Below are 57,671 nucleotides of genomic sequence, written 5' to 3'. Positions count from 1 at the left end.
CGACATGCCGGGCGTCGTCGATGTACCGCTCCAGGTATAGCCGTTCGTCACCGAACACGGCCCGCGCACGGGCGCGGGTGTCCTGGTACGCCCAGGCCAGTTCGTCCGGGTCGCGCACCACGCTCATGCCGCGACCGCCGCCGCCCGCGACCGCCTTGAGGATCACCGGGTAGCCGATCCGGGCGGCGACCTCGGCGGCCTCGACCGGCGACGTCAACGCGCCGTCGCTGCCCGGCAATACCGGCAGACCCGCCGCGGCCATCACCGCGCGCGCCTCGCTCTTGTCGCCCAGGCGCTGCATGACCTGCGGGGGCGGCCCGATGAAGGTGATCCCGTGCGCCTCGCAGATCTCGGCGAAGTCGGGGTCCTCGGACAGGAATCCGTACCCCGGGTGGATCGCCTCCGCGCCGGTGCGTCGGGCCGCCTCGATGATCGCCGGCATGTTGAGGTAGCTGGATCGGGCGGGTGGCGGGCCGATGTGCACGGCCTCGTCGGCGAAGCGCACCACGGCGGAATCGCGGTCGGCGGTCGAGTACACGGCCACGGTGCGGATGCCGAGTTCGCGGCAGGTGCGGGCCACCCGCAGGGCGATTTCCCCCCGGTTGGCGATGAGCACGGTCGAGAACACGTGGACCACCTCGGTCGATGTCGGCGCTGGGTGTTCGGACCGCGACGGCCCGGACTGGGACTCGCGTCAGGGGGTGTGGTCGGAACCGCCCGCGTGATCGGCGCTCCCGTCCGGGCCCACCGCGCGCGGTTCGATCGCGATCAGCGGTTGCTGGTACTCCACCGGGTGCGCGTCCGGCACCATCACCTCCACCACCCGCCCGGACACGTCGGCGGTGATGGTGTTCATCATCTTCATGATCTCCAGGATGCCCACCGTCTGACCGGGCCGGACGGTGTCGCCGACGCTGACGAAGGGCTTCGCGCCCACCTCGGGGGCGTGGTAGAACGTGCCGACCATCGGCGCGCAGACGAACCGCCGTCCGCCGTCCGGCTCGACCCGCTCCTCGACGGGCGCCGCGGCGACGGGGGCACCGGACGCCGTGTGCGCCGCGCCGCCCGTCGCGGCCGGTTCGGGCCACTCGATCTCGAGGGTGGTGTCGCCACAGCGCAACCGGATCAAGCGCGGCGGCACCGAGCCGGTGCGCACCTGCCGCGGCTCGTCGCCCGAGACCCGCGGGGGTGACTGTGGGTGCGGCTGCGCGGGGTTCAGCGGCTTGACCCACCGTTCGTCCGCGTAGCCGGCGTGGTTGTTGAGGTGCTCGCCGTCGCGCGCTTCGGGGGATCCGGGGGGTGGGGTCATGACGCACTTCCTTCGGCACGGGTATCCGGCGTGACGCCGAAGCTCCGGAATCGCTCGCCGCGTTCGCGCAGGAGCCGGGTCTTGTCCAGCGCGAGCAGTTCCTCGACGACGGGGATCAGCGCCGCGCGCAGCAGCGCGGCGGCCCGGCCCGGGTCGGTGTGCGCGCCGCCGGGGGGTTCGGGCACGATGCGGTCGACCACACCCAGGCGCAGCAGTTCGCGGGGACGCATGCGCAGCGCGGCCGCCGCGGCGGGTGCGGCCGAGGGATCCTTCCACAGGATGGCCGCGCAGCCCTCGGGGCTGATCACCGAGTAGACGCCGTGCTCGCCGATCAGCACCCGATCGGCGACGGCCAGGGCGAGCGCGCCGCCGCTGCCGCCCTCGCCGGTGATCACGGTGACGATCGGGGTGGGCAGCCGGGCCATCAGGCGCAGGTTCTCCGCGATGGCGACCGCCTGTCCGTCCCGTTCGGCGTCCGGCCCGGGGTTGGCCCCGGGCGTGTCCACCAGGGTGATCACCGGCAGGCCCAGCTTGGCGGCGAGTCGCATCAGCCGGGCGGCCTTGCGGAAGCCCGCCGGGGTGGCCATGCCGAATTTGCGGTGTTGGCGTTCGGCGAGGTTGTCGCCGCCCTTTTGGTGTCCGATCAGCATCACCGCCAGGCCGTCGAGCCGGCCGATGCCGCCGACCACGGCGGGACAGTCGGCGCCGATCCGGTCGCCGTGCAATTCGTGGAAGTCGTCCAGCAGGCGGCTCGCGTAGTCGAGCGTTGTGGGGCGGGCCGGGTGCCGGGCCAGCCGGACGGCCTCCCAGGGGTCGCCCTCGTCCGACGCGTGCGCCGAGGACTCGGGCGGGGCGGGTGTCTCGGCGGGCACGTCGTGGGGACGCTCCTCGCGAGGCTCGTCCAAGGCGAGGAACTGCCGGATGCTCGCGCGCAGCGCCGGTCGCGGCACGATCACGTCGACCATGCCGTGCTCCAGCAGGAACTCGGCGGTCTGGAAGCCGGTGGGCAGCCGTTCGCCGATGGTGTGTTCGATCACCCGGGGGCCGGCGAAGCCGAGCCGAGCGCCGGGTTCGATCAGGATGACGTCGGCGAGCGTGGCGAAGGACGCGGCCACGCCGCCGTAGGTGGGGTCGGTGATCAGCGACAACACCAGGACGCCGGCCTCGTGCAGTTCGGCCAGGGCGGACGCGGTCTTGGCCATCTGCATCAGTGAGAGCACGCCCTCCTGCATGCGGGCGCCGCCCGAGGCGGTGACCAGCAGCAGGGGGGTACGGGTGCGCAGGCTCTCGTCGGCGGCCTCGGTGACCAGCGCGCCCACGGCGCAGCCCAGACTGCCGCCCATGAAGCGGAAGTCCATCGCGGCCACCACGACCGGCCGGCCGTGGATGGTGCCGCGCGCGCACAGCACCGCCTCGTCCATCCCGGTCTCGGCACGGGCCTCGGCCAGTCGTTCCGAGTAGGGGCGCGAGTCCACGAAGCCCAGCGGGTCGGGTGGGGTGGGGCCGACCGTCAGCGGTGTCTCGGAACCGGGGTCGAGGAGTTGGTCCAGGCGTTGACGCGCCGTCAGCCGGGCGTGGTCACCGCAGTCGGGGCACACCCGCAGGTCCCGGGTGAAGCGTTTGCCGTATACGAGTTCGGCGCAGCGCCCGCACTTGACCCAGTCGGGTCGGGTACGGACGGCGGGCCCGAGGTCGGTCTCGATCATGGGGGCAGGTCCTTGGACGGAGGGGCCTTGGACGAGGGGGCCGTGCAGCGCGGGGCCTTGGACGCAAGGGCTGCGGGGCGACAGGGGCCCGCGGCAGGCGGGCTCCGGGACCGGGAGTTCGAGTACGGGCCCCGGGTCGCGGCGCTACTCGGTCGTGCTGCGCTCCCAGCGGTAGAACTCGCGGGCCATCGCGTCCTGCGGCGACCGCCAGGTCTCCGGGTCGTACGCGTTCACGTGCATGGCCAGTCGTTCGCTGATGTCGCGGAACTGCGGATGTCCGGTGACCTTGGCCACCGCGGGCCCGGGCGGGCGGTCGGCCTCGATCAGATGCAGGTACAGGTCGCCGAATTGGAACAGGCTGCGCCCGGTGACGCCCACGAGGTGCGGGAGTTCGCCGGTGTCGGAGTTGGCGAAGATGTCCGCGATCCGGGTTGCCGAGTCGGGCTTCATCCGGGCCACGATCAGGGTGCGGTGCATGCGTACGGGTCCTTCCCGGTGAGTGCGTGGGGTGGTCGGCGGGGTCGCGGGGCGCGCGGCCCCGCCGACGGGGCGCGTCGTCGTCGGCCGGGCCGCCGACGACGCGCGGGTCACCAGGTGCGCGCGGCGGCGGGCTCGCCGCCCATCTCCCGGGCGCGCTGCTGGATCTTGTCCCGGATCAGTTCCAGTTGCACGCGCGAGTTGCGGTTGATGTTGTCCGTCATCCACGCGTCGTCGACCGGGGCGGTCTCCTTCATCGCGAAGTCCTGCACCCAGCGCATCCGCACGCCGTCGGGGACCTCGTGGTACTCCCAGCGGATGTGCATGTGCGCGAACGGCCCGGTCTCCACCCGGCGGGCCCACACCGTGCGGGTATCGCGGTCGGCCTCGCGCTCGGACACCCAGCTCCACACCTTGCCGTCCTGGTCCGGGTGCATGGTGAGGCGGAAGGTGACCTTGGCGTCCTCGCGGGAGAGGATCTCCACCGACGCGTACTCGCTGAACAGGTCCGTCCAGTGCTCCACGTCGTTGGTCATGTCCCAGATCAGGTCGATCGGGGCCGCGATGACGATGTCGTTGTCGGTATGCCCGGCCATGTCACACTCCAGAGGTCAGTTGGGAGTTGGTGGTTTCCAGGAACTCGCGCGGGGTCTTGCACTGGTCCGCGTCCGCGCCGAGCGGGAACTTGTAGCGCCGCTCCACTTCGGAGACGATTCCGAGCAGGCCCAGCGAGTCGAGCCCGAACTCCTCGAACGTCGCGTCCGGGCGACTCATGTGGTCCGGATCGGCGGTGACGCCGGCGCAGGACTTCATCAGCGCGGCGAGTTCCTCGTAGGTGAAGGGACCGTTCATCGCAGACTTCCTTTCGGGGGGACGGCTACGGGGTCGGGAAGGGCGTCCCGGGCCGACCGTCGCCGCGGCGCAGCACCAGGGCCGCGTTGTGGCCCATCAGGCCGCGGCTGAGCACCAGGGCGGTGCGCAGTTCGGCCGTTCGCGCCCGACCGGTGACCAGGTCGAGGTCGTGGCAGACGTCGAAGACGCCCGGGGTGGGCGGCAGTACGCCGTGTTCCATCGCCAGGATCGCGGCGGCGCAGTCCAGGACGGGTGCGCCGCAGTAGGCGCGTCCGATGCCGGCCTTGGGGGCGGTGACCGGCACCCGGGCCGCGTACGGGCCCAACGCGTCGGACAGGGCCAGTACTTCGGCGTGGTCGGCCTCGCGCACGCCGAGCGCGTCGGCGAAGACCACGTCGATGTCCTGCGGGGCGCACTCGGCCTCGGCCAGCGCGTCCCGGATCGCCCGGGCGAGTCCGTGCCGGGAAGGCCCCCAGCCCGAGGTGCCGGTGAACGTGGCGCCGTGTCCGGCCACTTCGGCGTGCACGCGGGCACCGCGCCGGTGGGCCGCCTCCGCCTCCTCGACGACGAACATCGCGCCGCCCTCCGCGGGCGCGAATCCGCACGCGGCCGAGGTGAACGGGAGGTACGCCTGCGCGGGTTCGCGGGCCAGGCTGAGCGCGTCGTAGCCGAGCTGGCACACCATGGAGTACGGCGCGAGCGGGGCCTCCGCCGCGCCGACCACGACCGCGTCGGTGCCGCGCCGGATGGTGCGGGTCGCGTGCGCGATCGCGTCCAGGCCGCCCGCCTCGTCGTTGGCCAGCACCGCGCACGGCCCCTTGAAGCCGCCGCGGATGGAGACCTGGCCGGTGGTGGCGGCGTAGAACCAGGCGATGGACTGGTAGGGCCCGACGAAGCCCGGACCCTGGCCCCACAGGTTCTGCAGTTCGCGCTGGCCGAACTCGCCGCCGCCGGAGCAGCTCGCGGTGGTCACCCCGACGCCGAAGGTCGGCATCGGGCCGAGCGCGGCGTCGGTGAGTGCCTGATCCGCGGCGACCATCGCGAAGTGCGTGAAGCGGTCGGTCTGGACCAGGAAGCGCTCCTCGACCACGGTGGCCGGATCGAAGTCGCGCACCTCGCCGGCGACGGCCAACGGCAGATCGCCGCAGCCCTCGCGGGTGATCCGGTCCAGGACGCTGCGACCCTCCCGGGTGGCCTTCCAGAACACGTCGACGCCGACGCCGTTGGGCGCCACGACGCCGACACCGGTCACCACGGTGCGTCTGGGTGCTGAGGTCTTCACCGGGGTCTCCTTTCCCGGCGATCCAGCACCACGGCGGACTGGAAGCCGCCGAACCCGCTGCCGACCGACAGCACCGTCTGCAGTGCCATCGGCCGGGCCGTCCCCGGCACGTAGTCGAGGTCGCATTCCGGGTCCGGGGTCTGGTAGTTCGCCGTGGGCGGCACCGCCTTGTGCTCCATCGCCAGGGCACACGCGGCCAGTTCGATCGCGCCGATCGCGCCGAGCGAGTGGCCCACCATGGACTTGATCGAACTCATCGGGGTCTTGTACGCGTGCTCGCCCAGGGAGCGCTTGACCGCCGCCGTCTCGTGGCGGTCGTTCTGCTTGGTGCCCGAGCCGTGCGCGTTGACGTAGTCGATCGCGGTGGGGTCGACCTCCGCATCGGCCAGCGCGCGGTCGATCGCCTCGGACATCTCCAGCCCCTCGCGGGTCAGCCCGGTCATGTGGTGCGCGTTGCCCCGGGTGGCGAAGCCGCCGACCTCGCAGTAGACGCGGGCGCCGCGCCGCCGGGCGTGTTCGAGTTCCTCCAGGACGAGCACGGCGGCGCCCTCGCCCAGGACGAAGCCGTCCCGGTCCGCGTCGAACGGCCTGGAGGCGTGCGCCGGGTCGTCGTTGCGGGTCGAGGTCGCCTTGATCGCGTCGAAGCAGGCGACCGTGATCGGCGAGATCGGCGAATCGGAGGCACCGGCCAGGTATACGTCGGCCCGGCCCTCCTCGATCGCGTGCGCGGCGTAGCCGATCGCGTCCAGTCCCGAGGTGCATCCGGTGGACACCGTCTGCACCGGGCCCCGGGCGCCGAACTGCTCGGCCACCTCGGAGGCCAGGGTGCTCGGCGAGAACGCCCGGTGCAGGAACGGGTTGGCCCGCTTCGGCTCCACCGCCCAGTTCCGACCCGAGTCACTGACCGCGACGTAGTCGTGTTCGAGCCGGGTGGTGCCACCCACCGCGGTGCCCAGCGAGACGCCGAACCGCCAGGGGTCCCCGCCGTCCCGGTCCAGGCCGCAGTCCGTGACCGCCTCCGCCGCCGCCGCGAGCGCGAACTGCACGTAGCGGTCCGCGCGTTGCGCCCGATCCCGGTCGACGCCGCAGGCGACCGGGTCGAAGTCGCATTCGGCGGCGATCCGGGAGCGGAACCCGGTGGGGTCGAAGAAGGTGATCCCCCGGGTCGCCGTACGGCCGTCCATCAGCAGATCCCAGAACGCGGTGACACCCACGCCGCCGGGCGCCACGACGCCGACGCCGGTGACCGCCACCCGGCGCCTCAAGAGTCGGCGCCCACGGTCTCGGCGGGCTCGATCCCCTCCGTGTCGACGTGCCCCAGTTCCGGTCGGGGCGCCAACGGGGCGATTTGGAAGACCATCCGGGCCTGGGTCCGACCGACGTTGCGGAACCGGTGCCGCATGTTCTTGGGCACCATCAGGCCCTGGTCGGGCCGGAGTTCGTAGGTGACGCCGTCCAGGTCCACTTCCAGCGCACCGGTGACGACGTGGATGAACTCCTCGGAGTACGGGTGGTAGTGCTCGGTGATCATGTCGCCGGGCTCGATGATGGCCAGGCCCATGAAGCCGCTGGTGCACCCCACGGTCGCCGGGCCGAGGGTGACCCGGAGCTCACCGCCCCGGCGCCGATTGGGCTCGACCTCGTCGACGTCGACGATGCGTACGGTCTGCGTGGTCATGTGTGCCACCTCCAAGTGGCGGGCGGCGCCCGAAGGCGCCGCCCGGGGGGTCAGGCGTCGCGGTCGGCGCGACGGTCGGTGACGAGGGTCGTCTCGGCCGAGGCCAGCAGGTGCCGCAGGCCCTGGTCGGACTCCAGCGCGCCGTCCTCCCCGAGGTCGAGCAGCCGGCTCAGCCGGGCCGCGGACTCCTCGCGGTCGATGCCCAGCACCATCGCCGGGTCGTTCGAGTCGCCGCGCAGGTCGAGCACGCGCACCAGGGTGTCTCCGCGCAGGAAGACCGAGCTGCTCGCGATCGGCCCGGAGCCGGACGCGACCACCCGTTCATCGTGCCGCTGGAGCACGGTGGCGGCGGATTCGCCGCAGCCGTGCCGCACCGGGTACAGCAGCGCGCGGCGGGTGGTCCGCGCCTTCGCCGACTTGCCGGAGGCGGGCGCGGTCAGGTGGTACACCTCGGCCAGCGAGGAGCGCATGAAGAACGCCCGCGCGGCCTCGGAGTCGTTCAGGTCCCGGGCCTCCTCCAGATGCGGGTTCAGCGCCTCCTCGGCGGCCCGCACCTGCGGCTGCTCGGCCACGTGCCGCAGTGCGGCCCGCAGGTCGCCCTCGACCTCGATCGCGCGCACCACGCGGTTCCCGAGCATGAACACCGACGTGCGGCGCAGCGACGTGGTGTCGTTCACCCGGGCCGCGGGCGACTTGTAGCCGGCGAGGATCTTCGCCACCTCGGCCTCACTGCCGGGCTTGACGGTGAAGGTGAGCGCGCAGCGGACCACGCCGGGCACCGACGGAGCCGCCGCGCGGGCCTTGTCGCTCGCGCCCGCCTTGGCCTTGGCGCTCCCCGCCTTGACCTTGTCGGTCGCGCCCGCCTTCGCCTTGGCGCCGGAGCCCGCCTTCGCCTTCGCGCCCCGGGCGCCCTTGGTGATCGCCTGGCCGCCCTGGTCCGCGTGCAGGTCGGTCTCGCGGGCCACCGCGAACCGCAGCGAACGGGTGCCGCGCACGCAGCCGTGCAGCGGCTGCACCATCATCTGGTGCTCGGGGCTGTCCACCCAGGCCAGGTATTCGGAACTGCCCTCCCACTCGCTGGTGATCAGCCACTGGGTCGGGTCCTCGATCGACTGGCAGAGCTGGTCGCGCAGGTGGCCCGGTACGGCGGCCACCTGGTGCCGGATGCGCTCGTAGGCTTCCAGAAAGCGCTGCTCCGAGTCTTCGTGCAGCTCCAGCATGAGCAGCACCCGGAGCTTGGACGAAGTGTCGACGGTGGGATTCGCCGCGGAGTGGACGAGGGTGTCCATGTCATTCCTTTGCTCTTGGGATTCGGCCTGCGTGGTGCTGCCCGATGCGGGCAATCCCGGAGGGACTGGGCCGCGCCGAAGCCGCCCGGGGGACGGGGATACGAGGGTGCCGGGATGCCTCCCGTCGGTCGCGCGAAGCACTCGGACAACCAACCGATCCGTTCCGTCGGGACCCGGCCTCGACTTCGAGCGTGGCGGCGAATCATCACCCTCTGCATCTTTTGATGGCATATGAGTGACATTCGGCACAGCGAACGGCCCACCCGGGATCAGCGGGAACAGGAGGACACCCACGGACCATCGGCCGTCCACCGCGGCGGTCGGCGCGTCCGCCGTCCTCGCCAACGCAGGAGAAGAGAACTGATGAACCCCGAGATCGAACACCGGGTACCGGTCCTGGTCGTGGGCGGCTCGCTGGTCGGGCTGTCCACGTCCGTGTTCCTGGGCCGCCTGGGCGTGCCGCACATGCTGGTGGAGCGGCATGCCGACACCTCGCGGCACCCCCGCGGACGCGGCAACAACGTGCGCACGATGGAACTGTTCCGGACCGCGGGGGTCGAGGACCGGGTACGCGCCGCGTCCGCGGTGCTGGCCGACAACCACGGCATCCTGCAGGCGGACACGATCGCCGGGGACGACCAGGAATGGCTGTTCAAGGAGATCGACCCCGGCGGCGGCCTGGCCAAGTTCAGCCCCAGTTCGTGGTGCCTGTGCAGCCAGAACGACCTGGAACCGGTGCTGGCCGACTACGCCCGCGAGCTCGGCGGCGTGTTGCGCTTCGGCACCGAACTGGTCTCCTGCGAACCGGACGAGGACGGGGTCACCGCGGTCGTGGAGACCCGGTCGACCGGCGAGCGGCAGACGGTGCGCGCGGACTACCTGGTGGCCGCGGACGGGCCGCGCAGTCCGGTGCGCGAGCGACTGGGCATCGAGGTGACCGGACCCGGCGACCTCTTCCACAACGTGAGCGTGACCTTCTCCTCCCGTCGGTTGGCCGAGTTCGTCGGCGAACGGCGGTTCATCGTCTGCTATCTGACGAATCATCACGGCGAGGGCGCACTGCTCCCGGTGGACAACCGCGACCACTGGGTCTTCCACCTGCCGTGGCACCCCGAGCGGGGTGAGCCGATCGAGGCGTTCACCGACGAGCGCTGTGTCGAACACATCCGCGCCGCCGCCGGCGTGCCCGATCTGGACGTGGAAATCACCGGAAAGGCCCCGTGGCACGCGGCCGAACGGGTGGCCGAGCGCTATCGCGTGGGACGGGTGTTCCTGGCGGGCGACTCCGCGCACGAGATGTCCCCCACCGGCGCGTTCGGCTCCAACACCGGCATCCAGGACGCGCACAACCTGGCCTGGAAGCTCGCGGCCGTGCTGAACGGGCACGCGGGCGCCGACCTGCTGGCCACCTACGAGGCCGAGCGCCGGCCGGTGGCCAGGGCCACGGCCGCCCGCGCGTCCACCCGTTCGGCCGAACACAGCCACCCGGGATACGCCGCTCCCCCGGTGGCCGGCGGCGGCAAGCAGCCCGGTGTGCTGGGCGTGGTGCTCGGCTACCGCTACGCCTCCGACGCCGTGCTCGGCGCGGATCCCGAAGTCCCGGTACTGCCCGAGCGGTTCCGCCCGCCCAGCGGCGACCCCGGCACCCGGGCGCCGCACGTGTGGCTGCGCCGGGGCGACACCCGGGTATCCACGCTGGACCTGTACGAGACCTCACTGGTGCTGCTGGTCGGCGCGGGTACGGCGGGCGAGGTGTGGCGGCAGGCGGCGCGGCGGGCGAGCGGGCTGCTCGGGGTGCCGGTGGCGGTCCACCGGGTGGGCACCGAGGCGGAGTCCGCGATGGTGGACCTGGTCACCGCGCCCGACGTCGACTGGGCGCAACTGCACGGTGTCACCGACGAGGGGGCCGTGTTGATCCGACCGGACGGATTCGTCGCGTGGCGGGTGCCGGCCGTCGAGTTGGACCCCGAGGAAACCATGGTCACGGTGCTGCGCGCGGTGGCGTGTCGGGCCGAGGCCGACGCCGAAGTGGGCGGCGAACTCGACCGGTAGGCAGCCACGACCGGGGACGACCGCAGCAGCCGGCGGGCGTCCGAAACGGCCGGTCCCGGAGAGGAATCCGGGGCCGGCCGCGGCGTGTTCGTTGCGCCGCGCGTGGTGTCGGCGTGGCGTTTCGCGCGGTGTGTTCGCGTTGCGCGCGTGGTGCGGCCCGTGTGCGGCGACGGGGTGCCTACCCGCGCGGCACCGGGCCGGCGCCTACGTGGGGGGCAGCAGGTGGGCGAACACGACCACGTTGTCCTTGTAGTCCTTGGACTTCTTGTCGTACACCCCGCCGCAGGTGATCAGCCGCAGTTGGGCGTCGGTGGTCTTGCCGTAGACCCGCTCGTCCGGGAAGTCGTCCTTGGGAAATACCTCGACCGAGTCCACCGCGAACTTCGCGACGCTGCCGTCGAATCGCTCGATCTCCACGGTGTCGCCGGGCTTGAGACTGCCGAGCCCCCAGAAGACCGCCGGGCCCATCATCGTGTCGACGTGCCCGAGCACGATCGCGTTGCCCCGGGCGCCGGGGGTGACCCCGTCCTGGTACCAGCCGGCCAAGTTGCGGTCCGCGGGGGGCGGCACCTGCAACACGCCGGAGTCGTCCAGGCTCAGTCCGATGAACGGCGCGTCCACCTTGATCTTGGGAATCTTGATCCGCATCGGCTGCGAGCGCTTCATCACCGGCGACCCCTGCTCGGGGCTCGGGTTCGCCGAGGGCACCATCGGCGCGGGCGTGCTCGGTTGCGCGGCTGCGGGCATCGGCTGCGGCGGCGGGCCCGAGTCGGTGCTCAGGTCGTGCTTGATCATCAGGATGCCCAGCAGCACGGCCGTCGCGGCGATCAGCATCAGTTTTCCGGCGCTGGTGCGGCGGGGCGGCGGTTGTGGTTCGGACGTGTCCATGGACGGTGCCGGATCTCGCAAGACGTTGCCTCTCTCCTGGGCGCTCGTGGGCCGCGGGTCGGGCGGCCGGCGACGACGACAGCCGTGGCCACCTCCCTGGTGAGGGTGGTGGCCACGGCGCGTGTTGCCTGGGCGAGGACGGGTCAGGCCTGGGCCGCCGCCGCACCCGGACGACGACGCAGGGCGTAGACGCCCATGCCGATGCCGCCCGCGATCAGGGCCGCGCCCGTACCGAGCGCGGCGCCGTCGTCGAGGAAGGCGCCACCGATGCCGGTGTGCACGCCACCGTGCGGGCTCTTGTGGTCCTTCCAGGACTTCTCGTGCGAGGAGCCCTCGTTGCCCTTGCTCTCGTAGCTCTTCTCTTCGGAGCCCGACTTCTCAGTGCTGTGTTCGGAGCCCTTCTCGGGCGTCCACTTCGCCTCGCCGGACCAGGACTTCTCCGAGTCGGCCGCCGGGGCGGGCTCCGGCTTCACCGGCGCCGGAGCGTCGGCGTAGGCGGACGGAACCGCCAGGGTCAGGGCTGCGAAGCCGAGGGCGGTACCGGCGACAAGAGCGCGTGCACGACGCATCGTGATAATCCTTCCGGCGCTTCGCGAACTGCCGACGGGCATCGGCACACGGGGATCGGCGAGGCGCCTCAATCACCATCGAACGACCCCGGTGACCCCGCGACCCGCGTGACTGCATTCGAGGGCCGCCCCTGGGCCTCCCGAGCGGATATCGCGGCCGGCTTCACTCGCCGGGAGCAGTCCGAGGTTTAGCACAGGGTTATGGAGTATCACTTTACGTAGCTCTTCGGGGGTTCCGCGGCCGTGTGCGGAGGTTCGGCAGGCCGCGCCGGGCGGACCGCTAGGCCGGCACCGCGCACTCGAACATGTGTAGCGACGGGTTCACCGCGCGGACGTCCCGACCACGCAGGCCCGCCTGCTCGATCAGGGTCAGCAGGCTGTCCTTGGTGTGCTTGCGGCCGCCGACGTTGAGCAGCAGCAACAGGTCCATCGCGGCGGTGAACCGCATCGACGCGGTCTCGTCGACCAGGTTCTCGATGATCACGACCCGGGCGCCGGGGGCGGCCGTCGCCACGACGTTGCGCAGCGTGCGCAACGTGCTGTCGTCGTCCCATTCCAGGATGTTCTTGATGATGTACAGGTCGGCCCGGACCGGGATCTCTACCCGACAGTCGCCGCCCACCAGGGTTGCCCTGGAGGCGAGTTCGCCGCCGTCACGGAGGCGGCGGTCGGCCGCGGCCACCACGCCGGGCAGGTCGAGCAGGGTGCCGCGCAGGGTGGGGTTGCGCTCCAGCAGGGTGGCCAGCACGAGTCCCTGGCCGCCGCCGATGTCGGCGACGCTGTCGATGCCGGTGAGGTCGAGCACCGCGGTGACGTCCTGGGCGGACTGCCGGCTGGACTGGGTCATCGCCCGGTCGAAGGCGGCGGCCGATTCCGGCGCGTCCTCGTGCAGGTAGTCGAAGAAGTGCTTGCCGTGCAGGCCCGGGAAGACGCTCTTGCCGGTACGGACCGCCTCGTCCAGACGCGGCCACACCTCCCACGTCCACGGCTCGGTGGTCCACAGCGCGACGTCGCGCATGCTGCGCGGGGCGTCGACGCGCAGCAGCCGGGACGCCTCGGTGTGCGTGTACCGCCCGTCCGGCTCCTCGGCGAAGATGCCCTGGCACGCCAGCGCGCGCAGCAGCCGGTGCAGCGCGCCCGGGTGGGCGGACACCGCGGTCGCCAACTCCTCCACGGTGGCGGGGCTCTCGCCCAGCGCGTCCGGCAGGCCCAGGCGCAGCGCGGCGCGCACCGCGGCGGCGGACATCGCGCTGAACGCCAACTCGCGCAGCCGGGTGGCCGCCTGCGGGGAGCGGGTGACGTCGGTTTCGGTCATGCTGATCGCCTCTCAACCGGTGGACCATCCGGGCCGGGCCGGCGGAACTCGACCGCAACGACCCGCGCACCGACGTCCCGGCGGTCCGCGCCGGGGCTGCAACGACTGTGACCCACACTCGCCGACCCGCCGCCGAGGCGCGGCCGGTCCGGGCGAAGACTCGCCCGGGAGTCATCCGGATGGGTGCAGACCCGCGGGGCGGGCGGGCGTCGGCGCGGGGCCGGGCAGCGCGGGGCCGGGTCGCACAGGGCCAAATCGCACGATGGCGGGCCGCGTCGTGCCGGGTGGCGCGGATCCGCCGGGGTGCGCAGGAGCGGGCCTAAGGCACTTCCTTGAGGGCCAGGAGGAGTTCGCGGGCGGTCAGCGCCGCCTGGAGTTGGAGGGTGACCTCCGGGTCGAGCGGATTGGCGCCCAGGAGCTCGCGGATCTGGCCGATCCGGTAGCCCACCGAGTTGCGGTGCAGGTGCAGCAGTTCGGCGACCGCGGCGCGGCTGCCGTTGGTGGCCAGCCACGCGCTGAGCGTGGCCACCCACTCCTCGCGTTCCAGGATCGGTCCCAGGTGCTGGTCCACGAACGCCTGGAGCCGGGCCGGCGGCACCCCGAACAACAACTGGGCCAGGCCCAGCGAGGAGAACATCAGCTGCACCTCGCCCGGGCGTCGGCGCAGCAGTCCGAGCACCGTCTCCGCGTCGTGGAACGAGCGCGCGGTCCCGCGCGGGTCGCTGACCGTGGGACCGGCCGCGGCCAGGACGGGGACGTCGCCGACCATGCCCTGGAGCCGGATCCGGATCCGGCTGATCTCCCGCTCGATATTGCCCGAGAGCACCGCGAGGCCCAGCTCGCCCTCCTGGCGCACCGGCATCTCCAACCACGACAGCGCGGTGGTCCAGGTGCGCTGGTTGGGTCCGGCGTAGGCGAACACCACGGCGGAGTGCGGGCGATCCAGATGCAGGCCGAAGCGCGCGGCGGTGCGGGTCACGTCGCCGAGGTTGCGCAGCGCGCCGTAGCGCAGTTCGTCGATCAAGCGGCCGGCCGTCTCGGCGGTCGCGGTGGCCACCGCGTCCCGGCGGATCGCCTCGATCGCCACCGCCGTCACCGCCGCCCGCAACAGCGGTTCGTCGTCGTCGGCGCCGTCCGGCTCGCCCAACAGCAGCAGCCCGACCCGGCGTTGCGCCACCCGTACGGCAAGCGCGGAGGCCCGCCAGCCCTCGTCGCAGGTGACCTCGACCACCTTGTCGTCGACGAACACGTGCGCGACGGCGACCGGTGTCATCGACTCGGTGCCGTCGTCGGTCGCGGCGAGCACTCCGCCGTGCACGCCCACCAGCCGGGCGGTCCTGCCGGTGCGTTGCGCCAGGGCTCGCAGGATCGCGAGCCAGCCGTCGCCGGAGAGGGCGAGCACGTTCAGTTCCCGCTCGAACGCCTGCGCCCGGTCCGGCACGGGGGTCCGGTTTTCCGTGACTTCCACCTTGTCGATCATGGATTTCCGCACCTTATCCGGTCGTTGTTACGCGGAACAGATACTTCGATCGGTCACTTCCCGTTACGTCTTTCCTGGGGCAGGATGCGCGCATGCGAGCCTTCGACCTCGCGGCCGGCGCAAAGGCCGCTGCCCAGGCGGCGGTGCAAGCCGCCGCCCCCGATCTGGTTGCACTCAGTCACCGACTGCACGGCCACCCCGAACTCGGCTTCGCCGAGGAACGCGCGTGCGGCTGGCTGGGCGAGCAACTGAGCGAGCACGGCTTCACCGTCACCCCGGGGGTCTGCGATTTGCCGACCGCCTTCGTCGCCGAACGCGGCAGCGGACCGCTGGTGCTGGGAATCTGTGCCGAGTACGACGCGCTGCCGGGCATCGGGCACGCGTGCGGGCACAACGTGATCGCCTCCGCCGCGACCACCGCCGCGCTCGCGCTCGGCGCGCTGGCCGACGACCTGGGCATCACCGTGCGGGTGCTGGGCACCCCCGCCGAGGAGAACGGCGGCGGCAAGGTGCTCATGCTCGAGCGCGGCGCGTTCGCCGGGGTGCACGCGGCAATGATGGTGCACCCCTCGCCGCGCGAGCGCCTGGACCCGACCTGCCTGGCCCGCGCGCAACTGCACGTCGAGTACGACGGTCGGGCCGCGCACGCCTCCGCGTGTCCCGAGGACGGCGTCAACGCCGCCGACGCGCTGACCGTGGCCCAGGTGGCGATCGGGCTGCTGCGCCAGCACATGACGCCGGATCAGCGGGTGCACGGGATCACCACGACCGGCGGTCAGGTGCCGAACGTGATCCCCGAGCACACCGAGGCCGCCTATTACGTGCGGGCCGCGACGCTGGCCGGGTTGACCGATCTGGAGGCGCGGGTGCGCGAGTGCTTCCAGGCGGGCGCGGTGGCGACCCGGTCGCGGCTGACCATCTCCTCGACCTCGCCCGCGTACTCCGAGTTCCGGCACGACGGCGACCTGCTGGCCGCGTACGAGCGCAACGCACTGGCCGCGGGACGCGAGTTCCCACCGGTGACCGCGGTCGACGACCGGCAGGCGGGCTCCACCGACATGGCCAACGTGTCGCTGGCGATTCCCGCCATCCAGCCACTGGTCTCGATCGACTCGGGCACCGTCGGGCTGCACCAGGCCGAGTTCGCCGCGTACGCCGTGCGGCCCGCCGCGGATCGGGCGCTGCTGGACGGTGGTCTGGCGATGGCCTGGACGTGCGTGGACGCGGCGCTGGACCCGGGCCTGCGCGAGCGGCTGCTCGCGGGCGCGCCGGCCGAGGGCTGACCCGCCGATGGGCTCCGGGGTGATCGCCCCGGAGCCCATCGGTCGCCTGCGGCTCGACACCCGCGCTCACGCGTCGGCGACGGTCACCGGCAGGGCCGCGAGGTACGCCTGGGCGTTGCGGCGGGTCTCGGCCACGCTGTCCCCGCCGAACTTCTCCAGCACCGCGTCCGCGAGCACCAGCGCGACCATCGCCTCGGCGACCACGCCGGTGGCGGGCACCGAACACACGTCGCTGCGCTGGGCGATCGCCTTGGCCGGGTCGCCGGTGCGCACGTCGAAGGTGGCCAGCGCCCGGGACAGGGTGGAGATCGGCTTCATCGCCGCGCGTACCCGCAGGAGTTCGCCGGAGGTCATGCCGCCCTCGATGCCGCCCGCGCGTCCGGTCTCGCGGCGCACCCGGGCGGGTCCGGGTCGGCCGGGGGCGACCGGGGTGATCTCGTCGTGCGCGACCGAGCCGCGCCGGGTCGCGGTCGTGAAGCCGTCGCCGACCTCGACCCCCTTGATCGCCTGAATGCCCATCAGCGCGGCGGCGAGCCGGGCGTCCAGGCGCCGGTCCCAGTGCACGTGGCTGCCCAGGCCCGGCGGCAGGCCGTACACCACCACCTCGACCACGCCGCCGAGCGTGTCGGCGTCCTTGTGCGCGGCCTCGATCTCGGCGTTCATCGCGGCGGCGGTGTCGGGGTCCACGCAGCGCACAGGGTCGGCGTCGATCGCGCCCCCGCTGCCGGGTTCGGGCACCAGCGCCCCGGGCAGCGCAACCGCGCCGATCCGCACCACGTGGCTGAGGATCTCCACGCCCAGCGTCTGGGCCAGGAACGCGCGCGCCACCTCACCGATGGCCACCCGGGCAGCCGTCTCGCGCGCGCTGGCCCGCTCCAGTACCGGGCGGATGTCGTCGAAGCCGTACTTCTGCATGCCGGCGAGGTCGGCGTGCCCGGGCCTGGGCCGGGTCAGCGCGGCGCCGCGACCGCGGTCCGGGAGCCGACCCGGTTCGTCGTAGCGCCGGCCGTCGGCGTCGGTGGGGTCGGGGGCCATCACCTCGGCCCACTTGGCCCATTCGGTGTTGGCCACACGCAGCGCGACCGGGCCGCCCTGGGTCACCCCGTGCCGGACGCCGCCGTTGAACTCGACCTCGTCGCGTTCGAACCGCATCCGCGCACCCCGACCATTGCCCAGGCGGCGCCGGGCCAGCGCCCGGGCCAGATCGGCGGAGGAGATCTCCACCCCGGCGGGCAGTCCCTCCAGGACGGCGGTGAGCGCGGGTCCATGCGATTCACCTGCGGTGAGCCAGCGGAGCATGGGAGTCCTTCTTTCAGGGAGACGGATCGGTCGGACGGCAGGGGGTGCGCGTCACGCGGAGCGGAGCGGGTTGCGGGCGAGGGCGTGTCGTCGGCGGGGGGAGCCTTGTCGGCGAGAGGTCGGGCGGGCGGGGGGTGTGAGCGTTACGGGTGGCGGGGCGCGTTGTGGGCGCGGCGCGTCGTCGCGGGGTGCATCGTGAATGGTGGGGCGCGTGGTGGGTGGGGCGCGTGGTGGGTGGGCGGCTCGAGCAGGCGAGGTGGCTCGGGTGAGTGGGATGGGGTCGGAAGGGGAGTGGACGGGCGAATGGGCTCGCGGGTGCGTCTGGAGGTCGGGCGGCGGGGTGGGTCGGGTTATGGGCGAGGGCGTGCCGTGGGCGGCGGGAGCCCTGTGGGGGCCGGGTCGGGCGCGCGGGGCGGATCGGCTCGCGAGGGCGAGAGGTCGGGCGGGCGGGTCGGGTTATGGGCGAGGGCGTGTCGTGGGCGGCGGGAGCCTTGTGGGGGCCGGGTCGGGCGGGTGGATGTGGCTGGGGGTGGGTGGAGGGGAAGGGTTTGGGGGTCAGGTGAGCAGCAGGGCGATGCCTACCGTTGTGCCGACTACGACCACCAGGGTGCGGAGGACCGGGGCCGGGACTCGGCGGCCGAGGAGTGCGCCGAGGCGGCCGCCGGCCACCGAACCCAGGGCGAGCAGGAGGACCGGGATCCAGGCCACGTCGGCGGTGAGGGTGAACAGGAGCGCGGCCACCAGGTTGACCAGGGCTTGGAGCAGGTTCTTCAGGCCGTTGAGCAGGTTCAGGTCCTCGTCGAGCACCGTGGCCAGCAGTGCCAGGAGCAACACGCCCTGCGCGGCGCCGAAGTAGCCGCCGTACACGCTGACCGTGAACACCGCGGCGGAGAGGGCCGGGCCGACGCCGGTACCCGTGCCCGTGTCGTGCTCCGGGTCCGCGTGTCGTTCGCGACGGGCGCGCAGGCGCCGGGACAACCACGGCTGGACGGCCATCAACAGCGCGGCGAGCAGTATCAGGGCCGGTACCACCGCGCGGAACGCGCCCGGTGGCAGGCCGAGCAGGAGCAGGCCGCCACTGGCCCCGCCGAGCACCGCGGCGATCGACAGCGGCAGCAACCGCGCCGACTGCGCGGCCAGTTCGCGCCGATATCCGAGCGCGCCGCTGATCGAGCCGGGGGTGAGCCCGACCGTGTTGGACACGTTGGCCACCACCGGCGGGTAGCCGAGCGCGAGCAGGACGGGAAAGGTGAGCAGCGAGCCGGAGCCCACCACGGTGTTGACCGTGCCCGCGCCGAGGCCCGCCACGAGCACGAGCAGGGCCTCGGCGGGGCTCATGCCGAACTGCCGGGCAGCAGGGTGATCTTGCCGAACGCGGCGCCGCCCGCCAGCCGGCGATGCGCCTCGGCGGCGTCAGCGAGCGGGTAGGTGGTGTCCGGGACCGGGAACAGCCCCCGCTCCAGACAGAACCCGATCATGGTCTCGAAGTCCGCCGCGCCGCACGAGCCCGCGCCCAGCAGCGTGACCCCGGTGTGGAAGGCGTGCGGCAGGTCGAACGTCGCCTCGGTGCCGGTGGTGTCCCCGCAGAACACCAACCGGCCGCGCGGGCGCAGCGCGTGCAGCGACGCCTGGAACAGCGCCGGGCCGACATGGTCGAGCACCAGGTCCACACCGGCCCCGCCGGTCGCCGCCCGGGCCTGGGCAACCGGATCCGAACTGCGGGTATCGATCAGCACGTCGGCACCCAGCGCCGCCATCCGGTCCAGTTTGGCCCGGGAGCCGGAGGTGACCACGACGCGGGCGCCCAGGGCCCGGGCCAGCTGCACCGCGGCGATGCTGACCCCGCTGCCCGCGCCGTGCACCATCAGCGTCTCGCCCGCGCGCAGGCCGCCGCGCACGACCAGGCCCTGCCAGGCCATGCCGTACGCGGTCGGCAGGCTCGCCGCGGCCTCGTGTTCCCAACGCGCCGGGATCGGGTGGGTGCGGCCGGCGGGCACCACCATCAACTCGGCGTAGCCGCCGGGCCGGTTGCCGCCCACCACACGCAGTGCCGCGCACCAGGCGTCCTCCCCCGCCCGGCACGCGGCGCATCCACCGCAGTGCAGCGCCGGGTTGACCAACACCCGGTCGCCGACCCGGCGTTCGCGCACCCCCTCGCCGATGGCGAGCACGTCGCCGGAGACGTCCATCCCGGGCACGTGCGGAAGGGTGAAGCCGGGCAGCAGGCCGGGACCGCGGCGTTGCAACAGGTCGAGCCGGTTCACCGCGGCGGCGCGGACGGCGATCAGCACTTCGCCCGGGCCCGGTTCGGGATCGGGCAGTGCTGCCGCTTCGAGGATCTCGGGGCCGCCGTGTCCCCGGTGTAGAACGGCCCTCACACGATCCCCCGCACGAACGGGGCCCCGAGTGCGGCCGGTTGACGGTGCGTCTTGGCCAGGAACATCATCGCGAGCAACGCCAACAGATAGGGCGCGGCGATCAGCAGTTGCGAGTTGAGGTGCACGCCCAGCGCGGGCAGCGCCAGCCGCATCGCGTCGGCGGCACCGAACACGAGGCAGCCGGCCATCGTGCCGCGCAGCGTCCAGCCGCCGAAGATCACCGCGGCGATCACCACGAAGCCGCGACCCGCGGTCATGTTCTGGTTGAACGCGCCCACTTCGCCGACCGCGAGGTAGGCGCCGCCGAGTCCGGCGAGCACGCCGCACAGGAGCACGCTCTGCCGGCGCCGGCGACGCACGTCGATCCCGGTCACGTCGGCCGATTGGGGGTTCTCCCCGGCGGCGCGCAGTTCCAGACCGAATCGGCTGCGCTGGACCAGCCACCACACCAGCGGGATCACCCCCACCAGCAGGTAGGCGGGCCAGCGGTGGGCGAACAACACCGGTCCCAGCAGCGGCAGGTCGGACAGGATCGGGATGTTCACCGCGTCCACCTGATGCCCGGTCAGGTCGACCGAGTCGAGCAGGAAGCTGGTCAGGCCGAGCACGAGCGCGTTCAGGGCGAGCCCGACCACGTAGGTGTTGACCGACAGGCGGTGGCTGAACTCGGCGTGCACAAACCCGATGACCAGTCCGGCGACCATGCCGAACGCCAGTCCGAAGGACGCGGATCCGGTCAACGAGGCGCCCCATACGGCGTTGAACGCGCCGCCGAGCATCATCGCCTCGACCGAGATGTTGATCGTGCCGGCCCGTTCGGCGATGTACTCGCCGCACGCGGCGAAGGCCAGTGGCACGGTGAGGCGGACCGAGCTGGCAAGGACCATGGCAAGGTCGTCGATCATGTCAACCTCCCGGTCTCAGGCCGCACCGACGGCGCGCCGGCGGCGCACCTCGGCGTAGGCGGCGGGAAAGACCGTGGCCAGCACCAGGAGCGCGGTGACCACGGCGACGATGTAGCGCGGTACGCCGGTCGCGGACAGGAAGCCGCCGCCGGCGCGCAGTGCCCCGAAGAACAGCGCGACGGGCACGGCGAGCATCGGCTTGTCCCGGGCCACCAGCGCGACCAGCAGCCCGTCGAAGCCGACGTTGTCGGCGAAGCCGTCCTGCATGCGGTGGCCGCTGCCGGTGAGCATCACGCCGCCGGCCAGGCCGGCGAACGCGCCCGAGGCGAGCAGCGCGCCGCCGCCGATCAGCACCGCGCCGACACCGGCCCGATGCGCGGCCTTGGGGTTGAGCCCGAGCATCCGCACCCGGAAGCCGAGCCGGCTGCGCACCAGGACCACCGAGGTGCCGACCGCGAGCACGAGCGCGATGAAGATGCCCGCGCCGATGTTGAAGTTCGGGTACTCGCCGATCCGGGGCAGCCAGACCGACTCCGCCAGCATGTCCGACTGCGACGTGGTGACCTGGCCGGGCACCGCCTTCTCGCGTAGCAGCGACGGCGAGTTGACCGCGTACGAAACGGCCTGGTTCGCCACGAAGATCAGCAGCAGGGTGCTGATCACCACGGCGACGCCGCGCCAGTAGAAGAGCAGGGCCGCGATGGCCGCCCACAGGGCGCCGCCGACCGCCGCGCCGAGCAGGGCCAGGATCAGCACGAGCGCGCCGGGGCCGGGGGTGAACAGGGCGATCGCGGCGCCGACGCTCGCGCCGACCAGGAGTTGGCCCTCCTGGCCGATGTTGAAGATGCCCGCGCGGGCGGCGATCACCGAGCCGATCGCGACCAGGAGCAGCGGTGCGGCCTGGTCGATGCTCTGCCCGATGGCCGCGCCGTCGGCCAGGCTGCCGTCGTACATCGCGCTCGCCGCGTCCCACGGGGACTGGCCGACCAGTGCGATGAGCAGGCCGGCCAGGACGAGTGCGGTGGACAACGACGCCGCGTACAGCAGCGGGGTGCCCAGATCGGCGATCCGGGGTCGGCGACGAGGGCCGGCCGACGGGGCGGCGACGGCCGGGGCGCGTTCGGATGTCAGGGTCGAGGTCATGCCGCCTGGCCTCCCATCAGCAGGCCCAATCGCTCGGTGTCGACGTCGGCGCGGTCCATCTCGCCGACGACGGCGCCTCGGTGGATGACCGCGACGCGGTGCGAGAGTGTGAGGATCTCGCCCAGTTCGGTGGACAGCAGCAGCACCGCGATGCCGGAACGCGCCGCGGCGTGCAGCCGTTCGGTCATGTACTCGATCGCGCCGATGTCCAGACCGCGGGTCGGTTGTGCGGCAACCAACACCGCTGGTTGGGCAGCAAGTTCGCGGGCCAACACCACCTTTTGCTGGTTGCCGCCGGACAGTTGTCGCATCGGGGTGTCCGGAGAGGGGGTGGCGATCTCGAATTCCTCGATCAACTGCCGGGCCCGCGCCGCCATCCGGCGCCGACTCAGCAGTCCCTTGCGAGTGACCGAGGCCAGGTCGGCCAGGACCAGGTTCTCCGCGACGCTCATGTCCAGCACACAACCGGACACGTGTCGGTCCTCGGGCACGATGCCGACCCCGGCGGCGTGCATCGCGCCGGGCCGGCCGGCGGCCACCGGCGCGCCGCACACCTCCACCCGGCCGGCGCTGAGCGGAAGCAGGCTGGAGAGCAGATCGCCCAGCGCCGCTTGGCCGTTGCCCTCGACGCCGGCGATGCCCAGGATCTCGCCGGCGCGCACCTCCAGGGTCAGCCCGCGCAGCAGCGGGCGTCGGTCGGTGGTGCTCGCGTGCGCGTCGCTGATCCGCAGCCGTACCTCGCCGGCCGGCGGCCTGGGCTCCGGGACGGGCTCGGCGGCCGGTTCGCGTACGTCCAGCAGCGCTTCCCCGCCGGTCGGGGTGCCGGTGCCGGGCTCGATCAGCGCGTCCAGCGCGCCGACCGCCGACGCGGCGGTCCACTTGGACAGTTCGCGCCCGACCATCTCCCGGGCCAGTGAGCGCACATCGGTGTCGGCGGTGGCCCGCCGGGCCACCACGCGCCCCTGGCGCATGATGGTGACCCGGTCGGTGGCGTGCACGATCTCGTCCAGCTTGTGGCTGATCAGGATCACCGCCTTGCCCTCGTCGGCGACCACCCGGCGCAGCACGGTGAACAGTTCGCGCGACTCCTCCAGGGTCAGCACCGAGGTCGGCTCGTCCAGGATCAGCACGCCGGGGTCGCGGCGCAGGCACTTGACGATCTCGACGCGTTGGCGCTGGCCGGTGGACAGGTCCTCGACACACGCGTCGGGGTCCACCTCCAGGCCGTAGCGCCCGCCCACGTCACGCACCAGCGCACGGGCCCGGTCCCGGTCCACCCGGCCCCGGTCGCCGAGCACCACGTTCTCCCAGACGCTGAGCCGGTCCACCAGGCTGAAGTGCTGGTGCACCATGGAGATTCCGTGTGCCGCGGCGGCCGAGGGGTCGGTGATCGTGGCGGGTTCGCCGCGCAGCAGGATGCGGCCGGTGTCCGGCACGACCAGGCCGAGCAGGATCTTCATCAGGGTGCTCTTGCCCGCGCCGTTCTCGCCGAGCAGGCCGTGGATTTCGCCGGCCTGCACCCGCAGCGAGACGTCCTCGCACGCTCGCACCGCGCCGAACCGCTTGCCGATGCCGAGCAGTTGCACGACGGGGACGGTGAGAACGGACGGCGCGGCCGGGTGCTCGGCGGCGGCCCGGGGTCGTGGGTCGGGGGTGGTCACGGCGGTGTCACTTGCCTGCGGCGACGGCCTCATCGACCTTCACCTTCCCGCTGCCGATGTCCTGGATCAGGGTCTTGAGCTGCTGCTCCTGGTCGCCGGTGGGCTTGCAGAGCTTGACCGTGGGCACCGGGTCCTTGCCCAGGTGCCATTCGCGGGCCACGCCCATCCGCAGGGTGCCCTTCTTGAAGTCCTCCAGCGCGCCGGCGAAGTAGGCGCCAGGGCTGAAGATCACCGACACCGCGTACTGCGCGCCCGGCGTCGAGCAGCGGTCGGTGCCGGGGGTGAGCGCCGGGACGCCCTTCTCGTTGGCGAGTTGGGTGACCACGTCGGTGGCGCCGCCGAGGTAGGGGTAGATCACCTTGACGCCCTGGCTGATCTGCGCCTGGGCGGCCTCCTTGGCCTTGCCGGAGTCGTTGAAGTCGCCGGTGTAGGTCTGCACCATCTCGGCGTCCGGGACGACCTTCTTGATGCCCGCCTCGAAGGCCTTGGCCACGTCCCGGGCGAACTGGAGGTCGGGGCCGGTGATGTAGCCGGCCTTCTTGCCGCCGTTCTCCTTGAGGATCAGGCCGGCCGCGTAACCGGCCACGTAGAGCGATTCGTTGATGTAGTCGAGGGACTGGGTGAACTCGGGGGTCTGGGTCACACCCTGGCCGCCGCTGATGTACCAGGCGATGCCCTTGCACTGCGGTTCCTTGGCCGCGCTGAGCGCGTCCTTGAGCTCGCTGGCGCCGATCGCGATCATGTCGACCTTCTGCCGACACAGGTTGCGGGCCTGCTGGACCGCGTTGGCCGGGTTGATCTTGTCGACCACGACGAGCTTCCACCCGTTGGCGTCGGCATAGCCGTTCGCCTCGTCGACGAAGCTCTGGTAGTAGCCCTTGTCCTTGGTGTCGCCGGGGCTCATCACCCCGATGACGACCTTCTTGTCCTTGTTGACGTCGGGTTCGTTGGCGGGAAGGGTGCCGGCGCCGGGCGCACCGGCCGAGGCGGGCGCCCCGGCGGAGGTGGAGGAGGAAGAGGAGCCACCGCCACAGGCGGTGACGAGCAGTCCCGGTATGATGACCGAGGCCGCGATGACTCGAACCATGTTCTTCATCGGAAGGTCTCCAGACGAATCAGGGCGCGTTGGTTCGACACGGACCGACGGGTGCGCGGCGACCCGGGCGGGCACGGTGGGCGTGCCGGGCTCGGGTGTTCGGTGCCGCGGGCCGGGGTTGTGGAATGTCGGTCCGGCGGAGGGCCCGTTCCGGTTGCGCGGGGGATTGCGGCCCGGAAGCGGGTGGGGGTCGGTGCGCGGCGCCTGGGGCGACCGCTACCGTCCGACAGTGGTGTGGTGGTGCCGAGTTGCCTGTTCGCGATCCCGCGAGGGTGCGGTGCCGCGATCTCTGCCGTGGATCAGCCGTTGCGGTATTCGTCGCGCGGCGGGGTGAAGATGTCCAGGATCCAGGTCTCGCCGTGCTCGGGGTCGCCGATGAACAGGCTGTCCCCGTGATCGCAGCCCTTGGGCGCCCAGTAGACGTCGCCCGGGCCGAGCACCTGCCGCTCGTCCGAGTCGATCCGGAAGTCCAGCTTGCCCTTGAGCACCATGCCGTACTGCTCGTGCTCGGGATGGTCGTCGTAGGGGGTGGGACCGCAGCCCTCGCGGATCCGCCACAGGGTCAGCATCATCTCGTCGCCGGTGTAGACCCGGCGCCGGAATCCCGGCTTGACCTCGACGAACTCGCTGTCGTCGAAGGCCCAGACGCGTTGTACCTCGCTCATGTCAGGACCGTCCTCTCCGGTAGATGCGCGCAATTGCTCCCTCGGACGGGCCGGCCGTCGTGCCGACCGCGCCAGAGCGTGTCCTAGAACATCCGGGCGGTCATCTGCCGCTCGACCTCGCCGAGGTGGTCGGCGGCGGCGCGTGCGGCGGCGTCGGGGGCGCGGGCCGCGACCGCCTCGGCGATGCCGCGGTGTGAGCGGCAGGACTCGGCGATCACCTGGCGCACCGCCTCGGCGTTGCCCTCGGCGTCGAGGAGCGAGGCGAAGTCGCCGGACGCGAATACCGCGTCGAGCACCTTCGCGTACAGCTCACGCAGTGTGGTGTTGCCACACGCGCGGGCCAGCGCCGCGTGGAAGCGGCGGTCCTGGCGGCGGAACGCCTCCAGGGTCATCTGTGCGTCGAAGCCGGCCGCGAGTTCGCTGATCTCGGCCCGTTCGTCGGGTGCGGCCCGGATGGCGGCGAGGCGGGCGATGGCCACCTCGGTCACCTGCCGTACCTCGAACAGTTCGGACACGCGCAGCTTGCGGCCGTCGTCCTCGTCGAAGGACACCCCGGGCAGTCGCTCGGCAACGTAGAACCGGTTGCCCCGCTTGACCAGGCAACCCAGCGAGACGAGTCCTTGGATCGCTTCCCGCACCGAGGTGCGGGCCACCCCGAACTGCTCGCACAGGGTTCGTTCCGGGGGCAGTTGGGCGCCGGGGCGCAGGTCGCCCTCGCGCACGCTCGCCAGGAGCGCGTCACGGACCTCCTCGGAGATCGTGCGGCGCGCGACCTTGGCGAACGGGATCCGGTCCCCCGGTGCCCGCAAGGGCACTACGCGCCCGCCAGGGCCGCGAAGCGCTCGCGCTCGGCGTCCAGGTCCAGCGGCCGGATGATCGCCTCGTGCTCCTCGTCGCCCCAATACGCGGGCGGGACCAGCCACATGACCTCGAACTCGAGGCCGTCGGGGTCCTTGGCGTACAGGCTCTTGTTCGCGCCGTGGTCGCTCGCGCCGATCAACGCGCCCGCCGCCACCAGGCGTTCGCGGGCCTCGGCCAGCGCGTCGAGCGAGGGCACCTCCCACGCCACGTGGTACATCCCCACGGTGCGCCGGCCCGCCTGCGAGTCGCCCGCCTCGGCACCGATCGTGAAGAACGCGATGTCGTGGTGGTTCTCGGAGGCGGGAGCCCGCATGAAGACGTAACTGCCGGGCGGGCCGTCGATGACGGTGATGAAGTCCAGCACCTCGTTGTAGAACCGGGCGGTCCGGTGTGCGTCGCGCACGTACAGCACCGCGTGGTTCATCCCGGTAACGGCCACGATCGGGCCTCCTCAGGGTGTGGGTCAGGCTGTTGGTCTGACAATCAGAAGGTATGAAGCTCGGTCAGGTGTGGTCATTGGTCTCCCAGCACAACCCCACGCTTCACCCGCTGTGCACCTGGACGTTCACCGCCTTGGTACGGGTGTACGCGTCCACGCCGGTCCGGGCGAACCCGCTGGCCCGGCGCGGCTCGCCGCGTCCGCCGTTCATGTCCGGCGCGAAATGGCAGTTCACGTTGACCTCGCCGCAGTCCAGCGCGTCCGAGAAGCGGAACGCGCGCTCGATGTCGCGGGTGAACACCGTGCCGTTGAGGCCGTACCGGGTGCCGTTCGCCAGCGCGATCGCCTCGGCCTCGTCGCGGAACGGCATCGCGGCCAGCACCGGCCCGAACACCTCCTCCTGCTCCACCTCGCACCCATGGCGCACTCGGCCCAGCACGGTCGGCGCGACATAGGTCGGCAGGAGGCCGTCCGGAAGGGCGGGTTTGCCCACCACCGAGGCGTCGCCCGCGTCCAGGGCCCGGCTCACGAAACCGCGCACCCGGTCCGCGTGGCGCTCGTTGATCAAGGGTCCGATGAAGGTGTCCGGATGCAGCGCGTCGCCCACCGGCAGGGTGGCCGCCGCCGCCGCGACCGCCTCCACCACCTGGTCGTAGACCGATTCCTCGACCAGCAGCCGGCTGCCCGCGACGCACACCTCGCCCATGTTCACGAACGCGGCCATCATCGCCCAGCCCACCGCCTGGTCCAAGTCGGCGTCGGCGAACACCACCACCGGCGACTTGCCGCCCAGTTCCAGATGTACGGGGGTGAGGTTGCGCGCGGCGGCGGCCAGCACGTGTCGGCCGGTCTCGGTGCCGCCGGTCAGGCTGATCAGGTCGATCCGCCGGTCGGTGATCAACCGCTCGCCGACCGTCGAGCCCGGGCCCAGCACGATGTTCAACACCCCCGCCGGCAGCCCGGCGGCGGTCAGGATCCGGCCCAGCTCGACCAGCGTCACCACCGCGTCCACCGGCGGCTTGGCCACGATCGAGCACCCGGCCGCGAGCGCCGAGGCGATCCGCTGGCTGCCCGTCATCAGCGGCCCGTTCCACGGCAACAACTCGGCCACCACGCCGGCCGGCTCGCGCAGCCGCAACGTCAACAGGTCCGGGCCGCCGCCGGGCAGCAGGTCCGGCGGGAAGGACGAGCGGCGCACGTCACCGTGCGTGGTGCGACAGATCGCCGCCGCGTACGAGAACGCGTTGGCCGCCTCGTACACGTCGTTGGTCAGCGCCCCCGAGACCGCCTTCCCGGTGTCCATCGCCTCCAGCGCGGCCAGCCGAGGCGCGTCCGCGCGGATCGCCGCGGCCGCCGCCTCCAATACCTCGGCCTTGCGCGGGCCCGGCATGCGCTGCCACACCTTCGCGTCGAAACTGGACCGGGCCGCGGCGATCGCGCCCTCGACCTCGGCGTCGCTCGCCGCCAGCCAGGAGGCGACCTGCCCGCCGGTCGAGGGGTCGAACACCGGCCGCGCCGCACCGTCGAACGACTCGTGTCCGCCGATCAACTGCGGATACGGGTCCGGGCGCAGCCAGTCGGCGCGGATGCGCGGCTCGCTGGTGGTGGTGTCGGACATGCGGCAACTCCCTGGACGCGGCGGACGAACCTTCGAGCCGTACGCCGTGCCGGGCGCCGCAACCTGGTATGCCTCGCCCGACACGGCACCGGTGCCGCGCCGGCGAGGGTCGCCCGGCGCCGGGCGCGGCACCAGGCCAGGTTTGCCCTCGTCGCCCTGTGCTCGCATTGTGTCCCCGGCATGTACTGGGCCCACTTGATTGTGCTCCCGGCCACGATGCCTGCGGACGGCACCGGGCCTAGTGTCCCCAGACATGGTGAGTTCGCAGGTGAGAGCAACGTGAACGGCGCCGGGCCGACGCGGCCCGACCTGTTGGTCGTGGGCGGTGACGTGGTCACCATGAACGCGCGCCGCGAGGTGTTGCTGGGCGGCACCGTCGCCGTCGCGGGCGAGCGCATCCTGGCCGTCGGCGCCACCGGCGAGCTGCGGGCGCGCTGGCCGGGCACCCCCGAACTGGACGCGAGCGACTGCGTGGTCACGCCCGGCATGGTCAACGCGCACCTGCACCAGACCGGCGACCCGCTGGCGCGCGCCCGGATCCCGGACGACCTGCCGCCGGGCGCCTCCGTCGACACCTGGGCGGTGCCGCTGCACGCGGCGCACCGACCCGCCGACGACACGCTGTCCGCGCTGCTGGCCGGCGTGGAGAGCGTGCGCAACGGCGTCACCACGATCATCGAGGCGGGCACCGTGGCCCACCCCCACCGGGTGGCCGCCGCGATGACCGAGGTCGGTGTGCGCGGCGGGATCGGCGCGTGGGGCTGGGACGTGCCCGGCGCCCCGTTCGCCGCGCCCGCCGCCGAGGTGCTGGACCGGCTCGCCGCGCTGGTCGACGCCTACCCGGCGGGCGGCCCAGTCGAGGCCTGGGTCACCCTGGTCGGGCACGGCCTGGCCTCGGACGAACTGCTGGCCGGCGCGGCCGACCTGGCCCGGGGCACCGGCGCGCGGATGACGATGCACCTGTCGCCGTCCGGCGCCGACCCCGACGACTACCTGCGGCGCACCGGGCGCCGGCCCGTACTGCACCTGGCCGACCTGGGTGTACTGGGCCCGCACCTGCTGCTCGCGCACGCGGTGTGGCTCGACGACGCCGAGATCGAGGCGCTGTTGGCGAGCCGTAGCGCGGTCGCCTACTGCCCGTGGGCGTACCTGCGGCTGGGCCAGGGCGTCACCCGGGCCGGGCGGCATGCCGAGTTGCTGCGCCGCGGCGGCCGGCTCGCGCTGGGCACGGACGCGGGCAACGCCGCCGACTCGGCCGACCTGCTGCGCACCGCCGCGCTCGCGGTCGGCCTGGCCAAGGACATGGCCGTCGACCCCACCGGCCCCGGCGCCGCCGAGGCCCTGGAATGGGCCACCATCGGCGGCGCCGAGGCGGTCGGCATGGCCGATCGGGTCGGCTCGCTGGAACCCGGCAAGTACGCCGACCTGGTCGTGCACGACGCCACCGGTCCCCAGTGGACCCCGCGTGGCGACATCGCCCAGCAGTTGGTGTGGTCCGGCGACGGCCGCTCGGTCCGCGACGTGCTGATCGGCGGACGGGCCGTGGTCCGCGACCACGTGTGCGTCACCGTCGACGAAGGCGCGCTGCGCACCGAGGCGGCGCGCGCGTCCCGAGCGTTGCTCGCCCGGGCGGGCGTACCGCTGCGGTCGCGGTGGCCCACGCTGCCCGCGTCCTGAGTGCCGACGCGGCCGCGTACCGGGTGCCGAAGCCGCCCGCGACCCGGGTTCCGACGCCGCCCGCGTACCGAGTTCGCCCGCCGCCCGCGTCCCGATTTCCGCACCCGCCGTTGATCGCCACCCAATCCCCAACCGAGGAGCCCCACATGCGAGTTGCCGTAGTCACCGCCCCCGAGCAGGTCGATCTGCGCGAGGAGCCGGTCCCCGAGGTCGGGCCCGAGGACGTGCTCGTGCGGGTCGGGCGCACCGGACTGTGCACCATGGAGCGCCGGCTCTACCTGGGCACCAAGCCGATCTACCCGGTCGCCCCCGGCCACGAGGTCGCCGGCGAGGTGGTCGCGGTCGGCGACGCCGTCGCCGGGCTGCCCGGAGTCGCGGCCGTCGGCGACACGGTCACCGTCGACCTGCTCACCCGGTGCGGTACCTGCACGTCGTGTCGGCGCGGGCGCAGCGCGCTGTGCAAACGACCGCAGGGCGGTGCGCTGGCCGACGGCACCATATCGATGGGTGCCGGCTTCGCCGAGTTCGTCAAGGTCAAGGCGCTCCAGGCGTTCCGTACCGGCGACGCGCCGATCGCGCACGCCGCGATGGGCGAACCGCTGGCGTGCGTCGCGCACTCGGCCCGATTGGGCGGACTGCGCGCGGGCGACCGGGTGGCGGTGATCGGCGCCGGGTACATGGGTCGCCTGCACTTGGCCCTGGCCCGGTTCAAGGGCGCCGCGTCGGTCGGGCTGATCGACATCAGCCCGGAGCGCCTGACCCAGGCCCGCGAGGCCGGCGCCGATTGGACGAGCACCCCGGAGGAGGCCGCCGCCGGCGGGAAGCAGGACGTCGTCTTCGTCACCGCCGGTGCCCCGGGCGCGCTGGAGACCGCGCTGTCCCTGTGCGACGACGGCGGCACCGTGGTGCTGTTCGGCGCCTTCCCGAAGGACGTCCTGGCCGGGGTCGGCCCGGACCACGTGCACCACCACGAACTGAGCATCGTCGGCGTGTACAGCCAGGAGCCGCAGGACTGGACCGAGGCCGCCGCGATCATCGCCTCGGGCCGGCTCGCCGCCGAACTGGACGCGCTGGTCACCGCGACGTACGCGCTCACCGACGTCGACGCGGCCTTCCGACTGGCCGCCGAGTCGCCGGTCTATCGCGTCCTCGTGGGCGGCTGAGCGTGGCCGGCACCCCCGGGGTCGTCGTCGGCGTCGACGTCGGGAGCAATTCGGTACGCGCCCTCGCGCTCGACCCGGCCGGCGCAGTCCTGGGCGCGACCACCGCCGGCTACCCCGGCGCGGCGACCTGGCGGCCCGGACACGCCGATCCGTACGCGTGGTTCGCGGCCACCGCGCAGGCGCTCGCGAAGTTGCGCGCGCTCGTGCCCGGCGCGGCCCGTCCCGCCGCGCTGTGCCTGGGCGGGCAGAGTCCGACCACCGTTCCCGACGGCGTGCCGCACACCGGTTCCGATGCCGCGCTGACCTGCCGGCACCCGGCGGGCGCGACCGGCTCACCAGTCGAACAGCACCACGCGCAGCACGCCGCGCTGCGCGCCGCGCACGGACCCGACGTGCGGGCCTGGCAGCTCTACGACTGGCTGGCCGCGCGGTTCGGCGCGGAGCGCGCGCAGGCCCGCTGGCCCGGCGATCCGCCGCTGACCGACTACGGACCGATCGCGGCCACCGGATCGGTGGTGGGCACGGTCGGCACCGGGCACGACGTCGCGGCGGGCACCCCGCTGGTGGCCGGCGCGCAGGACGCGTACCTGGCGTTCTGGGCGGGCGGCCTGGATCGGCCCGGCCGGGCGATGGACCCCGGCGGGCGCACCGGCGGCCTGGCCGTCGCGGTGGCCGCCGGCTCACCCGCCGCGGACGCCTACGCGCTGCCCTCGGCGGTGCCCGGCGTCGACATCGTCGGTGGCCCGGTCGCCGCGCACGGCCTGATCCTGGAGTGGCTGCGCGACCTGACCGGGCGCGACGTGCGCGACCTGCTCACGCTGGCCGCCGCGGTACCGCCCGGCGCGCGCGGCGTGCTGGTACTGCCCTATCTGGAGGGCGAACGCGCGCCCCGATGGAACCGCGAACTGCGCGGCGAGGTCTTCGGGCTGAGCGCGGGCGCGGGCCCCGGCGAGCTGGCCCGCGCCGTGCTGGAGGGCACCGCGTACGGCCTGGCGCACATCGCGACGGGACTCGGCGCGCGGGGCGCCCGCCTGGACACGCTGGTCTGCGCCGGTTCGCCCGCGCGCAGTCCGCTGTGGTGCTCGATCAAGGCCGCCGTACTGGGTGTGCCGGTCGAGGTGCCCGCGGAGACCGACCTCGCCGCCTACGGCGCGGCGCTCGCGGCCGGCGCCGGGGCGCACTGGTGGCCCGCGCCCGGTGCCGGGTCGGCGGGCGACTGGCCGCGACCGGCGATGACCGTGCTCGATCCCCACCCACACCCCGAGTACGCGGCCGGTCTGCGCCGCTTCCTCGAACTGGGCGACGCCGCACAGGCGCGCCTGGCCGCATCACCCACATCGTCCGACACCCCCGTTCCGACCCCCTCCGAGGAGCCGACGTGCCCAATCCGGTGATCTTCATGGACCTGCCGACCCCCGACGTGGAGGCCACCTCGGCGTTCTACGCGGAGCTGTTCGACTGGGACTTCAAGCGGCGACCCGCCGGCGAGTTCAGCGAGGTGCTCCCGGGGGTCAAGCCCAACCTCGGGATCCGCCGCGAGTCGCGCCCGGCGGTGGGGCCGGTGCCGCGCATCTACGTGATGGTCGACGAGCCGCCCGTCTACCTCGACAAGGCGGTCGCGGCCGGTGCGAGCGTGTTGTGGGAGGAGAAGCCGTGGGCCGAGTTCGAGGCCCGCTACGCGGCGTTCCGCGACCCGTGGGGCAACGAGGTCGTGCTGTGGCGCGACAAGGGCACCTACTTCACCCACGGGCACGCCCACCAGGTCTGAGCCCGCGTCGGATCCCGAGTCCGATGCCGCGTCACATCCCGTTCGGTACACCCGAGTTCCCCCGGAAAGGACCCCCGCATGACCAACACCCTGGTCTTCGTCGACATGCCCACGCCCGACGTCGACGCCACCACCGAGTTCTACCGCGAGTTGTTCGGCTGGACCATCAACCCGCGCCCGCAGGGCGTCTTCCACCAGATAGTCCCCGGAGAGGGATTGCACCTGGGCCTGTACGACGAGGTCGCCCAGGTGCCCGACCCGGCGCCGCTGCCCCAGCAGGCGCGCGCCGGTCTGCACGCCCGCGTCTACATCCTGGTCGACGCGGCACCCAGCGAATACCTGAACAAGGCCGTGCTGCTGGGCGCGACCGCGCTGTGGGAGCAGTGCTTCTGGGAGGAGTTCGGCGGGCACCACGCCTCGTTCCTGGACCCGTGGGGGAACCAGATCGTGATGTGGGAGAAGTGAGGTAACGCCGCACCCGGACGGCCGTACGCCCGTACCCACGATCCGCACCTGATCGCGGGTACGGGCGTATCCACGCCCTGCGGACCCGTACCCCCGCAGGGTGCGGCGCCGGGCGTCGACGGTTCGCATACTCGACTGCATGAACACCAACGGGCATCTCGCCGACTTCCTCCGCGCCCGCCGCGGTGGCCTGCGACCCGAGGACGTCGGGCTGCGGACCTACGCTTCGTCACGGCCGCTCCGGCCGGCGCGGCGCCGGTGACCGGCAGGCCGCTTACCGATGTCCGGATCGCCGCGCACTTCGACCTGGCCGCAGGGCAGCAGGCGGAGAACATCAGCCTGTCGCCCGACGGCTCGGCGTACATCACCTTCGCCCGCAGCCGCCAGGTGGCCCGGGTCGACGCACGCGGCACGACCCGCATCCTGGCGACCCTGCCCGCGCCCGCCGACGGCGGCGCGCACCCGCCGGCTCTCGACGCGCCGATGGCCACCGGCATCGTGCGCACCTCCGACGGCACGGTGTACGTGTTGTACGCGGCCGGCACCGCCGACCTGACCGGGTTGTGGCGCATACGCCCCGGCGGCGCCCCCCGGCGCATCGCCGCGTTGCCCGCCGACGGCGTGCCCAACGGTCTGGCCCTGGATCCGCAGGCCAAGCGCCTCTACATCGCCGACTCGGTGCTCGGCACAATCTGGACCGTCCCGGTCGCGGGCGGCACGCCGACCGCGTGGTCCACCGCCCCCGAACTCGCCTCGACCGGATTCCTCGGGGCCAACGGCGCGAAGGTCCACGACGGCGCGTTGTGGGTGACCAATCTGGACCGGGGCACCCTGCTGCGCATTCCGATTCGCGCCGACAACCGCGCCGGAACGCCGCAGGTCAAGGCATCCGGCCTGGCCGGCATCGACGACATCGCGTTCACCGGGACCGGCGACGAGCTGCTCGCCGCGGTCAACGCCCCGAACCGGGTCGTGCGGGTGCGATCGGACGGCGCCGTGAGCACCGTCCTGGTCGCCGGCGACGGGCTGCAGAACCCCACGTCCGTCGCGATGCGCGGGCGCGAGGTGTATGTGCTCAGCGCTGCCTTCTTCACGGCCGCCGACCCCAACCTGCTGCGCGCCCGCCTGGGCGGCCGGCGGTAGACGGTCGGCAGTTCGGTCGGCGGTGGGAGGCCGCCGGACCGGCGGAGGCGTTCCCCCACCCGGGCGGGCCGGAGCTCAGCCCCGGTGCAGGATCGGGCGCGGGTAGGGGGAATCCGCCGGGTTGACGTCCGTGCCGGGGGGCACCAGGGCGTCCAGGCGGGTCAGCGTCTGAGGGGTCAACCGCACGTCGCAGGCGCCGAGTTGGGACTCCAGTTGCTCCTCGGTGCGCGGGCCGATGATCGCCGACGTGACGTTCGGGTGGGCCAACGCGAAGGCGAGGGCCAGTTCCGGCAGCGAGCAGCCGGCGTCCTCGGCGATCGCGGCGAACTCCTCGACCAGCGCGGTCTTCGCGGCCCGCACCGCGGCGTCCGCGTGGTCGAAGTGCTCGGCGTTGCGCACGGCCCGCGAATCGGCCGAAACGGCTTGCCCCGCACGGTACTTGCCGGTCAGCCAGCCGCCATTGAGCGGACTGAACACCAGCACGCCCAGGCCGTACCGCCCACACGTGGGCAGTGCGGCCGTCTCCGCATGCCGGGCGAACGCCGAGTACGCGAGTTGCTCCACCGTGAAGCGCTCGTGCCCGCGCCGCTCGGCCACCCACTGCGCCTCGACGATGGCCTCCGCGGGCAGTGCGGAGGAGCCGATCGCGCGCACCTTGCCCTGGCGGATCAGGTCGCTCAGCGCGCCGAGCGTCTCGTCCGGGTCGGCGCTCGGGTCGGGGCGGTGCATTTGATACAGGTCGAGGTAGTCGGTGTCCAGGCGGCGCAGGCTGTCCTCGACCGCGCGGATGATCCAGCGTCGGGAGGCGCCCCGGTGCAGCGGCGCGTCCGGGTCCATCGCCTCGCCGAACTTGGTCGCCAACACGACGTCGTCACGCCGCCCCTTGAGCGCCTTGGCCAGGATCGCCTCGCTCTCGCCGAACGCGTACACGTCGGCGGTGTCCACCAGGTTGATCCCGGCGTCGAGCGCGCGATGCACCATCCGGACGCACGCGTCGTGGTCCGGGTTGCCCCACGCGCCGAACATCATCGTGCCCAGGCACAGTCGGCTGACCCGCATGCCGGTGCGACCGAGCGAGGTGTACTCCACGGGTGCCCTCCAAAGGTGATCATCGGACGTCCTCCCCCGAGGCTGGCACGGCGGCGCGTGTGCACCGATGTGGTCCCGGCGCAGCGCACGGGCCGTTTGTTCGTGCCTCAAGCACATATCGGGGCCGTTTCCCGGCGCCTACCTTCGGTCGTATCGCAAACATCCCAGGTGACGGGGAGGAAGCTGTGCCGACTGACCAGCTTGGGGCTGCGGAACTTGCCCTGGACGAGCGGGTGGCGGAACTTCGCCGGACCGCGGCGGCGCGAGAGGGCGACGGGCTCGTGGTCGCTCCCCTGCCGAGCGAGATGTTGCAGCCGTGGGAGGTCTGGGACCGGGACCTGTTCGACCTGGAGATGATCCGGGTGTTCGCCCGCTCGTGGGTGTGGCTGGGCGACACGGAGGACCTGCGCCGGCCCGGCGACTTCATCACCGGACGGATCGGCAGCCAGTCGGTCCTGGTGGTCAAGCAGCGGGACGGCTCGATCAAGGGCTTCCTGAACAACTGCCGGCACCGTGCCTCGGGCGTCGCGTTCGGCGCGGCGGGCAACTGCGGCAAGGCGTTCGCTTGCCCGTACCACGCCTGGACCTACGGTCTCGACGGCAAGCTGCTGTCGATTCCGGACATGAACCGGATGTACGGTCCGGACTTCCCCGTGCAGCAGTACGGCCTGGTGCCGATCCGGGTGCACGTGGCCTTCGACAAGCTGGTGTTCGCGTGCCTGTCGCACAAGGCGCCGACGTTCGAGGAGTGGATCGCGCCGCTGCTGCCGCGCTACACGGCGTACAAGATCGGCGAGTACCACCGCTACCACCGCGAGTTGGACGAGGAGTACCCGTTCAACTGGAAGGCGTTCGTGGAGAACTCCAACGACGACTACCACGTGCGGTTCGTGCACCGGCGGCTCAACAAGGTGCGCAAGCAGATGGACACCATCGTGCGCTTCGAGGGCCGGACCACCAGCGGGTACAAGCCGCACAGCGACGCGTACGACATGTCGCTCGGGCGCACCGACCTGGGCGAGGAGGACCTGCGCGGGAGCTACGCGGAGTTCGTCTATCCCAATCTGACGCCGCTGCCCTACGCGTCCCAGCTCATCATGGTCCGCGCGGACCCGCTCGCGCCGGACCGGACCCGGCTGTTCTCCCGGATCTACGGGCTGACCGACGACATCGAGCTCCAGGAGCGCGAGCTGGTCAACCTGGAGCTGACGAACAAGGAGGACACGGACATGGTGACCGTGCTCATGGAGAACCTGCGTTCGCCGTTCTATCGGGTCGGTCCGCCCAGCGCGTGGGAGGGCCGTGCCCAGCACATGATGCGGCAGATCCGGCAGGACGTGGCCACGCCGCTGGCGGCGGACGAGTTCGACGGGCCGATCAAGTGAGCGGTCGACGGTCTGCCCGGCCGATCGGCCGACGGTCGGTTCACCGATCGACCGCGGTGGGTTTGACCGATCGGCCGCGGTCGGTTTGACCGATCGGCCGCGGTCGGTTTGACCGATCGGCCGACGGACGATTGGCCCATCGACCGAGGTCGATGACATCGACCGACCCTTCGCGTGCGTCTCGCCGCAGAGTGCACCAACCCCGACACACCGGAACGTGAGAGGAGCCACCGCGATGGAACCGACGCTGACCGAGGCCCGCTGGACCCATATCGCGCTGCCGTCGTCCGACCTGGAGGCGGCGATCGAGTTCTACACCTCCTTCACCCCGCTGGTGGTGGTCTCACGGCACAGCGATGCCGCCGGCTCGAACGCGTGGTTGTCCAACCCCAACCAGGTCCAGACCCCGTTCGTGCTGGTCCTGGTCGCCTTCGACAAGGACCGGGGCAACCCGCAGCCGCAACTGACGCCGTTCGCGCACCTGGGCATGGAGGTGGCCGCCCGCGAGGACGTGGACGCCATCGCGGACCGGGCCCGCGCGGCCGGATGCCTGCACTGGGAGCCGATGGACGTGCCGCCGCCGGTGGGCTATATCTGCGCGCTCAAGGACCCGGACGGCAATGTCGTCGAGATCTCGCACAACCAGCGGGTGTTCGCGGAGGTCCGCGAGTTGTGGGGCGACCGGGCGGACCGGGACGATCGGGTGGGCCGGGGCGACCGGGCCGACGCGTGAGCGACCCGGCGCGGACCCGGGAGGCCGTCGAGGCGTATGTCGCGGCGCTCAACTCCGGTGATCCGGAGCAGATCGCGGCGTGTGTGAGCGAGGACTTCCACAACGAGCACACCTCGGCGCTGGGCCGGAGCCTGCGGGGGCGGGCCGCGTACCGCGAGCGACTGCCGGTGTTCCTGGCCGAGTTCGAGGGTCTGCGGTACGCCGTCGAGGACCTGCTCGTGGACGGTGATCGGGCCGCCCTCGCGTACACCATGACCTTTCGCCCGCGCGGTTCGACGACCGGTGAACCGGTGCGGATCCGTGGGGTTTTCCGACTGCGTGTGGTGGCCGACCTGATCGCGCATCGCGTGGACTACTGGGACGGCGCCGAGTTCGAGCGGCAGGTCGCCGGCACCGAGAACCGCTGATCACTGCCGCCAACCATCGACCATCGACCATCGAAGGGAACGATTGTGCACACCTTTTCCGCCACTGGGGCAGGCAAGCTCCGCCGGATGCGCCGGATGTTCGGCGCGGACGGCCGCGCCGTGTTCGTCGCGATAGACCACGCCGCCTACATGGGCGAGGGGCCGCCGCTGGGCGAGCCGATGGCGCAGATCGCGGCCGGCGGGCCGGACGCGGTGCTGGCGACCTGGCATCTGGCCCGGGCCTACGCGGACACGTTCGCCGATTCCGGGCTGGTGTTGCGGATCGACGGCGGCGCCTCGGAGTTGGGCGACTTCGCGCCCGGTGACGTCACCGACATCATGCACCTGCCCGAGCAGGCGCTGAAGCTGGGCGCGGACTGTGTGGTCGTGCTGGCGTTTCCCGGTGCGCCCGACGAACACCTGTCGCTGCAACGGCTGGCCCGGCTCACCTCGGAGTGCGAACAGCTCGGCCTGCCGGTGATGGCCGAGATGATCCCCGGTGGGTGGGGCAAGGCGGTGCCGTGGACCACGGAAAACGTGGCCCGCGCGGCGCGGATCGGCGCGGAACTGGGCGCGGACATCGTCAAGACGGTGTGCCCTGGCCGGCCCGAGGAGTTCGCCGCCGTGGTCGCGGCGTGTCCGGTGCCGGTCGTTGCACTGGGCGGGCCGAAGTCGGACAGCGAGGACGAGGTCGTCGCGCTGGCTCGCGGGGTGGTCGAGGCGGGTGGTGCGGGGGTGGCCTTCGGCCGGAACGTGTGGGGGTCGGCCAAGCCGCAATTGCTGGTGGAGCGGTTGCGCGATGCGGTTCACCGCGAAGCCGTTCACCGCGAAGCGGTGGGGGGTTGATTTCGGGCTGCGGGCCGGTTTGATCCTCGAACGCGTGTCCTCACGCGCCGGGGGGCTGGATGGATGCCGGGCCGGGTGCATGGCCGGCCTGCGGCCTGCTTGTCCTCAAACGTCGGACGGGCTGAGAAGGTGCCGGACCGGGTGGATGGTGCCGGACCCGGTGAACGGGCCGGGCCGCGTGCATGGCCGGCCTGCGGCCCGCTTGTCCTCAAACGCCGGACGGGCTGAGAAGGTACCGGACCGGGTGGATGGTGCCGGACCAGGTGGATGGTGCCGGACCCGGTGAACGGGCCGGGCCGCATGCATGGCCGGCCTGCGGCCCGCTTGTCCTCAAACGCCGGACGGGCTGAGAAGGTACCGGACCGGGTGGATGGTGCCGGACCGGGTTGATGGTGCCGGACCAGGTTGATGGTGCCGGACCCGGTGAACGGGCCGCGCCGCATGCATGGCCGGCCTGCGGCCTGCTTGTCCTCAAACGTCGGACGGGCTGAGAAGGTGCCGGACCGGGTGGATGGTGCGGGACCGGGTTGATGGGTGCAGGGCGGCTTGGTTGTTGGGTGGTGGGGGCGGGCGGGTTGGGTTGGTTGGTCGTCCGGGGTTTTTTCTTTCTTTTGTGCCAGGTGTTGTCTTCGCCATGCCTGTGATCAGGAGTCGCGATCATGTCTCAACAGGTCATATCCGTATCCCGGGTGGTCGTTCGGTTCGCCGGTGACTCCGGCGACGGCATGCAGCTTGCCGGGGATCGGTTCACCGCGCAGACCGCGCTGTTCGGCAACGCCGTGTCCACCTTTCCCGACTTCCCGGCCGAGATCCGTGCCCCGGCGGGCACCTTGCACGGCGTCTCCGCCTTCCAGGTGCAGTTCGCCGACCATCGGGTCACCACCCCCGGCGACGCGGCCGACGTGCTGGTCGCGATGAATCCGGCCGCGCTGCGGGTGAACCTGCCCGATCTCCCGCGTGGTGCGCAGATCATCGCGGATGCCGACGAGTTCACCCCGCGCAATCTGGTCAAGGCGGGTTACCCGGCGGGCACGAACCCGCTCATCGACGACTCGTTGGCCGGATACCGGCTGCACGCGGTGCCGTTGACCGGCCTGACCGTCGAGGCGCTGCGCGCGTTCGAACTGCCACGCAAGGACGCCGAGCGGGCGAAGAACATGTTCGCTCTGGGCCTGGTGTCGTGGTTGTACCACCGCCCGACCGAGGCCACGGTGGCATTCCTGCGGCAGAAGTTCGCCGCCCGACCGAAACTGGCCGACGCCAACGTCGCGGCATTCACGGCGGGTTGGAACTTCGGTGAGACCACCGAGTCGTTCGCGGGCGGATATCAGGTCTCGGCCGCTCCGCGAACTCCCGGTCGGCATCGTACGATCACCGGCAACCGCGCCCTCGCCTACGGGCTGATCGCCGCCGCCGACCGGGCCGAACTTCCGTTGTTCCTGGGCTCGTACCCGATCACTCCGGCCTCCGACATCCTGCACGAGCTGAGTCGGCACCGGCACTTCGGGGTGACCACGTTCCAGGCCGAGGACGAGATCGCCGGTGTCGGGGCGGCGCTCGGCGCGGCCTTCGGCGGCGCCCTGGGAGTGACCACCACGTCCGGCCCCGGGCTCGCGCTCAAGGCGGAGACGATCGGACTGGCCGTCTCGCTCGAACTGCCGCTGGTGATCGTCGACGTCCAGCGCGGCGGCCCCTCGACCGGGCTGCCCACCAAGACCGAACAGGCCGACCTGTTCCAGGCGTTGTACGGGCGCAACGGCGAGTCGCCGGTCCCGGTGCTGGCCGCCTCCTCGCCCGGCGACTGCTTCCACGCGGCGGTCGAGGCGGTCCGGATCGCGGTCACCTACCGTACGCCGGTCGTGCTGCTCTCGGACGGCTACCTGGCCAACGGATCCGAGCCGTGGCCAGTCCCGGACTTGGAGGAACTGCCGACGATCGACCCGGCGTTCGCCACCGGGCCGAACGCGGTCGACGCGGCCGGCCGGCCGTGTTTCCAGCCCTATCTGCGCGATCCGCACACCCTGGCACGGCCGTGGGCGGTACCCGGCACGCCGGGTCTGGAGCACCGGGTCGGCGGCCTGGAGAAGGCCGACCGCACCGGCGAGATCTCCTACGACGCGGCCAACCACGAGTACATGGTGCGCACCCGGCGGGCCAAGGTGGACGGGATCACCCGCGATCTGCCGCCGCTCACCGTGGAGGACCCGGACGGGACCGCCGAGGTACTGGTGCTCGGGTGGGGCTCCACGGCCGGGCCGATCGCCGCCGCGTGCGCCGAGGTTCGCGCGGCGGGCGGCTCGGTGGCCCGGACCCACCTGCGCCATCTCGACCCGCTGCCGGCCGACCTCGGCGACCTGCTCGCCCGGTATCGGCGGGTGTTGGTCCCGGAGATGAATCTGGGTCAGCTCGCGCACCTGCTGCGTGCCCGGTACCCGGTCGACGTCGAATCCCTCACCCAGGTGCGCGGCATGCCGTTCAAGGTGGCCGAACTGCGCACCGCGATCGAGAAGGTCGCCGCCGATGTCTGAGTCACCACTCCTGACCATCGCCGGGCCGACGGCTGAACAACCGTTGTCCGCCCGCGACTTCCGCAGCGACCAGGAGGTGCGCTGGTGTCCCGGCTGCGGGGACTACGCGATCCTGGCCGCCGTACAAGGCTTCCTCCCCGAACTCGGTTTGCGCCGGGAGAACATCGTCTTCGTCTCGGGTATCGGCTGCTCCAGCCGCTTCCCGTACTACCTGGACACGTACGGCATGCACTCGATCCACGGCCGTGCCCCGGCGATCGCCACCGGACTGGCCGTCTCCCGACCGGATTTGAGTGTCTGGGTGGTCACCGGTGACGGCGACGCGCTCTCGATCGGCGGCAATCACCTGATCCACGCGCTGCGGCGCAACGTCAACCTGAAGATCCTGCTGTTCAACAACCGGATCTACGGCCTGACCAAGGGTCAGTACTCGCCGACCTCGGAAGCCGGGAAGATCACCAAGTCCACCCCCGCCGGCTCGCTCGACCACCCCTTCAACCCGGTCTCGCTCGCGCTCGGCGCCGAGGCGGGCTTCGTCGCCCGCACCATCGACTCCGATCGCAAGCACCTGACCTCGGTGCTGCGCGCGGCGGCGGCGCACGAGGGCACCGCACTGGTGGAGATCTACCAGAACTGCAACATCTTCAACGACGGCGCGTTCGAGCAGCTCAAAACGCCCGGTATTCGGGACGACTTCCTGCTGCGGCTCGAACACGGCGAGCCGATGCGCTACGGGCCGGACGGCGCCCGCACGGTGGTGCGCGACCCGGGCGGCGGGTTGCGGCCGGGCGGTCCCGAGGACACCGCCGTGACGCACGACGCGCACACCGCCGACCCGGTGCCCGCGTTCGCGCTGTCCCGGTTGCCGGAGGCGGGTGGACCCACCCCGATCGGGGTGTTCCGCAGCGTGCGGCGGCCCGCGTACGACCGCCAGGTGCTCGAACAGGGCCGGCGCGCGCTCGCCGAGCGCGGGCCGGGCAGTGTCGCCGACCTGCTCGGCGGCGGCGACACCTGGACGGTGCCCGAACCGAGATCGGCCGGAGGTGATCCCGCGTGACGTACGTCATCGGCGCGAACTGCGTGGACGTCAAGGACCTTACGTGCGTGGCGGAATGCCCGGTCGACTGCATCTACGAGGGCGACCGCATGCTCTACATCCATCCCGAGCAGTGCGTGGACTGCGGCGCGTGCGAGCCGGTCTGCCCGGTCGAGGCGATCTACCACGTGGACGACCTGCCCGCCGACTGGTTGTGGCACCTGGACGCCGCCGGGGAGGCCACGGCGGGCCGCGAGGACGCCGAACCGGTGTCCGACCCGCCGGCCGTGACCGCGCTGCCGGCCCGGGCGCCGAGCGGATGAACGCCACCGGCTCGGGCGCCGATCGCGTGCGCGGCGGCCGCACGGGCGCCGAACGCGTGGACGCGCCCCGACACACCGAAACAACACTCCGGACACACCGAGAAGAAGAGGAGGCCTGACGTGACCGACTGGCGCCTTGCCGTAGACATCGGTGGCACCTTCACCGACGTGGTCCTGCTGGATGCCGACACCGGCCGCGTGGTGGTCGAGAAGACGCTGACCACCCCGTCCGCCCCGCTCGGCGGGGTCCGCGTGGGCGTGACCTCCGCACTGACCAAGGCCGGCATCACCCCGGCCGACATCACCCGGCCCATCGTGCACGCGACCACGCTGATCACCAACGCCCTGATCGAGGGCAAGACCGGCCGGGCCGCGCTGGTGACCACCTCGGGCTTCGGCGACACGCTGGAGATCCGCAACGAGCACCGCTACGACATGTACGACCTCCAGATCGAGTTCCCGGCCCCGCCCATCCCGCGCGAACTGGTCTTCGAGATCGACGAGCGCACCACCGCGACCGGCGAGGTCCGTACCGCACCCGCCGAGGCCGAACTCGACGCGTTGGCGGCGCGGTTGGCCGCCGACGACGTCGAGGCCGTCGCGGTGTGCCTGCTCAACTCGTATGCCAACGCGGCCAACGAACGCGCGGTGGCCGAGGGATTGGCCAAGCGGCTGTCGGTGCCGGTGTGCGCGTCGCACGAGGTGACCCCGCAGATCCGCGAATACCCGCGCATGGTCACCACCGCGTGCAACGCGGCCACCATGCCGGTGATCGGCCCCTACCTGGCCGAACTTCAGGAGTGGCTGACCGCCGAGGGCTTCGGCGCGTCGGTGCTGATGATGCTCTCCAACGGCGGCGTGGTCTCCGCCGACGACGCCCGCCGGGTACCGATCCGACTGGTCGAGTCCGGTCCGGCCGCAGGTGCCCTGGCCGGCGTCTGGTACGCCCGACGGCTGGGCGAGGAGCGGCTGTTCTGCTTCGACATGGGCGGCACCACCGCCAAGTCCTGTCTGATCGAGGACTACCGGCCGGAGTTGACCAACGCGTTCGAGGTGGCCCGGGTCTACCGGTTCAAGAAGGGCTCGGGCTACCCCTGCTCGATCCCCTCGGTCGACCTGGTCGAGATCGGCGCGGGCGGCGGAAGCCTGGCCCGGGTGGACGAACTGGGTCTGCTCAAGGTCGGCCCGGACTCCGCCGGCGCCGACCCGGGCCCGGTCGGCTACGCCCGGGGCGGCACCATCCCGGCGACCACCGACGCGGACCTGGTGCTCGGCCTGCTCGATCCGCAGTACTTCCTCGGCGGCGAGATGCCGCTCGATCTCCCCGCCGCCCGTACCGCGTTCGCGCCGTTGGCCGAGCGGCTCGGCGCGGGCTCGGACGCGGATCACGTCGCGGTCGGGGTGTACGAGGTGATCAACCAGAACATGGCCGCGTCCGCGCGGATGCACGCGGTGGAGCGCGGCATCGACCTGCGGGGCATCGCGCTGATCGCGTTCGGCGGCGCCGGACCGGTGCACGCGTGCGGGGTGGCCACGCTCCTGGAGGCACCTCGGGTGATCTTCCCGGTCAACGCGAGCGTGTTGTCCGCGTTCGGCACCCTGGTCAGCCCGGTCCGCATCGACCTGGCCCGGAGCATGGTCCGCACCCTGGACGAGAGCGTGTCCGCCGACCGGGACACGCTGCTCGCGGACATGCGGCAGGAGGCGCGCCGGGTGCTCGCCGCCGCCGGTGCGCAGGCGGGCGACGTGAGCTTCCGCTACGGCCTGGACGCCCGCTACGAGGGCCAGGGCAACGAGATCACCCTGTGGGTCGGCGAGGGCGACGCGTGGCCCACCTCGCTCGCGGACACCGTCGAGCAGTTCCACACCGAGTACCAGAAGATCTACGGCCTGCGGATCCCCGACGTCGGGGTCGAGGTGGTCACCTGGCGGGTCGCCGCGTGGTCGGACGCACCCGGCTTCGAGGTGCCCACGGTGCCGGTCGGGACGGGCAGCCCCACGCCGAACCGGCGTCGCGCGGCCCGCTTCCGGCTCGGTACGCCCGCTGTGGACGTACCGGTCTACCGGCGCGCCGAACTGGGGGCGGGCGATCGTTTCGTCGGACCGGCGCTGGTCGAGGAACGCGAGACCACATCGGTCATCCCGGACGGCTGGTCCTGCGAGGTCGCGCCGGACGGTTCGATCATCGCCACCGCCATCACATCCGCTGCCACCACATCCGCTGCCACCACGACCGCCACGACCGAGGAGGGATCCGCGTGACCCGTACCTTCGACGCGATCGAGCTGGAGGTCCTGTGGGGCTCCCTCGTCGCCACCGTCAACGAGCAGGCCAAGGCCCTCCAGCGGGCCGCGTTCAGCCCGATCGTGCGTGAGGCCGGCGACCTGGCGAACGCGCTGTTCGACCGGCGCGGCCGGATGGTCGCCCAGGCCGTCACCGGTACACCGGGCCACATCAACTCGCTCGCGATCGCGTGTCGCAACATCCTGGACCGGCATCCGGTCGACTCGCTGACCCGCGGCGACGTGCTGGTGACCAACGACCCGTACCAGACCGCCGGTCAACTCCTCGACGTCACCGTCCTGGTGCCGGTCTGGCGCGGCGGGCGGGTGATCGCGTTCTTCGGCTCGACCATCCACCACACCGACGTCGGCGGCTACGGCATCGGCGCGGGTGCCCGGGACGTGTTCGAGGAGGGCCTGTGGATCCCGATCAGCAAGCTCATGGTCGGCGGCGAACGCAACGAGCCGGTCTGGGACTTCGTACTCGCCAACGTCCGGCAGCCCACTCACATGGCCGGTGACCTGCACGCCCAGATGGCCTCCGGCGAGGTGGGCGCGGCACGGCTGAAGACGCTGCTGGACGCGTACGCGCTGGATGACATCGAGGACCTGGGAGACGAGGTCATCCGCCGCTCCGAGGAGGCCACCCGGCGGGCGATCCGAGCGCTGCCCGGCGGCACGTACGAGGCCGCGTCGATCCTGGACCTCGCGGACGGTTCGGAGATCACCATCAAGGTCGCGGTCACCATCGACCCCGACGCCGGCGAGATCCTGGTCGACTACGCGGGTTCGTCCGGCGCGAGCCCGTTCGGGATCAACGTGGTCAAGAACTACACGCACGCCTACACCACGTTCACCCTGCGCAGCCTGCTCAACCCGGACGTGCCCAACAACGCCGGGTCGCTCGCGCCGATCAAGGTGGAGGCGCCGCTGGGCAGCATCGTCAACGCGGTGTCCCCGTCGCCGTGCACCGCGCGGCACGTGGTCGGCATGTTCCTGCCGATGCCGCTGCTCAACGCGATGTCGCAGGCGCTGCCCGAGGCGGTGATGGCCGAGGGCTCGGCGGCCGTGTGGACGATGCAGGTGAGCGGGCACGACGCGGAGGGCAAGCCGTTCATCACCGCGATGTTCACCTACGCGGGCGGCGTCGGCGCGCGGGCGGGCAAGCCGGGCCTGTCCACCACGTCGTATCCGACCGGGGTTTCCGCGGTACCGCTGGAGGTGGTCGAGGCGTCCGCCCCGATCCGCTTCCTGCGCAAGGAGCTTCGCCGCGGCTCGGGCGGCGCGGGCGCGCAGGAGGGCGGGATGGGCCAGACCATCGAGTTCACCGTCGACTCGCCCTCGCCGTGGGTCCTCAACGCGGTGGCCAGCCGACTCGCCCGCGGCCCGCGCGGAATCTTCGGCGGCGGCGAGGGCGCCACCGGTCGGTTCCTGGTCAACGGCGAACCGGTACGCACCCAGGCTCGGATCACCCTCCAGCCGGGAGACGTGGTGCGACTGGAGCTGCCGGGCGGCGGCGGCTACGGGACCCCGGTCGGGGAGACGGGTGCTGCGGGTGTGGGTGTGGGTGTGGGTGTGGGTGCGAATGTGGGTGTGGGTGTGGGTGTGGGTGTGGGTGCGAATGCGGGTGTGAGCGCGGTGTAGGCGCCGGCTCGGGGTGATCGCGGCGCGCGGCTCGGGTCGCGCGCCGCGTGGTGACCGGTCGGCCTGTGGTTGTCGGGTGTGGGTCCGTGGGACGGGCGTTGGTTGGGGCAGGCGGGTGTGGATCCGGGTGAGTGTGGGCGGGGCGGGTATGGGGGTGGACTGCGAGGCTTGTCTGGTGTTGGTTTTCGGTTTTTCGCTTGCTTGGTCGATGTTCTGGAGGTCGCCATGGCGTCCGTTCCGCCCACCTTCGCGGCGCGTTGGTCCGACACGGTGGCGGCCCACCCGTACGCGCCCTTTTTGATCTGGGAAGCGCCCGACGGGGCGGTGACGCGCTGGGATTACGCCGAGTTCGACGCCCTCGTCGCGCGCGTGGCCGGCGGGCTGATCGCCCGGGGTGTCCGGCCCGGCGACCGGGTCGGCATCGCGCTGCGCAACTGCCCGGCGTACGTCGCGCTGTGGCTCGCGCTGGTCCGCCTGGGCGCGGCGATGGTGTGCTCCGACCCCTCCGCGCGAACCCCGGAACTGGCCGCGCACCTGCGCCGGACCGAGGCCCGGCTCGGCTTCTGCGCGCCCGAACGGGCCGCCGACTACCGGGCGGCCGCTGCCGAGACCGGCACGACGGTGGTCGAGGTGACGGAGGACGACACCGACCTGACGCTCCTGCTGGGCCGGCCCCCGAGCGCGGGTACGCCCGCACCCGGCCCGTACGACCTGGCCGGGTTGATGTTCACCTCCGGCACCACGGCCGAGCCCAAGTGCGTGATGGTCACCCAGGCCAACTATGCCTTCACCGGCACCGTGATGGCCGAGGCCGCCGAACTCGAGCCCACAGACCGCCAGTTCGTCGTACTGCCGATGTTCCACGCGAACGCGCAGTACTACTCGTTCGCCGCCGCGATCACCGTCGGCGCGAGCGTCGTACTGCTGCCCGCGTTCTCCGCGAGCCGGTTCGTGGCGCAGGCCGCGCGGCACGAGGTGACCCACGTGAGCCTGTTCGCCGCGCCGATCCGGATGATCCTGGCCCGCACCGGCGCCCGGAACGCGCCGCCCGGGCTGCGGGTGCGGAACTGCTGGTACGCGCAGAACGTCACCGACGACCAGTACGAGCGGTTCGCGGCGCTGCTCGGCGGCTGTCGACCGCGCCAGTTGTACGGGATGACCGAGACGATCCCGGCGGTGCTGAGCAACCCCGCCGGCGCGCCGGTCCCGGGCTCGATGGGTCGGCCCACCCCCGGCTGCGTGGTGGCCGTGCACGACGCGGCCACCGGGGCACCGGCGGCGGACGGCGAGATCGTGGTCGGCGGCGAGCCCGGGGTGAGCCTGTTCGCGGGCTACCTCGACGACCCGGCCGCAACGGCCGCCGCCTTCCGGGACGGCTGGTTCGTCACCGGCGACCGCGCCCGGGTGGACCGGGAGGGCTACTTCCACTTCGCCGGGCGGCGCGGCGATGTGCTCAAGGTCGCCGGGGAGAACGTCTCGGTCGTGGAGATCGAGGCGGTACTCGCCGAGCATCCGGCGGTGTTGGAGGCGGCCGTGGTGGGCGCGCCGGACGAGGTGCGCGACGAGGTGCCGGTCGCGTTCGTGGTTGCGGTGCCCGAGGCCGGCCCGGCCGCGCTCGACGATCTCCCCGACTGGTGCGCCGAGCGGCTCGCCAAGGCAAAGCGCCCGGTGCGCTTCGAGCGGGTGGCCGAGTTGCCGAGGACCTCCGTCGGCAAGATCCGCAAGTTCCTGCTGACCGAGAGGACCACACCGTGACCGGCACATCGTCGCCGCCTGCCACCGCAGCACTCGCCGACCTGCTCCAACTCCGGGGCCGCACGGGCTGGTTGACCCCGCCGCTGCGGCCGTTCCATCGCGGCGACGCGGCGGTTCTGGGTGTGGCCCGCACGGTCCGGATCGCGGCCGGCGCCGGCGCGCACGGCCTCAAACCGCTGCACGCGCTGCTCGCGGAGGACCTGACCGGGCGGGTCGTGGTGATCGCGGGCGCGGACGCGGCTCCCGGTGCGGTGTGGGGCGAGATCCTCTCCGCCGCCGCGCTGGGCCGAGGGGCGGTCGGCGCGCTGGTCGAGGGCAGCGTCCGGGACATACCGGCGGTGGCCCGGCTGGGGTTGCGGCTGTGGGCGCTGGCGGAGGCGACGGCCGGCCCGGGGGGCGCGGTGCACGTCGCGGAGATCGGCGGTCCGATCGAGATCGGCGACACCGCGCTCGCGGACGGCGATCCGATCCTGCTGGACGACGGCGGCGCGGTGGCGCTGCCGGCCGCCGACGCGGACACGTTGCTCGCCGACGCGCTCGCCTACCACCGGGCGGAGGAGGAGGTGCTGGCGGCCCTGACGGCCGGCCTGCGCCTGCCCCGCGCCTACACCCCGAAGGCCGAGGCGATCACCCGCCTCCGGAGCCGCTGACCCGGGCGGTGCTCCCCGACCCGGCAGCACGGTCGACTCGGGCCGGGCACGGGCCGGGCGCTCGTGCCGAGGGTGAATTCTCGAACACGACGAATCGGCTCGCCCTTTGTCCGGCGACCCCGATCCACGCGCGCTCGCGCGCCCTTTGTCCGCGACCCCGATCCGCGCGCCCGCTCCCCCTGTGTCCGCGACCCCGATCCGCGCGCCCACGCGGCCAATGGCAAGCCGCCATCGCCGCGCGAGGCCGTTTCCGATGGCCGTCGCTCGTCGGCTGTCGGTGCACACCCACCCCGAACGCGCCCCCGCCAACCGCGACTCGCGCCTGCTCGCCCTCGGGGCCGACGCGGCGGGGCGGGCGCGGGCGGGGCGGCCGACAGGTCCCAGGCGAGCGACCCCGCGCCCAGCGAACCCGACTCGTTCGCGAAGCGCGCCGGCAGCAGCGGCATCACCCGGAACGTCAGGCGCCGTTCGAGTTCCGCGCGCCGCGGGCGCGACGACAACTCGCCCGAGCGGGCGATCCCGCCACCGAGGACCACGGCGGAGGGATCGAGCATCGACACGGACGCGGCCAAGGTCTCCGCGAGCCCGTCGACCATCTCGGCCCATGCCCGACCCGCGATCGGGTCGTCGGCGGCGGCGAGGCGGGCCACGCCGTCGGCGTCGACGCCGCGCGTGGGGTCGACGGTGAGCTCGCCGTATCGCCGCTCCATGGCGGGCCCGCCGCCACGGTGCCGACACACCCGCGCTGCCCGCACCCGCACCGCCTGCCGCCCGGGCGCAGGACCATGTGCCCCATCTCGCCCGCCTGCCAGTTCGCTCCGACGAACGGGCGACCGCCGATCATCACGGCCGCCCCCACACCGGTGCCGATCGCACGGACAGGAACACGTCGTGCCCGACGCCCGCGCCCAACCGCGCCTCCGCGACGCCGCCGGCCCGTACGTCGTGCCCGAGCGCCACCGGCAGCCCCAGCCGCTCCGCGAGCCGCTCGCGCAGCGGCACGTCGCGCCACTTGTAGGCCGCCGAGAAGGCCGCGACCCCCGCCGCCTCGTCCACCACTCCACACGAGGCGACCCCGACCGCACGCACCACCGCGCCCCACCGGCATCCTCGGCCACGGACTCCGCCGCGTGGTCGAGGATGCCGGCCACGACCTCTTCGGCCCCCCGCGCGCTCGGGCCGGTGTCGGCCGACGAACTCGTGGGTGTCGTCCCGCTCGATGAGCGCGGACTTGAAGGTGGTGCCTCCGAAATCGAGCCCGACCACGACATCACTGCCGTCGAATGCGCGTATCTGCGCGACCCCTCACTCGCAGGCGCTGGCCGTCGCCGCCGGCGCGCGGCGACCCGCCGTCACGATACAAGCGGCACAGGGGCATTCTTGCCCGCCCACGACCGGGCGTCGCACGGGTCGGGTCGCCCCGTCAGGCGCCTCGCTTCGGCAGGGCGGGCCAGTAGTGCTCGGTGAACAGGCGCGCCACCAGCGCGCCTCGGCTGGAGACGGCCGCCTTGGTGAAGACGGTCTTGAGGTGGTCGCGAACCGTGTGCGGGGAGATGAACAGCGTCGCGGCGATCTCGGCGGTGGTCAGCCCGCGTGCGACGAGCTGGGTGATCTGGAGTTCACGTGAGGTCATGCCGTAGGCCTCGGCGATCAGGACCGACAGGTCGGCGAGCGTGGCGGTCTCGATGACAAGCGCCACCGGACCGGGGCGGCCCCCGACGCCGGTCAGGCACGAGGCATGGCAGGTCAGCCAGCGGCCTTCCGCGGTCCGGATGCGGATGCGCGCGTCGCCGTGCTCGCGGCCGTCGGCGACGGCCCGCGCCTGGAGGGCCGTACCGATCACCCAGATGGGCAGCCGCAGACCCAGCGGTGACGGGAAGGACGGCCCCTCCGGCAGCAGGGCCAGGTGCTGCCGGGCCGCGTCGTTGATCGACGTGGCCTCCCCCGACTCGTCGAACAGGATCAGGCCGGGCCCGGGGGCGTCGGTGGCGCGTACGGACGCGGCCGGCCTGGCGAACCCGCGCAGCCGCTCGGCCATCGGGCGGGACAACTCGGCGAGCACCGCCGTCTCGTCGGGGCGGAAGGCGTCGGCGGTGCGGAACAGGCTCACCAGGCCCCACGGCCGATCCCCGATCCGCAGTACGGCGCGCAGTTCGTCGTGTACACCGCCCTTGGCCAACAGCCGTCGGAAACGGGTGCTACGGCCGGGCAGGTCTCCGGTGGCCGCGCGCAACGCGGCGGCCGGTACCGACGCGCGGGCAAGGTCGCGGAACGGCAGGACGTTCTCCTCCAGGAGCTCGCTCTCCCAGTACGCGGCGCAGCCCTCACCCGAACCGAGGTCTTCCACCAGCATCGGCGCGGTGATCAGACCGGTCTCGGGGTCGGCGGCGGTCCACACGGCACAGTCGAACGGCACCCGCCGCCGCAGCCCGGCCGAGGTCATCCGGAACAACTCGACAGCGTCGACCGCCCGTTCGCCGAACGACGGCACCGGTCGGCGTGGCTCGCTCATGGGTATCCCTCCGCGGGTCAGCCTGCCCGCCGGCCCTCCCCGGCGTAAACCCCCCGTTCGAGGGGGTTGTTCCGGGCCGATCACCCGTCCGTGCGGGATGGGACCGGCGGACCGCTCCCGCCAAGGTCGATGACACGACCACCGGAGAGGGAGAACATGGACATCGCGATCATCGGAGGCGGCGCGGCAGCGGTCGGCCTCCTGGACGCCCTGGCAGCACCGACCGCCGCCCGAAGCGGCGCCGCCGCGGGCACGAGGGGAACGGTCACCGTCTTCGACCCGTCACCCCATCCGTGGCGGGGACGGCCCTACGGCCCGGACCTGGACGCGGTCCTGGTGAACGCTCCACCGGCCATCATGTCCATCCGCAACGGCGATTTCGGCCACTACGCGGCCTGGTTGGGCGAACGCGGCGCGGACTACGACGACAAGCTCCTGGGCCGGCCGCTGGTCCCCCGGGCGCTCTACGGCGAGTACCTCGAGCACACCGCGGAGAAGGCCATGGCGGCCCTGGGCGAACACGGCTGGGAGGTACGCCTCGTGCGTGCCCGGGTGACCGGGGCTGTGCGTTCCGCCGCCCGCCTGGTACTGCGTACACACGACGCGCAGGAACACGAAGTCACCGACGTGGCGCTGTGTGTGGGTGGTGGAACACCCGCGGACCTCTACGGTCTCGCCGGCAATCCCGGCTTCACCGCCGACCCCTACCCGCTCGCCGACACACTCGGCCGCGTTCGGGCCGAGGACGAAGTGGCGGTCATCGGGAGCGGCCTGACCGCCGTGGACGTCGTCGTGGCGCTGGCCGCACGCGGCCACACGGGCCGGATCACCATGCTCTCGCGCGGCGGAGTGCTGCCGCACGTCTGGCAGCGTCCGACCGACAGGCGCCCGCGGCACGTGACCGCCGACCGGGTGACCGAGCTGCGCCGGGCGCGGGGGCACGTTTCGCTCGACGACCTCATCGGCCTCATGCGCGAGGAACTCGCGGAAGTGGGCGAGGACTTCGATGAGTTCGCCGCCGTGTTGGGCAGCGCCGCAACCGAGGATCCGGTCCGGCGGCTCCGGCGCCAGATCGCGTCCATCGACGATCCGCGAGTCGGCCGCCGTGTCCTACAGGAGGCGGCGCACAGCGTCGGCCCCTACGCCTGGCGGCTGTTGCCCGAGGCCGACCGCACGTGGCTGCGCCGCCACGTGCGCACGGTCAACAGCGTGGTGTCGCCCATGGTTCCGGTGAACGCGTCCATCCTGATGGGGCTGCTGGATTCCGGCCAACTCGCCGTCACACGCGGCGTCGACGCGATCGAGCCGGCAGGCGGGCGGTTCCGGGTGCGCACCGGCAGCGGCGAGCGGACCACGACGACCGTCGTCAACGCCGTGAACCCGGCACCGCATTCCGTCCCCGCCGCGGCCCGGCAACTGGTGCGCTCCCTGGTGGACAGCGGACTGGCCACGCGCCATCCGGCCGGCGGGCTGGTCCCCGTCGACCCGCACCTGCATGTGGTCGGGGACTTGGCGGGCGGTGGGTCGTTCATCACCTCGAGCATCCCCGCGATCGCCGCCCAGGCGTCCGGGACCGCCCGGGCACTGCGGGGACAGGGCCGCGAGGCCGCGCGGTCCTGAAGCCGCGGACGTGTCGCCGGCCATCCGAGGCGCGGTCGTGGGGACTCGGGCCGCCTGGGAAGACGCGGCCGGTGAGCATCCACGACTCGTCCCGTACGGGACCACCCGGCCGCGCGGCGCGGCGGGCGGGTGGTCGGGCCGATCGGTTGGGCCGATCGGTCCGATTCCGGCCTTCGTCGGCGGGCCGGGTGTCGGACACCGCCGGTGTGCAACAGGGTCGGGGCATGAGCACAGCCTCGGCCAACCGCACGCGCTTCGCGGGCGTCCTTGCCGCCACCCTCGTACTGACGACCGGCATCGCGGGCGCCGGGACCGACGCCGCCGCACCGGGCTCTCGACCCGCGCCATCCGCCGCACCGGCGCCGGCACCCGCACGCGTCACCTCGGCCTGGCTGCCCCACTGGGGCGGCGAAGCCGCCTACCAGGACGCGCTCGCGCATGCCGCCCAACTGCACACCGTCAGTCCGTTCTGGTACCAGGCCACGTCCGAGACCACCATCGCTCCCCATCCCGGAGCGGGCGACCAGCGCATCGTCGAGGGCTTCCACAGCCGGGGCATCAAGGTCGTGCCCACCGTGACCGAAACCCTCGACGCCCGGGCCATGGCCGACCTCCTGAACGATCCGACCCGCCGCACGGCACACGTGGACACCCTCGTCCGCCTCGCCGAGAGCCCCGGCTACGACGGCGTCGACCTGGACTACGAACGCATGGCCGAAACCGACGACGAGGACCTGCGCGGGCAAGTCCGCCTCGGCTACAACACCCTCGCCAGCGAGCTGTGTCGACGCCTCCACACCATCGGCAAACAGTGCGTGGTCACCGTGCTGCCCTACACCCGCGATTCCGGGCACGCCTACGACTACGCGCACCTGGGCGGCGTCGTCGACCGCCTGCGGATCATGGGCTACAACCTGCACCACGCCGAGGGCGCACCCGGACCGCTGTCCTCCCTCGCGTGGTACGACGAGTTCCTCCGCCACGCCACGAACGCCGTCCCGGTCGACCGGATCGAGGTCGCGTTGCCGGCGTACGGCTGGGACTGGACCGTCGGTTCCACCGACCGCGCCAAACACCTGACCACCCTGGAGGCGGAGGCGCTGCGCCTGGACAAGAAGGCGACCTACCGCCTCGACCCCGAATCCGGCACCCCGCACTTCACCTACGTCGACCAGGGACACACCCACGAGGTCTGGTACCAGGACGCGAAGGGTGTCGCCGCCCATCTGGCGATCATGCGCACACACGGTGTGCGGGGCAGCGGCCTGTGGGCCCTGGGCTTCGAGGATCCCGCGCTGTGGGGCGTACTCGCCGAAGGCTGGGAGCGCTGATTCGGGAGACGGGGAGCGGAAGCGGAGAGCAGGACGGGCGGACGGGCTCGGGGGCGGGACGCGGAGTCCGGGTGCGGGGCCCCGCGATGCCGGGTTCGAGGTGCGGTCGGGCGCGGACGCCGAATCGGGACGCCTGGTCACCACGCGCGGTCGGGGGGTCGGTCAGCTGTGGACCTCGGCGGCGAGGAAGGTTCGGATGGCTTCCGCGACGCGGTCGGGGAAGTGCACGTGGGCGTAGTGGCCCGCGCCTTCGACCAGTTCGAGGCGGCCCAGGCCCTCGGGCATGGCCGCGACGATGCCCGCGCCCTCGGCCTCGGCGGAGGGCCAGTCGGGGTCGAGCGTGCCCTCGATCACCAGGGCCGGGCAGCGGATGTCGCCCAGCACGGCGCCGGCATCGGTGGGCGCGGACTGGCCCATCTTGGTAACCACGGCCATCCGGCCGGGCCGGCGCAGTTCGGTGTCCAAGGTGGCGACGTGTGCGGCGTAGCCGGCGGGCTTGGGATCCGGGTAGGCGTGGTCGAGGTAGCGCTTCCACAGGCCGACATTGCGCAGTACGGCGGCGCCCATGAGCAGGGTCATGCCCTTGCGGTAGCGGCCGTTGCGCAGCAGGGCCTTGGCGTCGACCTTCTGGGCGCGGGTGAAGGGGGCGATCTCCACGATCGCGTCGACCAGTTCCGGCTCCCGCGCGGCGGCGATGGTGGCCGAGCCGCCGGAGAAGGAGTGGCCGACGATCACGGCGGGGCCGCCCAGGTGCCGGATCAGCGCGAGCAGGTCGCCGGCGGTGTCGGTACGCGTGTAGGAGGCCCATCCGACGGTGGATTCGCCGTGGCCGCGCAGGTCCGCGCAGGCGACCCGGTATCCGGACGCCTTCAGTCGCTCGGCGACCTCACGGTAGGCCGATCTGGTGTCGCCCATGCCGGGTGCGAGCACGATCAATCGACCCTGCCCGCTCACGTCGTAGGCGAGCCGGCCGCCGTCGACCTCCAGGAACTCCGTCATGTCTTCCCCCATGCGTCCGTGTGGTGATGCCTTCCGCCGCAGAGCTAACACCGTTAGCCAGTGCTCTGTCAAGCAACCACCCGCCAGGTGTCGGGAAGGACGCGTCCGTGCACACCTCCTCCCCGACACCCGGTCGGATCACCCGAACCGCACGCTGTGCGGCACCGTCGGATCGAAGCCCCCCGCCGTGCCCGGCGGGAGCGATGCCATGGGTTCCTCACAACCCCGATCGCCGTACAACTGCGCGTGGGTGTCCGTGCCGTTGTCCACCCACGTGGCCCCGTGCAACAGCAGGTAGCACTCCCCGTTCTCCGGATCGGACAGGGTGAAGTCGTCCCCGGTCACCGACACATAGGTCAGCGTCCCGGTGGCGGCCTGGGCACTCGTGACGCAGGTGACGCCCAGCGCGAGGGCGACACCGACGGTCAGGGTGATTCGGCCGAAGTGTTCGAGTAAGCGCATCGATGCTCTCCGATTCCCGGGCAACGAACTCTCCGCGCAGGCGAGTTCGAGATCAGTGGACCCCCGCCCCCGCTCGGTCGGCGACACAACCGGGGCGCGGTGGAACCTCGTTCCGATGGGTCCCTCCCCAACTGGTCGGCCGGGCAACAAAAGTTCACCCATTCAGCGGCCCATCTCGCACCCGACCTGCGATCGCCGCCATCGGCGCCCCCTCGGAAACCGGGCCATCCGACACGACGCACCCTCAACGGCACCTCAGCCGGGGCGGATCCCGCCCAACCACGACCCGCAAGCCGAATGGGCGTCGCCGGCGCGAGCGTTCCGGTCCGACCCCGGGCCAAGGACACCGCCGGCGGCGCGGGCTCGGCCGCGGTCGGGCCGGGTCCCGGGCAGCCCCGGTCGGGCCGGGTCCCGGGCAGCCCCGGTCGGGCCGGGTCCCGGGCAGCCGCGCTCCGGGAGGTCGAACGGGCTTCGCCGGCCGGGGCGCGGGCATGCGGCTCGGGTATCCGGGCCCAGCAAAATCGGGTATCCGGACCCGACGACACCGGCGGTGCGGGCTCGGTCGCAGCGAGGCCGGTGCCGGGCGGCGGCGGTCCGGTGGAGCCGACGCTCGGGCCGGCGAAGCTCACTCGGGGCGTCCGGGTCGCGCTCTGCGGCGACCAGGACCGCGGCGTTCGAAATCGTGGTGCCGGCAGCGGGACTGCTACCGCGTCCATCGAGGCGAGCACGCGGGGCGGAGATCGCGAGGCGCGGTTCAGCCGAAGGCCGAAGGCAGCGTTCGCGTCAGCCGTACGCCCGCGTCAACGCGAGATCCGCGCGTCGTCGACGGAGTCGACCGACGCCACGATCACCAAGCCCCCGGCCCTCCCGAAGGCAACAGGTGAGACTCGCGGCGGCCGTATGTCTGCCGTGCCGACGCGAGGTCGTGCTCGCCATCGGCGGAGGTCGATCCGGCGCAGAGGTTGCCGGGCACCCGGTCGCAGCGGAGGGCACGCGTCGGCCGCGCTCCCGCCGCGCCGACACGAGATCAGGATGGCCGTCGGTCGGGTGCGCTCCGACAGCACGATCCCCAAGCCCAGGTCCGGCCGAAGGCCCCGGCACCATCCGCCCCGTCGCGCCGGTCCACTCCGGTGGGGTGGCGCGACGGGGCGGGTGGGGTCAGGCTGCGGCGGCCTCGGCGGCGGCCAGCTTGACGCAGATCGCGACGGCTCGCATCGCGCGGCGGACCTCGTCGACCGTGGGGTAGCTCGGCGCCAGCCGGATCTGGTGGTCGCGCGGGTCGTTCCCGCCGGGGAAGGCAGCACCCGCCGGGGTCAGCGCTACGCCGACCTCCTTGGCCAGCCGCACCACCTCGGCGGCGCAGCCGTCCGGCACCTCCAGGCTGACGAAGTAGCCGCCCTCGGGGCGCGTCCAGGTGGCGATGCCCAGCGGGCCGAGCTCGCGCTCCAGCTCCTCGTAGACCGCCTCGAACCGCGGCGCGAGCAGGTCGCGGTGCAGCCGCATGTGCGCCACCACGCCCTCGGTGTCGCCGAAGAAGCGCACGTGCCGGAGCTGGTTGATCTTGTCCGGGCCGATCGTCTGCTTGGCCAGCAGCCCGGTCAGCCAGGC

51 protein-coding genes and 1 pseudogene (2 of these 52 running past the window's edge) are annotated in these 57,671 nt (G+C 72.6%); 21 read left to right on the top strand and 31 right to left on the bottom strand.

The window, feature by feature from the left end:
• The 10 genes from ACIRL2_RS16805 to ACIRL2_RS16760 all read right to left on the bottom strand — a co-directional run.
• Positions 1-628, bottom strand: the 5' end (the start) of a protein-coding gene (locus ACIRL2_RS16805; protein WP_395871346.1) for an acetyl/propionyl/methylcrotonyl-CoA carboxylase subunit alpha. 764 nt of this gene lie to the left of the window's left edge; only the first 628 of its 1,392 coding nucleotides appear in the window; the start codon lies at positions 626-628; its stop codon lies beyond the left edge, outside the window.
• Between the two features lie 66 nt (positions 629-694).
• Positions 695-1,309: an acetyl-CoA carboxylase biotin carboxyl carrier protein gene (locus ACIRL2_RS16800; RefSeq protein ID WP_395871348.1), complete on the bottom strand. Its 615-nt coding sequence runs from the start codon at positions 1,307-1,309 to the stop codon at positions 695-697.
• Positions 1,306-3,015 (bottom strand): acetyl-CoA carboxylase, carboxyltransferase subunit beta, encoded by a 1,710-nt coding sequence (accD, locus tag ACIRL2_RS16795; RefSeq protein ID WP_402232749.1) that lies wholly within the window; start codon positions 3,013-3,015, stop codon positions 1,306-1,308. The genes ACIRL2_RS16800 and accD overlap by 4 nt, the downstream gene beginning before the upstream one ends.
• Positions 3,016-3,159: 144 nt before the next feature.
• Entirely contained in the window at positions 3,160-3,492 is a 333-nt protein-coding gene (locus ACIRL2_RS16790) for a TcmI family type II polyketide cyclase (RefSeq protein ID WP_395871352.1), read from the bottom strand.
• Positions 3,493-3,602: 110 nt separating this feature from the next.
• Positions 3,603-4,088 (bottom strand): SRPBCC family protein, encoded by a 486-nt coding sequence (locus ACIRL2_RS16785; RefSeq protein WP_395871354.1) that lies wholly within the window; start codon positions 4,086-4,088, stop codon positions 3,603-3,605.
• Between the two features lies 1 nt (position 4,089).
• Entirely contained in the window at positions 4,090-4,344 is a 255-nt protein-coding gene (locus ACIRL2_RS16780; protein WP_331771528.1) for an acyl carrier protein, read from the bottom strand.
• 25 nt (positions 4,345-4,369) lie between these two features.
• Complete coding sequence (locus tag ACIRL2_RS16775) at positions 4,370-5,626, bottom strand: beta-ketoacyl synthase N-terminal-like domain-containing protein (RefSeq protein WP_402232745.1); 1,257 nt, start codon at positions 5,624-5,626, stop codon at positions 4,370-4,372.
• Entirely contained in the window at positions 5,623-6,891 is a 1,269-nt protein-coding gene (locus ACIRL2_RS16770) for a beta-ketoacyl-[acyl-carrier-protein] synthase family protein (protein ID WP_395871358.1), read from the bottom strand. Before ACIRL2_RS16770 ends, ACIRL2_RS16775 begins: the two co-directional genes overlap by 4 nt.
• A complete protein-coding gene (locus tag ACIRL2_RS16765; RefSeq protein ID WP_395871360.1) occupies positions 6,888-7,304 on the bottom strand; it encodes a cupin domain-containing protein in 417 nt (138 codons plus the stop codon). Before ACIRL2_RS16765 ends, ACIRL2_RS16770 begins: the two co-directional genes overlap by 4 nt.
• 50 nt (positions 7,305-7,354) lie before the next feature.
• Positions 7,355-8,593, bottom strand: coding sequence for a SchA/CurD-like domain-containing protein (locus ACIRL2_RS16760; protein WP_395871362.1), 1,239 nt, complete (start codon positions 8,591-8,593; stop codon positions 7,355-7,357).
• Between the two features lie 363 nt (positions 8,594-8,956).
• Here ACIRL2_RS16760 and ACIRL2_RS16755 point away from each other — a divergent pair, with 363 nt between their 5' ends.
• Positions 8,957-10,645 (top strand): FAD-dependent oxidoreductase, encoded by a 1,689-nt coding sequence (locus ACIRL2_RS16755; protein WP_395871364.1) that lies wholly within the window; start codon positions 8,957-8,959, stop codon positions 10,643-10,645.
• A gap of 204 nt (positions 10,646-10,849) precedes the next feature.
• On the opposite strand, the gene ACIRL2_RS16750 is transcribed toward ACIRL2_RS16755, so the two are convergent.
• From ACIRL2_RS16750 to ACIRL2_RS16735, 4 genes are all read right to left on the bottom strand, one after another.
• On the bottom strand, positions 10,850-11,533 hold the full coding sequence (locus ACIRL2_RS16750) for a class F sortase (protein ID WP_402232740.1): 684 nt from the start codon (positions 11,531-11,533) through the stop codon (positions 10,850-10,852).
• Positions 11,534-11,676: 143 nt separating this feature from the next.
• On the bottom strand, positions 11,677-12,102 hold the full coding sequence (locus tag ACIRL2_RS16745; protein WP_395871368.1) for a hypothetical protein: 426 nt from the start codon (positions 12,100-12,102) through the stop codon (positions 11,677-11,679).
• Between the two features lie 280 nt (positions 12,103-12,382).
• Positions 12,383-13,417 carry a methyltransferase gene (locus ACIRL2_RS16740; protein WP_395871370.1) on the bottom strand — a complete coding sequence of 345 codons (1,035 nt, stop codon included), beginning with the start codon at positions 13,415-13,417 and terminating at the stop codon, positions 12,383-12,385.
• A 319-nt stretch (positions 13,418-13,736) separates the two neighbouring features.
• Entirely contained in the window at positions 13,737-14,897 is a 1,161-nt protein-coding gene (locus ACIRL2_RS16735; RefSeq protein WP_331771519.1) for a helix-turn-helix domain-containing protein, read from the bottom strand.
• A gap of 92 nt (positions 14,898-14,989) precedes the next feature.
• Between ACIRL2_RS16735 and ACIRL2_RS16730 the strand changes: the two genes are divergently transcribed.
• On the top strand, positions 14,990-16,180 hold the full coding sequence (locus tag ACIRL2_RS16730; protein ID WP_395871372.1) for a M20 family metallopeptidase: 1,191 nt from the start codon (positions 14,990-14,992) through the stop codon (positions 16,178-16,180).
• Positions 16,181-16,246: 66 nt separating this feature from the next.
• On the opposite strand, the gene aroC is transcribed toward ACIRL2_RS16730, so the two are convergent.
• From aroC to ACIRL2_RS16675, 11 genes are all read right to left on the bottom strand, one after another.
• Positions 16,247-17,479 carry a chorismate synthase gene (aroC, locus tag ACIRL2_RS16725; RefSeq protein WP_395871374.1) on the bottom strand — a complete coding sequence of 411 codons (1,233 nt, stop codon included), beginning with the start codon at positions 17,477-17,479 and terminating at the stop codon, positions 16,247-16,249.
• 555 nt (positions 17,480-18,034) lie between these two features.
• Positions 18,035-18,817, bottom strand: a complete 783-nt coding sequence (locus ACIRL2_RS16720) for a sulfite exporter TauE/SafE family protein (protein WP_395871376.1) — start codon at positions 18,815-18,817, stop codon at positions 18,035-18,037.
• A complete protein-coding gene (locus ACIRL2_RS16715; protein WP_395871378.1) occupies positions 18,814-19,857 on the bottom strand; it encodes a zinc-binding dehydrogenase in 1,044 nt (347 codons plus the stop codon). The genes ACIRL2_RS16720 and ACIRL2_RS16715 overlap by 4 nt, the downstream gene beginning before the upstream one ends.
• Complete coding sequence (locus ACIRL2_RS16710) at positions 19,854-20,762, bottom strand: ABC transporter permease (protein ID WP_395871380.1); 909 nt, start codon at positions 20,760-20,762, stop codon at positions 19,854-19,856. Before ACIRL2_RS16710 ends, ACIRL2_RS16715 begins: the two co-directional genes overlap by 4 nt.
• Positions 20,763-20,777: 15 nt before the next feature.
• Positions 20,778-21,905: an ABC transporter permease gene (locus tag ACIRL2_RS16705; protein ID WP_395871382.1), complete on the bottom strand. Its 1,128-nt coding sequence runs from the start codon at positions 21,903-21,905 to the stop codon at positions 20,778-20,780.
• Complete coding sequence (locus tag ACIRL2_RS16700; RefSeq protein WP_402232734.1) at positions 21,902-23,599, bottom strand: ABC transporter ATP-binding protein; 1,698 nt, start codon at positions 23,597-23,599, stop codon at positions 21,902-21,904. Before ACIRL2_RS16700 ends, ACIRL2_RS16705 begins: the two co-directional genes overlap by 4 nt.
• Positions 23,574-24,653: a BMP family ABC transporter substrate-binding protein gene (locus tag ACIRL2_RS16695; RefSeq protein WP_395871386.1), complete on the bottom strand. Its 1,080-nt coding sequence runs from the start codon at positions 24,651-24,653 to the stop codon at positions 23,574-23,576. The genes ACIRL2_RS16700 and ACIRL2_RS16695 overlap by 26 nt, the downstream gene beginning before the upstream one ends.
• Before the next feature lie 308 nt (positions 24,654-24,961).
• Positions 24,962-25,327, bottom strand: coding sequence for a cupin domain-containing protein (locus ACIRL2_RS16690; protein ID WP_331771510.1), 366 nt, complete (start codon positions 25,325-25,327; stop codon positions 24,962-24,964).
• 83 nt (positions 25,328-25,410) lie between these two features.
• Positions 25,411-26,136 (bottom strand): FCD domain-containing protein, encoded by a 726-nt coding sequence (locus tag ACIRL2_RS16685; protein ID WP_331771509.1) that lies wholly within the window; start codon positions 26,134-26,136, stop codon positions 25,411-25,413.
• A gap of 5 nt (positions 26,137-26,141) precedes the next feature.
• Complete coding sequence (locus ACIRL2_RS16680; RefSeq protein WP_331771508.1) at positions 26,142-26,627, bottom strand: VOC family protein; 486 nt, start codon at positions 26,625-26,627, stop codon at positions 26,142-26,144.
• Between the two features lie 103 nt (positions 26,628-26,730).
• Positions 26,731-28,245, bottom strand: coding sequence for an aldehyde dehydrogenase family protein (locus ACIRL2_RS16675; protein WP_402232729.1), 1,515 nt, complete (start codon positions 28,243-28,245; stop codon positions 26,731-26,733).
• A 279-nt stretch (positions 28,246-28,524) separates the two neighbouring features.
• Between ACIRL2_RS16675 and ACIRL2_RS16670 the strand changes: the two genes are divergently transcribed.
• The 6 genes from ACIRL2_RS16670 (at position 28,525) to ACIRL2_RS16645 (ending at position 34,461) form a co-directional block, all read left to right on the top strand.
• Entirely contained in the window at positions 28,525-29,922 is a 1,398-nt protein-coding gene (locus ACIRL2_RS16670) for an amidohydrolase family protein (RefSeq protein WP_395871394.1), read from the top strand.
• A gap of 146 nt (positions 29,923-30,068) precedes the next feature.
• Positions 30,069-31,085, top strand: coding sequence for a zinc-binding dehydrogenase (locus ACIRL2_RS16665; protein ID WP_395871396.1), 1,017 nt, complete (start codon positions 30,069-30,071; stop codon positions 31,083-31,085).
• Between the two features lie 2 nt (positions 31,086-31,087).
• A complete protein-coding gene (locus tag ACIRL2_RS16660; protein WP_402232726.1) occupies positions 31,088-32,479 on the top strand; it encodes an FGGY-family carbohydrate kinase in 1,392 nt (463 codons plus the stop codon).
• Positions 32,464-32,853 carry a VOC family protein gene (locus tag ACIRL2_RS16655; protein ID WP_395871400.1) on the top strand — a complete coding sequence of 130 codons (390 nt, stop codon included), beginning with the start codon at positions 32,464-32,466 and terminating at the stop codon, positions 32,851-32,853. Before ACIRL2_RS16660 ends, ACIRL2_RS16655 begins: the two co-directional genes overlap by 16 nt.
• A gap of 78 nt (positions 32,854-32,931) precedes the next feature.
• The gene (locus ACIRL2_RS16650) at positions 32,932-33,318 is read left to right on the top strand and encodes a VOC family protein (protein WP_331771502.1); all 387 of its coding nucleotides are present in this window, start codon (positions 32,932-32,934) and stop codon (positions 33,316-33,318) included.
• A 135-nt stretch (positions 33,319-33,453) separates the two neighbouring features.
• Positions 33,454-34,461: a hypothetical protein gene (locus tag ACIRL2_RS16645; RefSeq protein ID WP_402232810.1), complete on the top strand. Its 1,008-nt coding sequence runs from the start codon at positions 33,454-33,456 to the stop codon at positions 34,459-34,461.
• A gap of 75 nt (positions 34,462-34,536) precedes the next feature.
• Here the strand turns inward: ACIRL2_RS16645 and ACIRL2_RS16640 are convergent, their stop codons facing one another.
• A complete protein-coding gene (locus ACIRL2_RS16640) occupies positions 34,537-35,550 on the bottom strand; it encodes an aldo/keto reductase (protein WP_395871405.1) in 1,014 nt (337 codons plus the stop codon).
• Positions 35,551-35,735: 185 nt separating this feature from the next.
• On the opposite strand from ACIRL2_RS16640, the gene ACIRL2_RS16635 reads away from it, so the two are divergent.
• The 11 genes from ACIRL2_RS16635 (at position 35,736) to ACIRL2_RS16585 (ending at position 49,139) form a co-directional block, all read left to right on the top strand.
• A complete protein-coding gene (locus tag ACIRL2_RS16635) occupies positions 35,736-36,935 on the top strand; it encodes an aromatic ring-hydroxylating dioxygenase subunit alpha (protein WP_402232721.1) in 1,200 nt (399 codons plus the stop codon).
• 235 nt (positions 36,936-37,170) lie between these two features.
• On the top strand, positions 37,171-37,668 hold the full coding sequence (locus ACIRL2_RS16630; protein ID WP_395871409.1) for a VOC family protein: 498 nt from the start codon (positions 37,171-37,173) through the stop codon (positions 37,666-37,668).
• Positions 37,665-38,075 carry a nuclear transport factor 2 family protein gene (locus ACIRL2_RS16625; RefSeq protein WP_395871411.1) on the top strand — a complete coding sequence of 137 codons (411 nt, stop codon included), beginning with the start codon at positions 37,665-37,667 and terminating at the stop codon, positions 38,073-38,075. Before ACIRL2_RS16630 ends, ACIRL2_RS16625 begins: the two co-directional genes overlap by 4 nt.
• 45 nt (positions 38,076-38,120) lie before the next feature.
• On the top strand, positions 38,121-38,921 hold the full coding sequence (locus ACIRL2_RS16620; protein ID WP_402232717.1) for a class I fructose-bisphosphate aldolase: 801 nt from the start codon (positions 38,121-38,123) through the stop codon (positions 38,919-38,921).
• A gap of 659 nt (positions 38,922-39,580) precedes the next feature.
• Complete coding sequence (locus ACIRL2_RS16615; RefSeq protein WP_402232715.1) at positions 39,581-41,449, top strand: 2-oxoacid:acceptor oxidoreductase subunit alpha; 1,869 nt, start codon at positions 39,581-39,583, stop codon at positions 41,447-41,449.
• Positions 41,442-42,506 (top strand): 2-oxoacid:ferredoxin oxidoreductase subunit beta, encoded by a 1,065-nt coding sequence (locus ACIRL2_RS16610; RefSeq protein ID WP_402232712.1) that lies wholly within the window; start codon positions 41,442-41,444, stop codon positions 42,504-42,506. The genes ACIRL2_RS16615 and ACIRL2_RS16610 overlap by 8 nt, the downstream gene beginning before the upstream one ends.
• Positions 42,503-42,808, top strand: a complete 306-nt coding sequence (gene fdxA, locus ACIRL2_RS16605) for a ferredoxin (RefSeq protein ID WP_395871419.1) — start codon at positions 42,503-42,505, stop codon at positions 42,806-42,808. Before ACIRL2_RS16610 ends, fdxA begins: the two co-directional genes overlap by 4 nt.
• 120 nt (positions 42,809-42,928) lie before the next feature.
• Positions 42,929-45,070 (top strand): hydantoinase/oxoprolinase family protein, encoded by a 2,142-nt coding sequence (locus ACIRL2_RS16600; protein ID WP_402232709.1) that lies wholly within the window; start codon positions 42,929-42,931, stop codon positions 45,068-45,070.
• Complete coding sequence (locus tag ACIRL2_RS16595; RefSeq protein WP_402232706.1) at positions 45,067-46,734, top strand: hydantoinase B/oxoprolinase family protein; 1,668 nt, start codon at positions 45,067-45,069, stop codon at positions 46,732-46,734. The genes ACIRL2_RS16600 and ACIRL2_RS16595 overlap by 4 nt, the downstream gene beginning before the upstream one ends.
• A gap of 225 nt (positions 46,735-46,959) precedes the next feature.
• On the top strand, positions 46,960-48,489 hold the full coding sequence (locus ACIRL2_RS16590) for a class I adenylate-forming enzyme family protein (RefSeq protein ID WP_402232703.1): 1,530 nt from the start codon (positions 46,960-46,962) through the stop codon (positions 48,487-48,489).
• Positions 48,486-49,139, top strand: coding sequence for an RraA family protein (locus ACIRL2_RS16585; protein WP_395871427.1), 654 nt, complete (start codon positions 48,486-48,488; stop codon positions 49,137-49,139). The genes ACIRL2_RS16590 and ACIRL2_RS16585 overlap by 4 nt, the downstream gene beginning before the upstream one ends.
• Here ACIRL2_RS16585 and ACIRL2_RS16580 read toward each other — a convergent pair.
• A pseudogene (locus ACIRL2_RS16580) lies at positions 49,094-50,195 on the bottom strand (ROK family protein). The gene ACIRL2_RS16585 and the pseudogene ACIRL2_RS16580 sit on opposite strands and share 46 nt — an antisense overlap.
• Positions 50,196-50,562: 367 nt before the next feature.
• The gene (locus tag ACIRL2_RS16575) at positions 50,563-51,651 is read right to left on the bottom strand and encodes a LuxR C-terminal-related transcriptional regulator (protein WP_395871433.1); all 1,089 of its coding nucleotides are present in this window, start codon (positions 51,649-51,651) and stop codon (positions 50,563-50,565) included.
• A gap of 156 nt (positions 51,652-51,807) precedes the next feature.
• Here ACIRL2_RS16575 and ACIRL2_RS16570 point away from each other — a divergent pair, with 156 nt between their 5' ends.
• On the top strand, positions 51,808-53,271 hold the full coding sequence (locus tag ACIRL2_RS16570) for an FAD/NAD(P)-binding protein (protein ID WP_402232700.1): 1,464 nt from the start codon (positions 51,808-51,810) through the stop codon (positions 53,269-53,271).
• Positions 53,272-53,495: 224 nt separating this feature from the next.
• Complete coding sequence (locus ACIRL2_RS16565; RefSeq protein WP_402232697.1) at positions 53,496-54,602, top strand: glycosyl hydrolase family 18 protein; 1,107 nt, start codon at positions 53,496-53,498, stop codon at positions 54,600-54,602.
• Positions 54,603-54,764: 162 nt separating this feature from the next.
• Here the strand turns inward: ACIRL2_RS16565 and ACIRL2_RS16560 are convergent, their stop codons facing one another.
• The 3 genes from ACIRL2_RS16560 to ACIRL2_RS16550 form a co-directional block, all read right to left on the bottom strand.
• A complete protein-coding gene (locus ACIRL2_RS16560) occupies positions 54,765-55,601 on the bottom strand; it encodes an alpha/beta fold hydrolase (protein WP_395871440.1) in 837 nt (278 codons plus the stop codon).
• A 138-nt stretch (positions 55,602-55,739) separates the two neighbouring features.
• Positions 55,740-56,063 carry a hypothetical protein gene (locus tag ACIRL2_RS16555; protein ID WP_395871442.1) on the bottom strand — a complete coding sequence of 108 codons (324 nt, stop codon included), beginning with the start codon at positions 56,061-56,063 and terminating at the stop codon, positions 55,740-55,742.
• Between the two features lie 1,158 nt (positions 56,064-57,221).
• Positions 57,222-57,671, bottom strand: partial view of an aminotransferase class I/II-fold pyridoxal phosphate-dependent enzyme gene (locus ACIRL2_RS16550; protein WP_395871444.1) — the end only. The gene runs 804 nt beyond the window's last position; 450 of the gene's 1,254 nt are visible here — the last part of the coding sequence; its start codon lies beyond the right edge, outside the window; it ends in the stop codon at positions 57,222-57,224.

Origin of the sequence: Embleya sp. NPDC127516 (genome assembly GCF_044765325.1) — a bacterium.
GTDB lineage: Bacteria > Actinomycetota > Actinomycetes > Streptomycetales > Streptomycetaceae > Embleya.
This window is presented reverse-complemented; position numbering and strand designations above follow the sequence as displayed.

Excerpts from the sequence above, each read along its gene's own strand:
- ACIRL2_RS16575 (WP_395871433.1), bottom strand. The coding sequence starts at position 51,651 with ATGAGCGAGCCACGCCGACCGGTGCCGTCGTTCGGCGAACGGGCGGTC.
- ACIRL2_RS16665 (WP_395871396.1), top strand. The coding sequence starts at position 30,069 with ATGCGAGTTGCCGTAGTCACCGCCCCCGAGCAGGTCGATCTGCGCGAG.
- ACIRL2_RS16800 (WP_395871348.1), bottom strand. The coding sequence starts at position 1,309 with ATGACCCCACCCCCCGGATCCCCCGAAGCGCGCGACGGCGAGCACCTC.
- ACIRL2_RS16560 (WP_395871440.1), bottom strand. The coding sequence starts at position 55,601 with ATGACGGAGTTCCTGGAGGTCGACGGCGGCCGGCTCGCCTACGACGTG.
- ACIRL2_RS16590 (WP_402232703.1), top strand. The coding sequence starts at position 46,960 with ATGGCGTCCGTTCCGCCCACCTTCGCGGCGCGTTGGTCCGACACGGTG.
- ACIRL2_RS16720 (WP_395871376.1), bottom strand. The coding sequence starts at position 18,817 with ATGAGCCCCGCCGAGGCCCTGCTCGTGCTCGTGGCGGGCCTCGGCGCG.
- ACIRL2_RS16735 (WP_331771519.1), bottom strand. The coding sequence starts at position 14,897 with ATGATCGACAAGGTGGAAGTCACGGAAAACCGGACCCCCGTGCCGGAC.
- ACIRL2_RS16755 (WP_395871364.1), top strand. The coding sequence starts at position 8,957 with ATGAACCCCGAGATCGAACACCGGGTACCGGTCCTGGTCGTGGGCGGC.
- ACIRL2_RS16690 (WP_331771510.1), bottom strand. The coding sequence starts at position 25,327 with ATGAGCGAGGTACAACGCGTCTGGGCCTTCGACGACAGCGAGTTCGTC.
- ACIRL2_RS16710 (WP_395871380.1), bottom strand. The coding sequence starts at position 20,762 with ATGATCGACGACCTTGCCATGGTCCTTGCCAGCTCGGTCCGCCTCACC.
- ACIRL2_RS16740 (WP_395871370.1), bottom strand. The coding sequence starts at position 13,417 with ATGACCGAAACCGACGTCACCCGCTCCCCGCAGGCGGCCACCCGGCTG.
- ACIRL2_RS16760 (WP_395871362.1), bottom strand. The coding sequence starts at position 8,593 with ATGGACACCCTCGTCCACTCCGCGGCGAATCCCACCGTCGACACTTCG.
- ACIRL2_RS16785 (WP_395871354.1), bottom strand. The coding sequence starts at position 4,088 with ATGGCCGGGCATACCGACAACGACATCGTCATCGCGGCCCCGATCGAC.
- ACIRL2_RS16730 (WP_395871372.1), top strand. The coding sequence starts at position 14,990 with ATGCGAGCCTTCGACCTCGCGGCCGGCGCAAAGGCCGCTGCCCAGGCG.
- ACIRL2_RS16750 (WP_402232740.1), bottom strand. The coding sequence starts at position 11,533 with ATGGACACGTCCGAACCACAACCGCCGCCCCGCCGCACCAGCGCCGGA.
- accD (WP_402232749.1), bottom strand. The coding sequence starts at position 3,015 with ATGATCGAGACCGACCTCGGGCCCGCCGTCCGTACCCGACCCGACTGG.
- ACIRL2_RS16790 (WP_395871352.1), bottom strand. The coding sequence starts at position 3,492 with ATGCACCGCACCCTGATCGTGGCCCGGATGAAGCCCGACTCGGCAACC.
- ACIRL2_RS16700 (WP_402232734.1), bottom strand. The coding sequence starts at position 23,599 with ATGAGGCCGTCGCCGCAGGCAAGTGACACCGCCGTGACCACCCCCGAC.
- ACIRL2_RS16565 (WP_402232697.1), top strand. The coding sequence starts at position 53,496 with ATGAGCACAGCCTCGGCCAACCGCACGCGCTTCGCGGGCGTCCTTGCC.
- ACIRL2_RS16695 (WP_395871386.1), bottom strand. The coding sequence starts at position 24,653 with ATGGTTCGAGTCATCGCGGCCTCGGTCATCATACCGGGACTGCTCGTC.
- ACIRL2_RS16765 (WP_395871360.1), bottom strand. The coding sequence starts at position 7,304 with ATGACCACGCAGACCGTACGCATCGTCGACGTCGACGAGGTCGAGCCC.
- ACIRL2_RS16675 (WP_402232729.1), bottom strand. The coding sequence starts at position 28,245 with ATGTCCGACACCACCACCAGCGAGCCGCGCATCCGCGCCGACTGGCTG.
- ACIRL2_RS16630 (WP_395871409.1), top strand. The coding sequence starts at position 37,171 with ATGGAACCGACGCTGACCGAGGCCCGCTGGACCCATATCGCGCTGCCG.
- ACIRL2_RS16610 (WP_402232712.1), top strand. The coding sequence starts at position 41,442 with ATGTCTGAGTCACCACTCCTGACCATCGCCGGGCCGACGGCTGAACAA.
- ACIRL2_RS16615 (WP_402232715.1), top strand. The coding sequence starts at position 39,581 with ATGTCTCAACAGGTCATATCCGTATCCCGGGTGGTCGTTCGGTTCGCC.
- ACIRL2_RS16780 (WP_331771528.1), bottom strand. The coding sequence starts at position 4,344 with ATGAACGGTCCCTTCACCTACGAGGAACTCGCCGCGCTGATGAAGTCC.
- ACIRL2_RS16650 (WP_331771502.1), top strand. The coding sequence starts at position 32,932 with ATGACCAACACCCTGGTCTTCGTCGACATGCCCACGCCCGACGTCGAC.
- aroC (WP_395871374.1), bottom strand. The coding sequence starts at position 17,479 with ATGCTCCGCTGGCTCACCGCAGGTGAATCGCATGGACCCGCGCTCACC.
- ACIRL2_RS16555 (WP_395871442.1), bottom strand. The coding sequence starts at position 56,063 with ATGCGCTTACTCGAACACTTCGGCCGAATCACCCTGACCGTCGGTGTC.
- ACIRL2_RS16705 (WP_395871382.1), bottom strand. The coding sequence starts at position 21,905 with ATGACCTCGACCCTGACATCCGAACGCGCCCCGGCCGTCGCCGCCCCG.
- ACIRL2_RS16745 (WP_395871368.1), bottom strand. The coding sequence starts at position 12,102 with ATGCGTCGTGCACGCGCTCTTGTCGCCGGTACCGCCCTCGGCTTCGCA.
- ACIRL2_RS16570 (WP_402232700.1), top strand. The coding sequence starts at position 51,808 with ATGGACATCGCGATCATCGGAGGCGGCGCGGCAGCGGTCGGCCTCCTG.